The following is a 57,671-nucleotide window of genomic DNA, read 5'->3' as shown; positions in this document are numbered from 1 at the left end:
AGACCAGACCTACTAAAGCGAGCGTTGCTATTGCTTGTGAACGCATTTTGGCGCGTTCTGCAATACCACCTGAAATAATTGCAGGAATTGCCGCAGCAAAAGTCAGTAAAAAGAAGCAGCGCATTAAGTTGTAACCATGATCACTTGCTAGCGCTGTACCATCATGGAAGAAATGCTGGCCATAAGAAATGTAATAACCAACAAAGAAATATGCGATTGCGGAGAGGGCAAAGTCAGTCAGAATTTTACTAAGCGCGTTCACCTGATTTTTGTGGCGAACTGTACCAAGTTCCAAGAATGCAAAACCTGCGTGCATGGCAAGAACCAAAACTGCACCAAGTAACAAGAAAAATAGATCTACATTTTGCATAGCATGCTCGAAAAAAGTGCTAAATTCCATTTTGGAACAAATCTGGGTCTGTAAATTGCACCAAAATAGATTTAAGGAACCTAAAAACCTAAGTTTGCCGAAACAAACTCAATTGCATAAAGTGAATATGCAATAAGCGCACCAATTTGGATTGTGAAATTAGTTTTTGGCGATAAATGGTGCGTTAATTTGCTTTAAATAGGCTGTAATGGCACATTTTTATGATAAAAGTCATCTAATTTGTTTATAAAATGACCCAAATGAGTACGTTATTAAAATATAAAACGAATTAAATTCTACTAAATTATTTATTAGACCAAACCTCTTGAGCAACCTCTATAAATGCTTTTACGGCTGGACTGATATGTTTCTTGTTTTTTACTGCAAGGCCAATAGAGCGTTTAAGGTTTGGCTTAAAAGGGCGTTTAACTACATTTGGATAAAGTGAGAGTAACTCTTTGGTGATGACCATATCAGAGACTATTGAGATTCCTAACTGGTTGTGTACCATACTGACGATACTTAGAATTTGGGAAACATAAAATTTAATGTCTGGTTTCACATTAAAGTTTTTTAAAATTAATTCGACCTGATGTCGACTACCAGCCATTGTCATTATAAAAGGGCAGTTTTCTAGTTGGGCTGGATCAATATAGAGTTGCTGGGCAAGCGGGTAACCACTCGGAATTAAGGCAACAAAACGATCTTCGATTAAAGGGAATGTATCGAATCGCTCATCTGGCATAATTAAAAAACCAACCTCTATGCGCCGTTCCAATAACCACTGAGCAACTTCTTTATCTTCACCTTCATCAATATAAATTTCGATTTTAGGATAGCGCTGCCGAAAGGTTTCTAAAATTTCAGGCAGTAGATAAATAGAGGATGATGCCCCAAAAGAACCAATACGTAATGTTCCTTCATTTAAACCGTGGATGGCAGCCACTTCTTTTTCTAATGTATCGGAAATACTCAATAACTCTTTTACATGGGTCAATAACTGCTGACCTGTCGTGGTGAGTTCAATATCGCTTTGAGTTCTTGAAATGAGGTTAATGCCCCATTGTTGTTCTAATGATTTAAGGGCATGAGAAACTGCTGACTGTGAAATTCCCAGCTTTTCTGCTGTGGCAGTAAAACTTTTTAGTTCAGCAATGAGTGCGAAAATTTCAAGCTGGGTAAAGGTCATATTGGATTTGTTATGAGTAAAAACTCATTTTATCATGAGTTTTCATTATCTTTAATATATGAGTAAGCCAAGCTAATTGCCAAAACAGCAAGCCCTAACAAAACTCGAGTAAAGAAATGAATAGCATTGTTTTATCTCTTTTTCCTTTAGTTGCATTAATTGCATCGGGATACTTATTTAAAAAATATCGTTTTTTTAGTGATGAGTTTTGGGCTGGGGCAGAGAAGCTTAATTACTATATTTTGTTTCCCGCTTTGCTTTTCGGTACGCTATCGACCGCAAAAATTGACTTACAAAGTTTGAGTACAGCCATTATTGCGATGTTGATTGTGGTCTTAGCTGTGACCGCCTTTTTATACATACTCCGAATGTTTTGGCATATACCGCCTGCACGTTTTGGTGTGCATGTACAAAGTATGGTTCGCTTTAATACTTATATTGGTTTGGCTTTAGTGACTTCGCTTTTTAAAAGTGAAGGAATGGCAATTCTGGCGATTTTATTGGCACTTTGCATTCCACTGGTAAACGTTATTTCGGTGCTTGCTTTAACTTCTAAGGAACACATGGCAATTAAACCTGTTTTGATTGCACTCCTTAAAAACCCTTTAATTGCATCATGTGTGGTCGGTGCAGCAGTTAATGCACTTCACATCCCGATTTGGGGCGGCTTTACCCAGTTTATTAAGCTTTTTTCAGTGTCGAGTTTGCCACTAGGTTTGTTATGTGTTGGCGCAGCTTTGCAGTTTATGCAAATTAAAAAAGATATTGTGGTATTAGCAGCAGACACGTTTGCTCGACTTTTAGCAGTACCTGCTTTGGCTTACGCGGTCTGCATGTGGTTTGGTTTACCAAGCTTGCAAACACAGATTTTAGTCATTTTCTTTGCGCTACCAACTGCTTCTGCTTCATACATTTTAACCAAAGTTTTGGGTGGCGATAGTCAGCTTATGGCAGCCGTGATTAGCTTTCAAACGTTATGCGCCGCCGTGACTTTGCCATTAGTGATTTGGTGGATTTCTTAAGATATAAATCTTTAGGCTGACTCATATTTAAAGAATGCTTGGCTACCTTCCTCATCTGATTATTGCTACACTTTTTTCTTTTTCAGGTGGATGAGTAGTATGTCCTTTGATCTCAAAGTGAGCTTGCAGCAAAGGTCTGAACCGTCTGCACAGCAGAAAAAATTGAATCGCCTGATTGATAAAATAGAACAGCAAAAAGTGAGCCTTGCCACATGGCAAAATGCACAAGCCGAGATTCAACAGCACATTCGGCAAAAACTGATGCCTGTGTATAACGATTTACATATAGTGCTATTTCAGCAGTTAGAGCAACTTTGGAATATATTGCATAGCCATGAGTTTTCTAAAGCGGATATACAACAACTCGATGAAAAAATTGCCCAGCTTGCACAAATGTTGAAGTGCTCTAAAATGCTGTCTGCTGAACAGTTGGAGCTAGTAAAGCAGATTGATACCTTTTATCAGCAGCATGCAGGGGAATCGGTAAAAAAGAATAGAAAAGCTCAGTCAATAAAATCTGAATATGAAGAAAGCGTTGATCAACGTGCAGATTTAGAAGAAGACTTTGAACGGTATGCGGCTGAGCAACAACAAGCGCGTGAACAAGCCAAACAGCAAAGGCAGCAACAGAAACGTGAACAAGCTGAACAAATGGCAGCGCAGTCACTCAAAACAGTTTATTTAAAAATTGCCGCGATGATTCACCCAGACCGTGAGCAAGATGAAACAAAGAAACAGGAAAAAACTGAGTTGTTTCAACAAGCAAGTCAGGCTTATGAAAAACAGGATTTGTTTTATTTACTCAAACTCCAATTACAGCTTGAACAGAATAAAGGGCTAGGCGCTAAAGAATTATCTGCCGAACAGTTACGGTTTTATAAACTGGCTTTAGATGCACAAAGTCAGCAGCTTGAAAGCCAAATTGCTGAGATTTTAGATTCTTTTCAGTTAGCCAAGAATGTAAAAGCAGAGCATGTACATATTAGTGATGTGTATAAAGCTATAGATGCTGATTGTGCTGAGTTAAAGCAGCAGGTGAAATGGGAAAAGGAGCGTTTAAAGCACCTGAAAAGGGTGAGTGGGGTAGAGATGTTGTTGGGGCATGAGGCGCTTTAATTAGCTTCTAGGCTTTATATGCAGCCATGAGGCTACCGATGATTTGATAAGGAATAAATTCTGAAATAAGAAATCGTTGAGGTTATATTCTTTATAAAATATAGTGTGGAAATTATAAAAATTAAAAGATCGGATTTATGAATGAAAAATTTATTCAATTATCAAAAGAACTTAAACATAGACCTATTTTAGAGAAGGCTTTAGGTTATTTTCCTAACTTACCTTTAGTTGCTATCGATTGTGGCTGTGGCGCTGGCAATGAATCTGCTTATCTACTCTCAAAGGGATTTAATGTTCATGCTTTTGATATTTCAATTGATGCGCAAAAAGTTTGTACTGAGCGATTCAAAGATGACTCTAAATTTATTTTCTATCATGAATCTTTTGAAGACTTTAATTTCCCGTCTGCAAGCTTAATTATTGCTTCATCAAGTCTATTCTTTTGCGATCCAAGTTATTTTTATAGCGTAATTAAACGAATGATAAATGCTCTTTCTGAAGGCGGAATTCTGGTAGTTGATTTATTGGGGACTCAAGATGAATGGGTTACTAGAGAACCTGCAAAATTTATAGGTTTTACTTATCAAGATATAGCCGACTTATTTTTATGTGACTTTAATTTATTGTTTCATAAAGAAATGAATGAAAATTTACCTTTATTAAATGGTTGCATAAAATCATGGCATCTCCATATGCTGATTCTACAAAAAAAGTGATTTGAAATATAGAAAAACCCAGAACCTGTTTGCACAGATTCTGGGTTTATTCGACTAAAAAAGCTTAAAGCGCAGCAATTTGCTCCATATTCGCTTTAACTTTATCTAACTGCGCAGCAAACTCAGCAAGCTTCGCTTTTTCACCTTCAACAACCGCTGCCGGTGCTTTAGATACAAAGCCTTCATTTGCAAGTTTATTTGCAATTTGGTCGTGTTGCTTTTGGATTTTATCCAAGTCTTTTTGCAAACGGCCAAGCTCAGCTTTAGGGTCAATTAAGCCTTTCATTGGTACAAATACCGATGCATGACCTACAACACTTGAAGAAGAAAGCGGTGGTTCTTGGTCTTTACCTAAGAACTCAATACTTTCAACTTTAGCCAATGCTTTGAACAATGCTTCAATACGAGTAATTTGTTCACGTTCAGCATCAGAAATGTTTTGAAGTAATACTGGTAATAAACGCGCATTACCTAAGCCCATTTCACCGCGAATGTTACGTACCGCACCAATCAAACCTTGAAGCCATTGCATATCTGCTTCAGCTTGTTCATTGATTTTTGCTTGCTCAGGAATAGGGTATTGAGCAGTCATAATCGTTGGGCCGCCTTGACCAAGCATTGGAGCAAGTGTTTGCCAGATTTCTTCTGTCAAATACGGCATTAACGGATGAGCCAAACGTAATGAAGCTTCCATCACCGCAAGCAATACACGGCGTACTTCAGCTTTACGCTCTTCTGAAACTTCTGCATCGTTCAGAACCGGTTTAGTTAACTCAACATACCAGTCACAGTATTCATTCCAGATAAAGTCATAAATCGCTTGAGCAGCAAGGTCTAAACGATACGTTGCAAACGCTTGATGCACAGCAGCTTCAGCTTTTTGCAGACGGCTCATAATCCATTGTTCTGGAAGTTCCCATAGATCAGGGCGAGCTTGTTGACCAACGGTTTGACCTTCAACATTCATCAGAACGAAACGCGTTGCGTTCCAGATTTTGTTACAGAAGTTACGGTAACCTTCAACACGTTTTAAGTCGAACTTGATGTCACGACCAGTGTTTGCAAGGGCACAGAACGTGAAACGAACTGCGTCAGTACCATAAGCATTAATGCCTTCTGGGAATTCTTTACGCGTTGATTTTTCAATCTTCGCAGCATCTTTCGGGTTCATGAGGCCAGTCGTACGTTTTGCGACTAAGCTTTCTAAATCAATACCGTCAATCAAGTCTAATGGGTCAAGTACGTTACCTTTAGACTTCGACATTTTTTGACCTTCACCATCACGTACCAAGCCGTGAACGTAAACAGTCTTAAATGGAATTTGAGATGAACCATCTTCATTTTTCATGAAGTGCATGGTCATCATGATCATACGGGCAACCCAGAAGAAGATAATGTCAAAACCAGTCACTAACACATCAGTTGGGTGGAAAGTTTTGAGTTCAGGTGTTTGTTCTGGCCAGCCTAAAGTTGAGAATGTCCAAAGTGCAGATGAGAACCATGTATCAAGTACGTCTTCGTCTTGTTTAAGCTCAACATCAGCCGCGATGTTATTTTTCGCGCGAACTTCGTCTTCGCTACGGCCAACATAGATATTGCCATCTGCATCGTACCAAGCTGGAATACGGTGACCCCACCAAAGCTGACGTGAAATACACCAGTCTTGAATGTCACGCATCCATGCCATGTACATGTTGCTGTACTGCTCTGGAACAAACTTAATACGACCATCTTGAACCGCTTCAATTGCAGGCTCAGCAAGAGGTGCAATTTTTACGTACCATTGGTCAGTCAATAATGGCTCAATAATCACGCCAGAACGGTCACCGCGTGGCGCTTTTAAGTCATACGGTTGGATTTGGTCTAACCAGCCTTCAACTTCCGCTTGAGCAACTAGTTTTTTACGTGCTTCAAAACGCTCTAAACCAGCATAATCTGCAGGTGCAGTAATGGTTTTAGAAATTTGTTCACCAGCTTTGGCAATGTATTCAAACTCACCTAAAACTTCAGCGTTTTTGTTGAAGATATTGATGATTGGCAAGCTATTGCGTTTACCTAACTCATAGTCGTTAAAGTCGTGAGCAGGCGTGATTTTTACACAGCCAGTACCGAAGTCTTTTTCAACGTAGTCGTCAGCAACGATTGGAATTAAACGACCAGTAATTGGCAATACAATATTTTTACCAACAAGGTGTGCATAACGCTCATCTTCAGGGTGAACAGCAACAGCAGTATCACCAAGTAATGTTTCAGGTCGAGTCGTTGCAACTACGAGATAGTCTTTGCCATCTTGAGTTTTAACTGATTTATCTTCAAAGAAATATTTAAAGTGCCAAAGTGAGCCTTTTTCTTCTTTGCTTTCTACTTCAAGGTCAGAAAGGGCAGTTTGAAGTTTAGGGTCCCAGTTTACAAGACGCTTACCACGGTAAATTAAACCGTCTTCGTGCAAACGAACGAATACTTCTTTAACTGCGTTTGATAAACCTTCATCCATCGTGAAGCGTTCACGTGACCAGTCTACGGACGAACCTAAACGACGAATTTGTTTGGTAATTGTGCCGCCAGATTGTTCTTTCCATTCCCAAACTTTTTCGATGAACTTTTCACGGCCTAAGTCGTGACGAGTTACACCTTGTAAGCCAAGTTGACGCTCAACCACCATTTGAGTTGCAATACCAGCATGGTCAGTACCCGGTTGCCACAAAGTGTTTTTACCCATCATACGGTTATAACGGGTGAGGGCATCCATAATGGCATTGTTAAAGCCATGGCCCATGTGCAAACTACCAGTGACGTTTGGTGGTGGAATCATGATACAGAATGATTCACCGTGACCAGAAGGTTTGAAGTAACCTTGTTCTTCCCACGTTTTGTACCACTTCTTTTCGATCTCGGTTGGATCGTAGGTGGTGGCAATATTTTGAGCGGTTTGAGCGTCAGTCATAGTAGCTTAGATCGAATATGCATAAAAAATTGCATCTATTGTAGCAAAAAAATGCCTCGAAATTAATGTGCTGAAAACAGATAAACGGTTTTGTATTTTTTTCAAAAAACGGTAGATTTATGAAGCATGGATCACAAGTTAATCGTGTAGCGGCACGGCAGAAAAATTACAAAAGAATTGATAAGGGATGCGATATATGAGCTACAAAGTTTTTTTAAAGATTTCCGATTCAACCTATATCCAATTTGCTTCAATTCGAGAGAAATTACACGCAGGGGTAAAAGAAAGCCAATCTAAAGCATTGGGTAGTGTTCTTTCCGATTTATCTTGTGAAATTATTGAGCAAGTTTTCTCAGTATTGTTAAAGGATGAGCAAGACAACTCTACCATGACTGAAAAACAGCGCCATGAGTCCGAGAAAGTTCTTCAACAAATTTTAGATACTTTCCGAAAATATATGCCTTGGTCAGTCTCTTTTTTCGGCAATGAACGGCTATTACCTTTGGTTGATTATATGACATCACTTATGAAAGAGCGTGAGCACGATGTTTATATTACTTACCCAATCACACCACAACTTGTGCAACAGGCCCAAACACTGACTGAACAAATACGTGCGGGCAATATGCAAAGCGTAGAAGAAGCTTTTCAGACCTTGATTCAAATTGTGGATTTAGGTGTAACAAGCCTAGTACGTGAACCTAAAAAACGTTTAAAATTTAATTTGGTTGTCGACAAAACCCTAAATGGGGTCATTAATATGACAACGCATTTGGGCTATAAACGTTTGGAAAAATTGGGGACGCAGGTTGATCAGACCACAGCAACTCATTATATCAATCACTTTTTGGCCTTCATGCATCAAGCAGCATAATTTAAAAAGATAATAGGAAGTCAAAATGGCCAAACTTGATACTTTGCAAAATAAAGTGGTGTGGATTACTGGAGCATCTTCCGGTTTAGGTAAAGCTTTAGCTGGTGAGTTTGCTTTGCAAGGGGCTCAAGTGATTTTAACTTCGCGTCGCTTTGAAGAGTTAGAAGAAGTTCGCGTTGGTTTACTCCATCCGGATCAGCACTTATCGGTAGTTGCAGACATTACCAATCAAGAGCAAGTTCAAGAGGCTTATGAGCAGATTTTAAAAGCAAAAGGACGAATTGACTGGCTTATTAATAATGCAGGTTTAAGTCAGCGTGCTCTAATTCAAGACACCACAATGGAAACTGAAAGAGCCATTATGGAAGTCGATTATTTCTCACAAGTGGCATTAACCAAAACTGTGCTACCGACCATGCTTAAACAAAAGTCTGGCCGAGTCGTATTTGTGTCGAGTGTGGCAGGCCTTCTAGGTACGCAGTACCGTGCAAGTTATTCGGCTGCTAAAGCTGCTATTCACATGTGGGCCAACAGTTTACGTGCCGAAGTTGCCGATCAGGGTGTTGAAGTTTCTGTTATTTTCCCGGGCTTTGTAAAAACTAATGTTTCGTTTAATGCGTTAAATGGCGCAGGGCAACCTCAAGGCCATCAAGATGAAGCAATCGAAAATGGACTAGAAGCCGATGTTTTTGCAGAACAGTCAGTTAAGGCATTAATGCAAGGACAAGAATATATCGTGGTAGGCGGTACTAAAGAAAAATTAGGTGTGATGGTTTCCCGTATGTCACCGAAATTACTCTATAAAATGATTCGAAAAACAAAAGTGAAATAAAAAAGAGATTTTGCCGTGCTAAATTGATGGAAAAACCCACATAGAAGGTTCACCATGGATCAAGACTACCATCGTATCTTAGACGTTGTTACGCGTTTTCAATTGGTCTTTGACCAGAAAAATTGGGATGCGTTCGATGAGTTATTGGCCGATCAACTTGAGGTGGACTATTTCCAGTTTAGAGGGGAGCCTTTATGTGTGGTGTCTTGTCATGAATATAAAGGTTCGCGGCAACAAGCTTTGTCACATTTGCGACTACAACATAATTTGAGTAATCCTCTTATTCGGATTGAACAAGACCGAGCATGGCTAGAGTGTAATTATCAAATTTACCGTTTTTCTGAAAATGATTATTTTCATTCTTTTGGTCGCTATTATTTTACCTTGGCAAAACAACAGGACAAATGGAAAATCACTGGAATTTGCCAACACTTAACTAAAAATATTGGCAATCCACGTATTCACTTTTCTGCTATGGGGCAGTGCTAGTCTTTGACTGCTGTACCATAAGCAAAAACTTCAACCATTCCGCCTTGCATACCGAGTTCGGTTGTACTCAACCGAACTCCCATAATATGGTTAGCATCCGCATTATGGGCTTGCTGTTTTAAACGAATAATCGCTTCACGGCGAGCTCGTTCAACAATGCTTTCATAACTGGTCAGCCGACCCCCTAAAACATTTTTTATAGAAGCCAGTACATATTTAAAGTAGTCGTGAGAAATGACTACATTACTGCTAATAAAATGGCCTAATTGATCACTCGTTGCAAAACGATTGGTATCAATTCTGATATGTGCAAATTGTTGCTCTTTTTCTAGAAGTTCATTTAAATGTTTTCGTTCAATATGGCGGCCAAAAGCCCAACCAATACTGAAAAGAATAAGAAAAATAACAAGCTGAAAAATAAGATTGTCCATTTTCTACCTATGCATTAAATGGATCGGGTAGATGAGGTGCTTGGGGCTGCACAACGACTGCTGTGCCATATACAAATAACTCGGAAGCACCTTGGGCAATGTTTGAAGTTGAAAAACGAATGCCAACAATTGCGTTAGCACCAAGTTGCTGTGCCTTAGCAATCATGCGATCCATTGCTTCTTGGCGGGATTCTTCTAAAAGTTCGGTGTAGCCTGTGAGTTCTCCACCTACAATATTTTTTAAACTTGCCATGAGGTCACGGCCTACATGTTTACTACGAACAGGGCTGCCATATACAACATCAAGTTGTTTTAAAATTTGATGGCCTGGAACGCTTTCTAAATTACTTAATAACATTGTTTTTTATCAATCAAAATTTATTAAGGTTTCAAGATAAAAAATATTCACATTGGTTGCAATAAAAAAGCCCACCGAAGTGAGCTTTTATAAGAATGTGATTTAAAGCTTATTGCTTTTTCAGTTCAGCACTTGATGGTTGATGTACCACTGTATCTGAAGTGTTTGCTTTTAAACCGCCACCTAGAGTTTTATATAACTCGATTTGGTTGTTTAAGTTTGCTTGTTGAAGCAATAACAAACCTTGTTCAGCTGAATAAGATGAACGTTGTGCATCGAGAACTGTCAAGTAACTATCAATACCTGCACGGAAGCGGGCATTTGAAAGTGTGTAGTTGCGGTTAGTTGCTTCTACTAAACGTTGTTGAGCTGTTAAACGTTCACCAATGTTGGCACGTGTCGCAAGTGCATCATTAACTTCACGGAATGCAGACTGAACTGATTTTTCATAATCAGACAATGCAATTTTCTGATCGGTTTCAGAAATTTTTACATTGGCACGACGAGTACCCCAGTCAAAGATTGGTAAATCTAAGCTTGGACCAATTGACCATGCAAAACCACCAGACTTAAATAGATCACTTAAGTCAGTTGATGCATAACCTGCTGAACCCGTTAAGCTAATGGTTGGGAATAAACGTGCTTTTGCTGCACCAATATTCGCACCCGCAGCGCTTAAGTTATATTCGGCCGCTTTTACATCTGGACGGTTATTTAACAAATCACTTGGTAAACCAGCAGTGAATACATTTTGCTGAGCAATACGTTTCACAGGCTGTGTCGGTAACAAGTTTTGTGCAACTGGTTGGCCTACAAGTAAGTTCAACAAGTTTTGTGCTTGAGCAATTTGAGTTTTGTAGTTCGCTACATCGTTACGCGCAGTTTCTACAGAAATCTGTGCCTGACGTAATGGAACTTCACTGTCGATACCTACATCAAAACGTTTTTTGTTGAGATTGTAAGAATCTTGCTGCGCTTTAAGTGTTTGCTCTGCAAGTCTTAAATTCGCCGTTGCAAACGAATAGTTTAACCATGCTTGAGCAACTTGACTGATCAAACTGATTTGAGTCGAATCACGTGCACTTTGTGTTGAAAGGTAATTATCTAAAGCAGCGTCTTTTAGACTACGAACACGGCCCCAGAAATCAAGCTCATAAGCAGTTACACCCAAACCTACTTGGTAAGTAGAGTAGGGGTTATTCGGATCACGACTTGGCGTAACCTGACGAATTGCACTACCACTTGCTCCGATTGTTGGAAGCTGGTTGTTCTTCGTAATCTGATACTGCTCTTGAGCACGTTCAATATTGAGCGTTGCTTTACGTAAATCACGGTTATTCGCAAGAGCCAAGTCGATTACTTCAAGCAAACGTGGGTCAGCAAAGAACTGTTTGTAGCCCTGTTCAGCAATAGATGTACCAGAAGCGCTGTTATATGCATAGCTCTGTGGAATATCGGTTTTCACGACTGGTTCTGGGCCGCGCATGCTTTGACAAGCTGCCAAAGCAAGCGCAAGTGCAGATACCGCAATGCTACGACCTGAAATAGACCATACTTTTTGCATCACGATTTATGCTCCTGAGTGTTTATGGTTTTTGGTTTGTACTTAAAGATACTACGAATCCACACATAGAATACAGGGATAAAGAAGATACCTAAGAATGTCGCGCTGAGTACGCCACCAAGTACACCGAAGCCTACCGAGTGCTGACTTCCTGCACCAGCACCTGTTGAAAGTGCAAGCGGAAGTACACCAAAACCGAAGGCAAGGGTTGTCATGATAATTGGACGTAAACGCATTTTTGCAGCATGTAAGGTTGCGTCAAGTAGATCTTCACCTTTCTCTTGCAGCTCTTTTGCGAACTCAACAATCAAGATCGCATTTTTTGCAGAAAGACCAATTACCGCAATAATCGCTACCTGGAAGTAAATGTTATTCGAGAGATTTGGATCTCCTTTAATAATCATACCCAAGTAAGTCAATACAATCGCACCAATGACACCAAGCGGTACCACAAGTAAAACCGAGAACGGAATTGACCAGCTTTCATACAATGCAGCCAAGCAAAGGAATACGATTAACAATGAAAGCGCATATAAGAATGGCGCTTGAGCACCAGACTCACGTTCTTCAAGTGATAAGCCTGTCCATTCATAGTCGAAACCTTGTAAGCCCATAGATGGTAACTTACCAATAATTTCTTCCATTGCTTTCATGGCATCACCAGAACTCACGCCAGGTGCAGGTGTACCTTGAATGTTAACCGATGATACGCCGTTATAACGTTCAAGACGTGGAGAACCATATGTCCATTTGCCAGTAGCAAATGCCGAGAATGGAACCATCTCACCTTTGTTATTACGTACATACCACTTGTTTAAATCTTCAGGCATCATACGGCTACCCGCATCACCTTGAACATAAACTTTTTTCACACGACCGCGGTCAACGAAATCGTTAATGTATGAACCACCCCAAGCAATACGCATTGTATTGTTGATGTCAGCAATGCTAACACCCATAGCACCAGCTTGAGCCTGATCTACATTAATTTGATATTGAGGCGTATCTTCTTGGCCATTTGGACGTACACCCATGAGGCGTTTATCTTGCGATGCCAAGCCTAAAATAGTGTTACGTGCTGCAATTAGTTTCTCATGGCCTTGACCACTTGAATCTTTAAGCTGCAAGTTAAATCCGGCAGTTACACCCAATTCAGGCATTGCAGGAAGCTGTAACGGCATAACATATGATGCATCTTTAATGATCATGTTTAATGCCATACCACGCTTAATTAATGCGCCGATTTGGGTTTCCGGTGAAGTACGTTTGCTCCAGTCTTTCAACTTAACGAAGCCAATACCAGCGTTTTGACCCACACCTGTGAATGAGAAACCAGAAACAGTGAAAATTGATTCTACTGTGTCTTTTTCATTCATAAAGAAGTTTGTCATGGTGTCAATCACTTTACCTGTACGGTCAAGCGTTGCATTTGGTGGTAATTGAACAAGTGTCATTACAACACCCTGATCTTCTTCTGGTAAGAATGAAGATGGGAGTTTTTGGAACAAGAAGACTAAAAGGGCAACTACAACAGCGTACAGCACGCCAGAGAAGATTTTGCCTTTAAGCATGCGGCTAACACCATTTTGGTAGCTGTGCGACATGCGGTCAAAACCGTTGTTAAAGCTTCTAAAGAAACGCGCGAAGATATTATTGCTTGGTTCTTTATTTGGATCATGCTGTTTTAGAATAGTCGCACAAAGTGCAGGTGTGAACGTCAACGCTACAATTAACGACAGTACCATTGCAGTTACAAGGGTAATCGAGAACTGGCGGTAAATTACACCTGTTGTACCACCAAAGAAGGCCATTGGTACGAATACCGCTGTCAATACACTGGTAATACCCACTAACGCACCAGAAATCTGCTGCATTGAGCGTGAAGTAGCCGTAACCGGATCAGTATGATCTTCACTCATTACACGTTCAACGTTTTCCACTACAACAATAGCGTCATCGACCAGAAGACCGATTGCCAATACCATAGCGAACATGGTTAAAGTGTTAATTGAGAAGCCAAAAATATTAATAACAGCAAATGTACCTAATACAACCACTGGAACTGCAAGCGTTGGAATAATCGTTGCGCGCCAGTTTTGTAAAAATAGGAACATGACAATGAATACCAAAATCACGGCTTCAATTAATGTGTGTACTACACTTTCAATTGAAAGACGGATAAATGGAGTTGTGTCATAAGCTAGTTTATCTTGTAAACCTGCTGGATAGTTCTTACGTAATTCAGATAAACGTTGTTCAACAGCAGCTGCCGTATCCAGTGCGTTAGCACCTGTAGCAATTTTAATTGCAAGACCACCTGCTGGTTTACCATTAAATTTCGAGTCGAACTGATAGTTATCCGAACCTAACTCTACGCGAGCCACATCTTTTAAACGAACTTCAGCACCAGATGCTGTGTTCTTTAAAAAGATATTTCTAAACTGCTCAGGAGTCTGTAACAAGCTTTGAGCATTCACTGTTGCGTTAAGTACTTGACCTTGTACAGCAGGCGCACCACCTAACTGACCTACAGCAACTTGCGAGTTTTGTGCTTGAAGCGCAGTCGCAATATCACTAGGAGTGAGTTGGTAACTTGTTAACTTGGCTGGATCGAGCCAAATACGCATTGCGTATGAACCACCAAAGACCTGAACTTCACCCACACCAGCAACACGGCTAAGCGGCTCTTTAATTGAAGAGTTTACGTAGTCTTTAATGTCTGAGTCTGAAAGGCTGTTATCTGGTGAATAAAATGCAATAACTTGTAGGAAGCTTGCACCAGATTTAGTAACTGTTACACCTTGACGTTGTACATCTTCAGGTAGAAGCGCAGTTGCAGATTGCAATTTGTTCTGAACCTGAACTTGTGCGATATCAGGGTCAACACCTTGTTCAAAGTTTAATTGAATAGATGCTTGTCCGTTACCAGCACTGTTAGAAGAAATATAACGTAAACCATCGAGACCATTCATTTGTTGTTCAATGATCTGGGTTACGGTGTTTTCAACTGTTTCAGCCGATGCACCAGGATAAGTCGCAGCAATGGTGACTGTCGGTGGTGCAATCGTTGGATACTGTGCAATAGGCATTTTTGTTAGCGTGAGAATACCCGCCAACATAATGACTAATGCAATCACCCACGCAAATATGGGGCGATGAATAAAAAATTGTGCCATTCAATCTACCCCTTATGCATTTGAAGCTGCTTTCTGTTCTGCTTGAGGTTTACCTGATTGAGCCGGTTTCGCAGCACTTGGAGCTGCACCTTGAGGATTTGCTGGTTGAGCTTGATAAGGTTTTGCTGTTACTTGTTGCCCTTCTTTGACTTTGGCAACGCCATCAACAATGACTTTATCGCCAGCTTTTAAGCCGTTAGTCACAATCCAGTTTTGTCCTTGAACACCTGAGGTTTCAATTGGACGACTCTCAACAGCCCCTTTGGCATTAACAAGCATTGCTACAGCTTGACCTGTAGGTAAACGTGTAACCGCAGCTTGAGGAATCAGATAAGCATTTGGAACAACACCCTGAACAATTTGTGCAGTGGTATACATACCCGGAAGCAATAAATGATTCGGGTTAGAGAATACGGCACGTAAAGTAATTGTTCCTGTATCTTGGTTTACAGAAGCGTCAGAGAAAGCAAGTTGGCCTTCGATCGGGTAGGTAGAACCATCTTCAAGCTTTAATTTTACTTTCGTATTGTTACTGTTGTTCAAACTGCCTTTACTTAATTGTTGACGTAAACGTAACAACTCAGCGCTAGACTGATTAATATCAACATAAATTGGATCTAACTGTTGAATCGTCACTAACGCATTAGTCTGATTTGCAGTAACTAAAGCACCAGCCGTTACTGATGAACGTCCAGATTGTCCAGAAATAGGAGAGCGAATTGTAGAATAACCAAGATCTACATTTGCATTTGTTACTTGAGCCTTAGCTGCTGCAACTTGTGCTTCTGCAACATTAACTTGACCAAGTAAGTCATCATATTCCTGTTTAGACACAGCATTACTAGAAACAAGTTGTTTATAACGATTTAACTTGGTACGTAGTGAAGCTAGATTTGCCTGTTGTTGTAGGAGTGATGCTTTTGCATTTTCTAACGTTGCACGGTTCGTTCTAGAGTCGAGCTCATAGAGTGCCTGACCTTCACGAACATAACTTCCTTCAGCAAATAAGCGCTTTAAAATCACGCCACTTGTTTGAGGACGAACTTCAGAAATTTGATATGCTGAAGTACGGCCTGAAAGCTCAACGCTTTGTTCAACACTTTGTGGTTGAGCAACAATAACACCTACTTCTGCAGGCGGCATTTTCTGAGCAGCAGCAGCTTGCTGTTTCTCATCGGAGCCTTTGCTACAACCAACAAGTGCGATACTTGTTGCTAATGCGCAAGCAGTAAGGGCTGGTGCCCAAAGCTTAGCCGACATCATTGTTCCACCTCGTTTAGATAAAATCTAAAAATATATTTGTTTTCTACTTAACCTACTTTGTGTTTGTAATAACCAGAGCCAAAGCAGTGCAATCCAAATAAAACCAATGCCCCAACCAGCGAGTACATCTGTTGGGAAATGAACTCCTGCATATATTCTTGAAAGCCCCTACACACAAACCAAAGACAGGAGATCAAAACAATATAAGGAGAGTTAATGTTGTGCTTACGGCATAACATAATCATTGCCAGACAAGCTAGTGTTGATGCATAAACACTATGTGCACTTGGGAACGATGCACCATAACTTTCAACAATATGATATGCCTCAGGAGGTCTAGGCCGGTTAACACACCATTTGAGCAGCCAACCAATGGTGATACTGCCAAAAACTCCCAAGCTAATGAAAATAACAGTAATATATTTTTTATACCATGCTAAATATACACATATTAGAAAGGATAAAAAACATACAAAAGGCATGCCGCCTATGCGTGCAAGAAAGGTGGTTATAGTATTAAGATAATCTAAACGATGGTGACTCAATGTTTGAACGGTGAGCAAGTCCAAAGATTGAAGACTTGGCACAAATAGACCAAGAATACCTAATCCTAAAAAAACGCAACCAATACAAAGCAATAGATAGGGCATATACACACCTTTGCTTATTCATGTAGTTTTCTACTACTGAACGCCGTTGAAAGTGTACTTGCCAGTACACTTTTTTTCAAGCCTGATAGATCATCGTAAATTCATTTTGAAATTTTTTTAACATTTGGAAAAACAATCACAACAAAATTGACGGATATCACATTTTGTGTACAAAGCAAAACAGTTAGTGTTCTGCTTTTTTTCCACTATTGGCTTGGGCATTTTCTTCTAATTCTAAAGGCTGTTTTGGAGGCCAGAAGAAGTCGCTCGGACGTGTAAGAAAATGGGTCATGACCAGTTTAGCCAAAGGTTTCCATTGTTCAAAGCGTACTCGGCGTGCGCGTAGAGCCACAATAATCGTTAAAGTGAAACTCACAAATAAGTTCGTGAGACCGATACAGAGTACGCCTAAAAACGAAACAATAATCAAGCCAATATCTGGACTACCGTTTATAGTCATTAAACCTTGAATAAAGTTTGCTGATGCAAAGGCAATATGTCGGATATCTAGAGGTAAACCTAAAATAAAACCTATTGTTCCCATACTTCCTAGCATGACACCAAATAGAAAGTTACCCGCAAGTGCACCTAAATTACGTTCAATATATTCTGCAAAACGATTAAGACGTTCTTGTCCAAATAAATTGCGTAGTCGGCGATGAGCTTTTAAACGCGGTCCTACTTTTCGGTAAACTGCCATGTTATCGAAGTAACCAGCAATCAGGCCTGATAAAAACAAGCAGACTCCTGCAATTGCTGCATGAGGAACAGCTAACGACGTAAAAGGATTTAAGCTATGTAATAAATAGGTTGCTTTGGTATGGGTTAATAAGGGCTCATCAAGATAGAACTGCCAAGCAAAGGTAATGAGTGCAGCGGTAGGAATCGCAATCGAGATATTACCCAAAATAGCAATAAACTGAGTTCGAATAATATTGATAATAAGCGCTGCTAATTCTGCAATTTGTGCAGTTTTAGAACCTTTACGTTGCTGTACAGTTGCAGCGAGTGCAGCAGCGGTCATTGCTGGCTGTTTTGTTGCAACTGTAAAGTGCAATACGTGAATTAGAATAAAGCCAAGAGAATAGTTCATACTGAACGTAAAGGCTTGCATGAGTGGCGCCATCGTCATTCGTGCAGCAAGAATCTTTAATGTTGCCATACAGGCGATAATGACACCTGCACCGGCAGCGGCTTTATACATTCCCCAAAAGCCTTTAGTATCTGTACTTACATAGTGCTCACCGGTACGGCTCGCATTTTCTGTGACTTGAAAGGCAATAAGCTCACTAGTCGTGCTAAGTAAAGAACGGACGCTTTTTTCACTATAATGAGCTTTAGTTAAGTCCGAAATTAAGTTTCCTAAAGAAACGTAACGTCCTTCGCTGTTATCAACAACCAAATAGAGCAATAATTCAATTCGGTCTAAACATTGTTCAAGTAAGGACAATAGATATGTCAAACTTAAACTAACACCAATTCTTTTTGTTGCTCGACGTATCTTTAAAACGACATCCCGACATTGTTCCAACATTACAAATGCTTGAGATGCATCTGGAGGTACAGTTACCACAGTGTCATCTTGAGAAATATCTTGTTTTTTATATTTTTCGATAAACTCAATAATTTCACGATTCTGTACTAAAAACGGCGATTCATATTCAGTTAGCTCAGGCTGAGCATTAATAAATTCAGGATAAAGCCCAATACCACTAATACGATAAGATAGAACCGTAATAGCCTTGATCATTTCTCGCTGAATGGCATGTTTTTCTTCAACATTACTATTACTTTGCCCAATTAGACCGAATAAGGTTGCCCAATCCTTGTCATCAACATTGTTTAACCAGACTGAATCACTTTCTAAATAGAAAATTTTTCCAATTAAAATTTTGAGTTGGCTTGCATCTTCAATAAGCGGTAGAAAATGGCCGCCAAGTCTTTGCCCAAGCTGGTTCCAGAAACCATCTAAAGACAAAATACCGCTATCTGCATATAAGCTCACTTGCTTATATTGATTAATTAAACGTAATAAAAAGGTTTGTAAAAGGGCAGGAGCGGTAGGAGTAAGTAATAAGCTGTCAATAAATGCTTGTATTTTTTGCTCTATCTCATCCGTATCATGAGGATCGGATGGCCGTAAGGCATTGACTAAGTCAATGAGGATATTTTCGTCGATAACAGCTTGAGGGTTTTCAAGCTGTTTCTGGATTTTTAAAAAATGATCTGAAAAATTTATATGCATAGGCAAAATAATATCTACTGTATTCGATGTAATGCAAGCCGAGTGAGGTTAATCAATGCTTGGCGATAAGGTGTATCAGACAAGATTGATAAGGCTTGCAGTGCTGCTTCTGTTTCTTCTTGGGCACGGCGCTGGCAATAATCTAAAGCACCAGACTTTTGCACAATTTCAATTACTCTGGTTAATTGGTCAACCCCACCTGTCGCAATACTACGACGAATAATGGCGTGTTCTTCACCAGTTGAATGTGCTAATGCTGAAATTAACGGTAAAGTCGGTTTACCTTCCATTAAATCATCACCAATATTTTTACCTAATGTTTCAGCATCTGAAGTGTAGTCTAAAATATCGTCAATAATTTGGAATGCATTTCCGAAATGACCTGCAAATAATCTTAAAGGTTCACGATAAGCTTCTTGTCCCGCCAAAATGGCAGCACCTTCAGTTGCAAGTTCAAATAAACGAGAAGTTTTCCCGTGAATAATTTTTAAATATGTTTCTTCGGTTGTATCTGGTTGATGCTGAGATTGAAGCTGTAATACCTCACCTTCAGCGATTTCACATGTACCTGTTGAGAAGTCTTTTAATAAGGTCATGTTGTTTAAATCAACCAATAAGTCAAAAGCACGGGCAATAAGGAAGTCACCCACTAACACGGCAGTTTGGTTGTTCCAAGTTGCGTTGGCAGTAGGACGACCACGGCGAAGCCCCGATTCATCGACCACATCATCATGCACTAAAGTTGCGGTATGAAGCATTTCAATAATGGCAGCCAAACGCTGTGCATGTTGCATATTGTCGAGGCCACAAGCGCGTGCTGCAAGTAAGCACATGATTGGACGCATACGTTTGCCGCCAGCTTCAACGACATGTTTACTCACTGACATGACCAAGCCGACTTTTGAGCTAATTCCTTCATTAATCAAGTGATCCATCGCAGCAAAGTCTGTAGCAACAGGAGCGAGAATGTCTTGCTTAAAATCGATGACCATATGAAGAAAAACCCCGTATTGGTGATAAGTGGCGTTAGTGTATCAATTAAAAGTGCATTAAACAGGGAAACAAGCAATTGATATGAATCATTTGTATGTTCATGAAGAGTTCTTTGTTCTTTATTTCGGCAAAACGGTGTGTTTCCGACAAAACAATAAATTTTAATAACGTCAACATGAATACAGCTTGTTCTTGTTGCAAGTTGTGTTTGGAACTGTATTTTAAATTTCATTCAGAATCAATGAAAAGTACTAAATTCGAATTTAAGCTGTTTTTATTATGTAAGAATAGCGGTCTCTATTGCCCAGATAAAGATAAAGCACTTGTCGTTTGATCAAATTTCACTTAAAATCTGTCGCCTTGTATAACCCCAGTGGCGTTCGTTTTAAGATCGATATATCCCTTTATCGGCACGACGACACGGGCTGATTGGAGTACGTTATGTACGCAGTAATCCAAAGCGGTGGTAAACAGCACCGTGTAGTTGAGGGTGAAACCCTTAAAGTTGAATTATTGAAGGCTGAATCTGGCGCAACTATTACATTTGATGATGTATTAATGGTTGTAAACGGTGACAACATTCAAATCGGTGCTCCAGTTGTAGCTGGCGCTAAAGTAACTGCAGAAGTGATTGGTCATGGTCGTCACGACAAAATCCGCATCATCAAAATGCGTCGTCGTAAACACTACCGTAAGCAACAAGGTCACCGTCAATGGTTCACTGAGTTGAAAATTACTGGTATTTCAGGCTAATCACGAGGAGTAAGAGACATGGCAACTAAAAAAGCCGGTGGATCGACGAAGAACGGTCGTGATTCAAACCCAAAAATGTTAGGTGTTAAAGTTTACGGTGGTCAAACTGTAACTGCTGGTAACATCATCGTTCGTCAACGTGGTACAGAATTCCACGCTGGTGCAAATGTTGGTATGGGCCGTGACCATACTTTATTTGCTACTGCTGACGGCGTAGTAAAATTCGAAGTGAAAGGTCAATTTGGCCGTCGCTACGTAAAAGTTGAAACTGTTTAAGTTTTAGCTTAAGAAAAAGCCCACATTTTGTGGGCTTTTTTTATGGAATTTCATTAATTTTATCTTCATCATGATGAATGAAATTCTACAAACTATATGAACAACATAACAAAATATCTTATTTTCTCAATGATTAGCACAGAGTTTGTCGGTTAATATGAGTCTTGAATGAAGAGCTTGTTTGGCTGAGTTAAATTAAAAGCGAACAAGTTATCTTACAGCAACTAAAAAGGTGATGACATGAATATGCTTCGTAAAACCATGTGTGCTATTACACTCAGCGCCTCAGTGCTTGCTCCTGTAATGAGTACTACAGCGTTTGCTGCACCAGTAGCAGCACCGGAGCAACAGGCAATTGGGAACCTGGTAAATCAGTTATCAGGATTACAGCGTTTAACTGCTGATTTTGAACAAACAACCAAAGCAAATACAAAAGCTGTAGCACAGAAAAAAGGTCTAGGTGCTCAGCATATGAACCAGACATTTAAAGGTTCAATGAAAGTTGAACGTCCGGGGAAATTTTATTGGGAAACTGTGAGTCCGTCTAAACAAACTATTGTGACAAGTGGTAAAACAGTATGGATTTATGACCCTGATTTACAGCAAGCTGTACGTCAAAGCTTAGATTCGCAAGTAGCCGATACTCCAGCTTTATTGCTCTCTGGTAATACTAGTCAAATCATGAAGTCTTACCGAGTGACTCAGCCAGATAAATCTAAATTATATTTCACTTTATTCCCGAAAAAAGAAGATGGAGCTTTCCAAAGCTTAACTATTAGTTTTGGTGCCAACAAAGCACCTACGTTAATGGTATTACAAGATTCTTTAGGTCAAACCACTTACGTGAAATTTAATAATGTAAAAGTGAATGCCTCAATTCCAGCTTCAACTTTTAATTTTACACCACCAAAAGGCACAGATATTATTGATCAATAATTATTGTGCTTCGTTAAGAAAGCCACCTAAAAGGGTGGCTTTCTTTTTATATATCAATCCTAGATACATTTTTTAACCCCGTCTTATTCCTACGCTTTGTATAGTGATAAAACAGATTACACGGGGATTAACATGCGACTTTACGATAAGAAAATTATTTTCATTCTTCCTATGGTGGCTGCCATGGCGGCAGTAAGTGGTTGTCAGCCAAAATCTGCAGCTAAAGATGAGCAACCTGCATCTAGTGCTTCAGTAAAAGAACAAAAACAAGCAGAAGTTCCAGTGATTCAGGCAAAAGTAATTCCAGTCAAATTACCAAAATCTAAAGTTTGTCTTGAAGATGGCTGTACTGAATATGATTTTCAGACAGTACAAACCAATCAAAAATGGATTAATGATTATTTTACGAACCGTATAAAAAAAGCAGACCCGAATGCTTTTGCAAACTTGGCTGATAAACCTGTCGAGGTACCAGAAGGGGAGCCGAGCTCAAGTCAAAGTGCAATTTATGTCCGTTATTTGGGACAAAATTATAATCTTGCAACCTTTGCCTTACAGACATACTCATACTCTGCGGGTGCAGCACATGGCATGTCTCATCAAGAATTTGTAAATTTTGATTTATTAAATAAAAAACACATTACTGTTGCGGAACTCCTTAAGCCAGATGTTGAAAAGCAACTCGTTGATGCACTTTTTGATGCGAATACGAACTGGCTTCAAGACCACAATATTAGCCGTGAAAAACTGCAACTAAGTGATAATTACTATTATGGTGCCAATGGGATTGTTTTTGTCTATCCTGTCTATGAGTTAGCTTCTTATGCAGAAGGAATGACTGAATTAATACTGCCATATTCTGAGGCAGCTAAGTTCATTAAACCTGAGTATTTACCGAGTGTGCCAAACTACAACATGTAAAATATGAGGTCTCTTCTTAGAATTGTGTGAAAGCTATTCGATATGAAGATGATCACTATATTTTTTAGTGTTAAGGGCTTACACTATAGCCAGTTTTTTACCCATATTATGATTAATTATGATCGACCCTAAGTTACTCAGAAATAATATTGAAGTCGTTAATGCAGCTTTGGCAAAACGTGGTGTTCAGTTAGACGTTCAAGAATGGGCGTCTTTAGAGACTCGCCGTAAAGACTTGCAATCAAAAACTGAAAAGTTACAGGCAGAGCGAAATGCCGGTGCTAAACAAGTGGGTCAGATTAAAAAATCCGGTGGCGATGCTTCTAAAATCATGGCACGCATGCAGGCGATTGGTGATGAGATTAAAGCAGCTGAAGTTGCTTTATCAGAACTACAAAACGAGATTGAGCAAAAAGCACTTAGCATTCCAAACTTACCGGATGAATCTGTGCCAGCTGGTAAGGATGAGAGTGATAACGTTGAAATCTCAAAATGGGGTACACCTCGTCAGTTCGATTTTGAAATCAAAGATCATACTGATTTAGGCGAGTGGATGGGTGGACTAGAGTTTGAGACTGCGACCAAACTCACTGGTTCACGTTTCAGCGTATTGAAGGGGCCTTTAGCGCGTCTACAACGTGCTTTAACTCAGTTTATGCTTGATACCCATACTCTAAAGAATGGCTATACTGAAGCATACGTGCCTTATTTGGTTAATGCTGACTCACTTCGTGGGACAGGACAATTACCAAAATTTGAAGAAGATTTATTTAAACTTCAAGGTGAAAAAGAATACTACCTTATTCCTACAGCTGAAGTTCCAGTCACTAACTTTGTTCGTGATGAAATTATTGACGCAGACCGTTTACCATTAAAATATGCAGCGCATACACCATGTTTCCGTAGTGAAGCTGGTTCTTATGGCCGTGATACACGTGGTTTAATCCGTCAGCACCAATTTGATAAAGTTGAAATGGTGCAAATCGTTAAACCAGAAACGTCTATGCAGGCCCTTGAAGAACTTACTGCACATGCTGAGGGCATTTTGCAGGCACTTGGTTTGCCATACCGCAAAATTTTGCTCTGTGGTGGTGATATGGGCTTTGGTGCGATGAAAACTTACGATTTAGAAGTATGGGTTCCAAGCCAAAATACATATCGTGAGATTTCAAGCTGCTCTAATATGGGTGATTTCCAAGCGCGTCGTATGAAAGCACGCTTCCGTATGGATCAGAAGAAGACTGAATTAGTGCATACGCTAAATGGTTCAGGTCTTGCAGTAGGACGTACTTTGCTTGCAGTAATGGAAAATTACCAACGTGAAGACGGCTCAATCGAGATTCCAGAAGTATTACGCCCATATATGGGTGGTGCAACTTTTATTGACTAAACTTTGCATCTAAATTGTGCACGTTTTTTGCTTAAACATAATCAGATGATTGATGTAGAGGTTTAAGGTGGATATTTTTCCAATCTCTTTGAAGTTGCAGCAGCAACGTTGTCTGATTGTGGGCGGAGGGCATATTGCTTTACGCAAGGCAACCTTATTAGCTAAGGCGGGGGCAATAATAGATATTGTTGCTCCTGAAATTGAAGAGCAGCTTCTGCAATTAGTAACAGCAACAAGCGGTCAGCATTTTGCTGAAGTTTTCTCTGAGAAGTTTTTAAGTACACCCTATCGTTTAGTCATTGCTGCGACTAACGATCCGCAAGTCAATAAAACAGTCTTTGAGCAATGTGAAGTACGTAATTTACTTGTAAACAGTGTTGACGATATTCCACATTGCCGCTTTATGGTTCCTGCGATTATTGACCGTTCACCTTTAGTGATTTCGGTTGCTTCAAATGGGACGTCTCCTGTTTTATCTCGTCAAATCCGTACACAGTTAGAGACATCCATTCCGCATGGAATGGGGAAGTTAGCGGAATTTTCTGGAAAATGGCGAAATCAGGTTAAAGAAAAAATTTCTAATCCTGATGAACGCCGTATTTTTTGGGAAAACTTGTATGCAAGTCCCTTAAAAGAGCAGGTTTTTAACGATAATCGTGATGTTGCAGATAGCATGCTTGAACAAGCATTGCTGGAGTGGAAAGCACCTAAAGGTGAAGTTTATTTGGTGGGTGCAGGTCCAGGTGATCCTGAACTGCTTACCTTAAAAGCTTTGCGTTTAATGCAACAAGCTGATGTAGTTATTTATGATCGTTTGGTATCTCAACCCATTTTAGAATTATGCCGTCGAGACTCGACAAAAATATATGTTGGTAAAGCTCGCTCAAATCATTCTGTTCCTCAAGACGGGATCAATGCTTTACTCGTTGAATATGCTCAACAAGGAAAGCGTGTTTGTCGTTTAAAAGGCGGTGATCCGTTTATTTTTGGGCGTGGTGGCGAAGAGATCCAAGAATTGTTCCAAGCTGGTGTACCATTTCAGGTGGTTCCGGGCATTACGGCAGCGTCAGGCTGTTCAGCTTATGCTGGTATTCCGCTCACTCATCGTGACTATGCTCAGAGTGTACGTTTTCTAACTGGTCATTTAAAAGAAGGTTCTCCTGAGCTTCCTTGGAATGAGCTGGTATATGAGAACCAGACTTTAGTTCTTTATATGGGCTTAGTGGGCTTGGAACGTATTTGTGAGCAACTGATTGCACACGGACAGCGTCCAGATATGCCAGTCGCATTAATTTCAAAGGGTACAACCCCTGAACAAAAGGTTGTGGTGGGGTCACTTGCTGATATTGCATCTAAAGTGACAGAACATCAAATTCATGCGCCGACTCTCACAATTATTGGTGAGGTCGTACGTTTGCGCGAACAGTTACAGTGGAATTAGTAGGCCAATTACTATCTACAAAAGAGATGTAACTATTGCCTAAGCTAACCAACAAGTAATTTAAGTGAGTAATTAAGTGATTCATGTTGTTCTATACGAGCCTGAAATCCCTGCAAACACAGGGAATATTATTCGACTATGCGCGAATACAGGGGCTCAATTGCATTTGGTTAAGCCTTTAGGTTTTGAGCTTGATGATAAAAAGCTTAAACGTGCGGGGCTTGATTATCATGAATGGGCAAGAATGCAGATTTGGGACAATATTGAAGCATGCCTCGCAGACTTAAAGTCAAAAGGTGTTGAGCATGTCTTTCCTCTAACGACGAAGGGTTCTGCAACTCCGCATACAGTTGATTTGAATCGACCTGTGGCTTTACTGATGGGGCCAGAAACACGCGGCTTGCCTGAGCATGTTCGCTTGATGTTCCCTCAAGAGCAGTGGATTCGGTTACCCATGGCTGAAAACTCTAGAAGTTTGAATTTGTCTAATGCAACTGCAGTGATTGTTTACGAAGCATGGCGTCAGCAAGGTTTTAAAAATTTAGGTTAGTTTCCTAAATACAAAAAATGAGGCCCTAGGTGGCCTTATTTTTTTGATCTAATTTTAATTTAAGCTTGTTCTAGTATTTTTTCGTCATACATGATTTGTGCTGCTAAAACTTGTTCGATGTTTGTTTCAGCCCATTCTTTTAACTGGAATGCCATTGAAGCGACATTTTGGCCTAAGGGTGTAAGTGAATAGTCAACACGAATAGGTGAAGTGTCTTGAATCTTTCGTTCGATAAAGCCATCTCTTTCTAGCATTTTTAACTTTTGTGACAAGACTTTAGGTGAAATACCTTGAATGTTCTTTTTGAGTAAATTGAAATGCTGAGTTTCTTCCTCAAGAATATTTAAGATGAGTAAAACCCACTTATCTGCAATTTTTTCAAAAAATAAACGAGCAGGGCAATGTTGTTGAAAAATATTATATTTTAGACATTCACTCATACCATTTACCTACTTATTTCTAAAAAAATATACTAGTTACCATATGGTAACTAATTGACACCTAGTTTCTAAAATATATCATAAAACAGAATTTAATAAAACACAGGTTCCTCCCATGTCTAATTCTAATATTGCGGTTGTATATTTCTCTGGTTATGGCCACACGAAAGTAGTTGCTGAAACTTTTGCTAATGAAATTAATGCTCAACTTATCCAGATTGATCAGGAAGGTAATATTACTGAGCAAGATTGGGAAACATTAAACAATGCAAAAGGTATTGTTTTCGGTGCTCCGACTTACATGGGTACAGCACCATGGCAGTTTAAAAAATTTGCTGATGCAACTTCAAAAGTTTGGTTTACACGTGGTTGGGAAGATAAAGTATTTGCAGGCTTTACCAACAGTGCAAGTCTAAATGGTGATAAGCAAGTTACGCTTATCCAATTACAAACTTTAGCATCACAACACGGTGGTATTTGGGTGAGCTTGGGTCTGTTACCAGCAAATACTAAAAATGCAAAACGTGAAGATGTTAATAACCTAGGTGGTTCGGTAGGTTTGCTTGTTCAGTCGCCATCAGACGCAAGTGTAGATGAGATTCCAACAGGGGATTTGGAAACAGCAAAACTTTATGCAAAACGCGTACAAGGTATTGTAAATAAAATATTTGGATAATAAGTCCATAAAAAAGGCGCTTTAAGCGCCTTTTTTATTATTCATGCTCGTTGTGTTGAGGAGCATTGTATTTAAAGCCTTTGGTTTTGTAAGCAAGATAACCTACACCAACCACTGCCCAAGCCAAGCCGATTTGTAAAGCAAGCTTGTCGATCTCCAACCACATTAGGAACACGCTGGCAAAGCCAAGCGTTGGTACGATAATGTAATTAATAATATCTTTAATAGATTTGTTTTTACCATCTCTAAGCGCATAACGCGAAATTACAGAGAAGTTCACAAAACTAAAAGCAGTTAAGGCCCCGAAACTAATTAAGTTAACAATATGTTCAAGGTCTAAAAAGCCAGCAGACAATGCAACTACACCAACGATAAGAATGTTGTAAGTTGGTGTATGTAGTCTTGGGCTAATATGACCAAATAACTTTTTATTGATAACCCCATCACGACCCATTACATACATTAAGCGAGATACACCAGCATGTGCTGAAATACCCGATGCCATAACTGCAACTACAGCAAAATATAAAACTAACGTTTTAAAGGCAATACTGCCAATTGCTGCAACCATCACAGGTTGTGATTCATCTAATGGCTTAAAATAAGTATTTGGGTTACTTGGAAAATATAACTGGATAAAGTAAGTACTTATAATAAAGATGACACCAGCAAGTAATGCTGTTGAGAAAATCGCTTTTGGCAGCGTTCTTTCAGCATCCTTTGTTTCTTCGGCAAGTGAAGATAAAGCATCAAAACCTGTAAAAGAAAAACACAGTACTGTTGCACCACCAATCAAAGCACTAATAGAAGTCATATCATTCCAAAAAGGAGTGAGTGACCATAGCTCTGATTTATCTGGATTCAGCGTGCCATCAGCATATACCCCTTGAGTAAGCAAGGTATATACTTGATAAACAAAGTAAAAGATAACACCAAGTTGAATAACTACAATTGTACTGTTAAAACGAGCAACGAAACGTGCGCCGAATAAGTTAATCACAGTCATTAATGCAGTTAAGCCAATAACCCATAACCAATTATTTACTTCCGGAAACAATGCTCTTAAATAAATATCGGCCAAAATGATATTGACGAGTGGTGAAAGTAAATAGTCTAGCCAAGATGACCAACCCACCATAAAACCAACATTAGGGTGAATTGACTTTTGGGCGTAGGTATATGCCGATCCTGAAGAAGGATAGCGTTTGATCATGTGTCCATAACTGATCGACGTCAATAAAATTGCAACTAAGGCAAAAATATAAGAAGTAGGTACATGACCACCACTTCGTTCTGATACTAAACCAAAAGTATCAAATAAAGTTAATGGCTGAATATAAGCTAAACCAATAATAATAATGTGCCATAGCACAAGATTCTTTTGAAGTTTAGCTGTTGGTTTAGTCCCAGATAAGTTTGTCAACGGCGTTATCCTCATAATCGTTGATCAAGGATCAGCTTGGTGTTAAGGATCGTTTGAGACGAACGATCCCCCCTACATAAAAGATAAAGTGCGCCAATCTATCCTAAATTGATGCAAATTGTCAGTACTTTCGTGGAATTTTTAGCAAATTTTTTGCCATATTTCCAAATAAAATGATGAATAAAAATTCATAGATATAAAAAAGGTCTGATTTATTATAAAAATCAGACCTTTAAGTTTTTACTTGAGCTAGCTAAAACTTAAATTACCAAGCTTTTTGTAAGATCTCACGTATATCTTTTAAGCTTGCTTCTTTAGGGTTAAAAATAATAGAGCCATCATTTAGTGCTTTTTCTGCAACTTCATCAAGCTGTGCTTCAGTAACCTTGCCAGTTTCGCGCAAAGTACGTGGTAATTTAGTTAAACTAAATAAGCGATCACGCATTGCTAAAATTGTTGCAATTGCTCTATCTGCTCGTTGATTGGCAGGAGTCTGGGCATAGATGTCAGCACCTGCAAGTGGTAATAGTAACTCACTAATTTTCTGCCCATTAACTTGTTTGTTATATTCAAGCACATAAGGTAGGAATAAATTCATACATAGGCCATGAGGGAGGTGAGCAACTGCACCTAAAGCATGACCTAACGAATGTACAAGTCCTACCATTGAGTTAGAAAAAGCAATACCAGCCATAGTCGATGCTTGTGCTAGCTCTAAACGCCCTTGTGAGTCATTTGGGTTTTCCAAGACATTGAATAGATTTTCACTAATCTTTTTGATACCTGCACTTGCATAGGCATCACTGAGTGGATTTGCTGCCAAGCATGTATAGGCCTCAACACAATGGGTTAACGCATCCATACCTGTCATTGCTGTTAGGTGGGGAGGTAAAGTTAATGTCATGCGCGGATCTAAAATAGCTGCGTGTGGCATGAGATACGCAGAAGTAAATGCTAATTTGACATTTCTTTGTGTATCCGAAACTACGGCCACCATAGTTACTTCCGAACCTGTACCTGATGTAGTTGGAATAACAAAAAATGGTTTTAGGGGTTTTGGTAAGTTATGTGCGCCTGAATATTGAAGAAGGTCATCTCCACCTTCTGAAACTAAAATATTAGTTGCTTTAGAGGTATCAATAACAGAGCCTCCACCCACAGCAATAATCGCGTCACATTTATTGGTGCGATAAGCTTCTGCTGCAAGGCGAACGACTTCAAGACTTGAATCAGGTGGAACATCGTCAAAGATATAAGCGATAACAGCATCAGTTGTGCTAAATGCAGCTTCAATAGGATTTAATAAGCCATTTGCACGTACACCTTTATCGGTAATGATAAGAGGACGTTTTGCACCCAAGGTCGCGAGTTCAAACGGAATATGTTCTAATGCAGCATTACCGGCAATAACTTTTACAGGACAAAAGAATTCGTAATATGGTTTAGCCATGTTATGCGCTCCGCTTGAAGTAAGACTTAGCTACTTTTAAATAAATATTTGCAGCTTCGTTGAATTTTTCTTTTAGGGTAAGTTCGGTTGGATATTGCTTGACTGCTAATGAGGCAACCAATTTAGGTAAGATAAGAATTTCCAACTTATTTAAGCAGCGAACAAAACGGATTCCTGCGGATACATCTCCATCGGCAATCATTCGATCATTTGCATATGCTTGCGCTGTATTTTCCTGAAAAGTAAAAACCAAAAAAGCATGGCTTACATGCTTAAATGTAATGGTTAAATCAGGTTTTTTTTCCGCTCTTTTTAGCAGCTCTAATTGTTTATCTTCTGTCACTCGGGCAAAAAATGCTGGTCCATTTGGGAAGACATTCATTGAAAGTACAAAGTGAACAGGAAATTTGGACACTTCCTCTTGTATTTCACTATCTACTTGACTCGCCATGACTAAGCCACGACCAACAACATCCATCATGAGCTTAACATAGGCAAGTTGCAGAGTGGGCTTTACAGCTTTTGTCGAAATCACTTGCTATCCCTTCTTAAAATTATGCAAAAGCAAATTTAGAGTAATTACTCTAATCTATTTTTATTCCATCTCAAAATCATTTATTCAATTTTGACTTCAGGGTCATTAAAGAACCCAGAGGCCTTAATATACTCAATAAAGTCCTGACAAAGTTGCTCAAATGATGGATATGGAGTCACTAAATCTTGTATGCGAACCATTTCTAAACCTGCATAACCACAAGGGTTAATAGTTTGAAAACCAGTTAGAGCACAGTCCAAGTTTAGGGCTAAACCGTGATAACTACGACCACGACGAATTTTGAAACCTAAGGAACCAATTTTTCTATCATTTACATATACGCCTGGAGCATCAGGTTTTGCATATGCTTCAATATTATATTTCTTTAAAACATCAATCATAAATTGTTCAGCAAAACTAACCAATGTACGTACATTCCACTTTAGCCGATTAAGATCAAACATAAAGTAAGCAACCAGTTGGCCTGGTCCATGCCATGTCACTTGCCCACCACGGTCAGTTTGAACGACAGGAATATTCGATGGAATTAGAATATGCTCTGGTTTTCCAGCCTGTCCTTGAGTAAGGACTTCGTGATGCTGGAGCAACCACAGCTCGTCTGCTGTGTTTTCATCACGTTGATTGGTCAGGTTCTTCATCAATTCGAATTTGCTTTGATAATCTTGTAAATCGTTCCACTGACGAATAATCAAAGTGGGTTTATCAAGGCTCATTAAACATTTTCCTGTGCGATGTACTAAACAGAAGGGCAGTCTCACAATATTAAGTTATGAGAATATGCTCTTGATGAGTTTAAAGTATTTTGCTTAAACGATTCTAAATATTTGTGATTATTTATAATAAGGTTGTTATAAATAAAAATGCCATGACATTAAAGTTGTCATGGCATCTTAAAATTAAAGTGCAGTTCTTATTTGCGGACAAGCAGCCAAGTCTGCATACAAAGCATGAACTTGTTCCAATTCATCAAAGCGTAATTGTGCGGTTAATGAATGGTATTTGCCTGTACGAGATTCTTGTACTTTTAACGTTGATTGGTCAAAGTCAGGAAAATGTTTTACTAGAATATCAACTACAGCTATACGTAATTCTTCACCCGCATCGCCAATGAGTTTAATTGGATAGTCCATTGGAAATACCCAAAGGTCTTCACGGAGTTCGCGAGATGGAGTGCGGTCTAACATAAGTAACCTCATCATGTGAAACGCCTGCATCATCGCAGGCGTTTGTAGCTCTTTCTATTAAATTGGGACTAGTGTCGAAATTTCAAGATTTCAAAACTTAGTCATTCTCTAAGAAAGAACGCAAGTGTTCAGAACGAGAAGGGTGACGTAATTTACGTAATGCTTTCGCCTCGATTTGACGAATACGTTCACGTGTTACATCAAACTGTTTACCCACTTCTTCTAAAGTATGATCGGTTGGCATATCGATACCAAAACGCATTTTTAATACTTTAGCTTCACGTTCAGTTAAATTTTCTAGAACTTCACGAGTCGCTTCTTTTAAGCCTTCTGAAGTCGCAGCATCAATTGGAGAAGTGATGTTCTGGTCTTCAATAAAGTCCCCAAGATGCGAATCTTCATCATCACCGATTGGAGTTTCCATTGAAATTGGTTCTTTAGCAATTTTAAGAACCTTACGAACTTTGACCTCATCCATTTCTAAACGTTCACCTAACTCTTCTGGAGTAGGTTCACGGCCCATTTCTTGTAACAATTGACGAGAGACACGGTTAATCTTGTTAATCGTTTCAATCATATGTACAGGAATACGAATTGTACGTGCTTGGTCTGCAATAGAACGGGTAATTGCCTGACGAATCCACCAAGTTGCATAAGTCGAGAATTTATAACCACGACGGTATTCAAACTTATCTACGGCTTTCATCAAACCAATGTTCCCTTCTTGAATCAAGTCAAGGAACTGTAAACCACGGTTGGTGTATTTTTTCGCAATCGAAATTACCAAACGAAGGTTAGCTTCTACCATTTCTTTTTTCGCACGACGTGCTTTGGCTTCACCAATCGCCATACGTTTAGAAATATCTTTAATTTCAGCAACGCTTAAATTAAGTTCTTTCTCAATATCTGCAATTTTTTGCTGGAATGCTAAGACATCTGGACGAACTTTTTCTAAATGAACCTTGATTTCTGCAGGAGCTTTAGCAATTTGTTCATCTAACCAAGCTGGATTAGATTCGTGTTTAGGGAAAGATGTACGGAATTGAGTACGATCCATACGGCCACGACGCACTGCATAACGCATAATTTCACGTTCGTTGGCACGGATTTGCTCGTGAGTTCCGCGAATCATTTCTGAAATGATGTCAAATAAACGTGGAGTAAATTTAAACATCATGAATACGGTTGCTAAAGACTCAAGAGCTTCATTTGCTTCAGGGCTATTACGGCCATGTTTTTCAATCACAGCTTTAGTTTGAGCCCATGCAGCTTCTAATTCAGCAAAACGAACTTTTGCAACTTCAGGGTCTGGGCCTGAATCACCTTCAGAGTCGTCATCACCTTCAGACTCTTCTTCTTCATCGTCATCATCAAGCTTAACTTCTTTCGTTGACTTTGTAGATGATTCGTCTTCTTCCTCAAGCTCTTCAACTTCTTCTAAAACTTCAGGAATATCTTCATCAGTTTCAGGGTCTAAATAACCAGATAAAATATCGGCAAGACGGCGTTCGCCAGTTAAAAAATCATTATATTCTTTTAATACAACCTCAACAGCATTTGGCCAGTAAGCGATTGAGTTTAGGACATCACGAATCCCTTCTTCAATGCGTTTAGCAATGCTGATTTCACCTTCACGGGTTAATAGTTCTACTGTACCCATTTCACGCATGTACATACGTACAGGGTCTGTCGTACGTCCAGGCTCATTTTCAACAGATGCAAGTACGGCAGCAGCTTCTTCTTCAGCAACTTCATCAGTTGCGTCAGCTGACTCGCCGAACATGGTATCGTCAGATTCAGGTGCACGCTCGTGTACAGGAATACCAACGTCTTGAAGCATCTGGATGATGTCTTCAATCTGTTCGCTTTCAGTAATCGAGTCCGGCAGATGATCGTTAACCTCAGCGTAAGTTAAGTAACCTTGTTCTTTGCCTCGGCTAATCAGAGCCGCTACTTGAGAAGTAGGGGAATGCATATCGCTCATCTTTGCTTACTCTTTGTTGAATCTGTGGCAGTGAAAAACCGTGCATGATAGCACAATTTGCTTGAAATGTTTCGGCTTTGATCGGTGACCGTTAAATAAAAAATATCTTTGAATTCACGACTATTTTTTGAATATTGGGCTAAAATCATTTTTTTCAAGTTTAAATCATAGAAAAATTTGTAGAAATCTTCGATTATCAAAAGACTGTGCTGTTTTATAAATACACAATTTTTTGGGCGAAAAAAAGTACAAATGAGCAATTAAATGAAAAAAATATAAATAAAACTTGACAAGGAAAAGTAAGACAGATAAATAGCGGCTAGACCCATTCACATTTTTTCATTATGAGGTAGTTTTAGTGTCTTCTACAGATTTTGAACTAGATGATAACTACGGCGATGATGATGATGTCGGTTTTGATGAGTCATCAGGCAAAATCAGTGCAAAAGAATCGTTGGAAAAACGTAGATTAATTGATGATCTATTGGCACAGCGCCGTTTAGAGCGTGAGTTAAAAGATTTCGATTATGATTTAGACGATGATGATCTTGATGATGAAGACTAATCAAAACTAAATAGGGCATCGTCGGCTTAAGTGCTATGCTATCGTCAATTTCTTTTTAAAGTCAGGTAACACAATGAGTGCATTAGATTTAGACCAGTTAAGTGAATATCTAGATGGAGACCACAATGAGTATGGTCTAGACTTTGCTGCAACTCATGGTTTTTTGTGTGCAATTGCAGTAGGCCCTCAGTTTGACCGCTGGTTAGATGAATTATTCGAAGGTAACCAGAAAAAGGTTCCGGCAGAAATTATTCAGCAAATCAAGGTTTGGCTAGAGTCGATTCGTCAAGATTTAGCAAATGAAAATGGGATTGAATTTCCATTTGAAGTTGAAGAAGCTGATGTTGAATCAAGCCTAGGCGATTGGAGTGTAGGGTTTGTTGATGCAATGTTCTTAAATGAAGAGGCATGGTTTGCTCCTGAGTATGAAGAACAATTGGTTGATTTGACTTTACCGATCATGGTTTTTAGTGGAATTGATGAAGAAGATCCACAAATGGAGTCTTTCCGTCGCAATGGACAGTTAATGGATGAACTGGCAGAAGAAATTCCAGATAATTTGAATGAATTATATTTGATGTACCATACTCCAAATTAATTTATTAGAAGAAATAATAAATAACGTCCTTTCTAGGGCGTTTTTTATTATTAGCACTTATTTAGAAGAAACAAAAAAGCATTTAGAAAACTAAATGCCTTTTGTAGTTACTTTTTAATTTTATAGGCGTTTACGCTTAGCAGCAGCAATTTGTGACTGGCGCATACGGAAACCAGCTTTTTGTTTCTCTGTTGTTTTATCGATGCAATATACGCAAGAAACACCATGTTCATAGCTTGGTAGCGCTGATTCTTCAGGAGTTAAAGGCCAGCCACAAGCATGACATTTAATGTTTGCGCCTTCTTCGACACCATGAGTTACCGCAGTACGTCCGTCAAATACGAAACATTCACCTTCCCAAAGACTTTCATCAGCTGGTGTTTCTTCTAAATATTTGAGAATACCGCCTTTTAGGTGATAAACCTCTTTAAATCCTTTTTGAAGAAGTAAAGAAGTTGATTTTTCACAACGAATACCACCAGTACAGAACATCGCAATTTTTTTGTCTTTATGCTGTTCTAATTCTTTTTTAACGTACTCAGGAAATTCGCGGAATGTTTCTGTTTTAGGGTCAATTGCACCTTTGAAAGTACCGGCTTTGTATTCATAGTCATTACGTGTGTCGATTAAGATGACATCATCGCGTGCAATAAGCTCATTCCATTCTTTAGGATCAAGATAGTGACCAACTAAATCACGAGGTTTTACTTCTACGCCTAAAGTCACAATTTCTTTTTTAAGCTTAATTTTCATTTTACGGAAAGGTTTGTCAGAACTATGGGATTCTTTATATTCCATAGCATTGAAGCCTTCATTTAATAAAAATTGATGAATTGTATCAATTGCCTCACGGTCTCCTGCAACCGTACCATTAATTCCTTCACCTGCTACAATCAGAGTTCCGCAAAGGTTAATTGTTTTCACTAAGTCTAAAAGACGTTGTTGAAGATCGGCCGGATCTTGAACTTCTTTAAATTGATATAGTGCTGCAACAACCCAACCCGCGGTCGCTTGCTGTTCTACAGGTGCAAGCTGTTCTACAGTAGCGTTCATGGAATACTCCAAATGTATTAAGATAGAAATTTAAGGCGCGTATTTTAGCGCGAAAATTTGTAATAAGCGAGAAAACCATAAAAAGTATATGGTTTATTTAAGGAGTTTGTTTTGAGTAATGATCATCGAACGCTCTCTCTCACCCCATGTGCAGGGCGTTGTTCAACAGTTTTTGGTGATCAAGTATGTCGTGGTTGTCGCCGTTTTAACCATGAAGTAATTCAATGGAATACTTATACAGTAGAGCAGCGTTTAGCTGTCTGGAAGCGCTTAGATGATCAATTAGACCAAATTTTGGTGCCTATGTTGCCACAGGCAAATATCCAGCATGTGGAAGGGTTTATATTAAGTAAGCGTGTTCGGTTAATGGAAGGGGCGAGTAAAGGGCGTAAACTCTACCATGCCTTAAAAATATGTGAAAAGAATAAGCATTTAGCTCCTGAGAGTGGTTTAGGGATTTCAGAAGCACAAGTTAAAGACATATGGACTGAGTTTGAAAGGCGTATTTTAGCTTTAGCTAAAGCAAGTTATGAGTTGGCTTGGTTAAGAGCGGATGGTATTAGTCATCACTTGTTAAATATGTTTGAAGAAGAGTAACTTTTAAAAAAACTTATTTATAAAAAAAGCTGCCATAAGGCAGCTTTTTTACATTAATGTTCTTTCGAATATTAACGCTTGATGTCACGTTGCACTTCACCAGTGTAAAGTTGACGTGGACGACCAATTTTGTAAGGACCGCTGTGCATTTCTAACCAGTGGCTGATCCAACCAACTGTACGTGCAAGAGCGAAGATAACAGTAAACATTTCTGTTGGGATACCAATCGCTTTAAGGATGATACCAGAGTAGAAGTCTACGTTAGGGTAAAGTTTACGTTCAACAAAGTACGGGTCGTTCAATGCAATACGTTCAAGTTCCATAGCAAGCGCTAATTGAGGATCGTTGATACCTAATGCTTCAAGAACTTCGTCACAAGTTTGCTTCATTACTTTAGCACGTGGGTCGAAGTTTTTGTAAACGCGGTGACCGAAGCCCATAAGTTTAACTTCTTTGCGTTTAACTTTTTCCATGAACTCAGCAACATTTTCAACGCTACCGATTTCATCAAGCATTTTAAGAACTGCTTCGTTCGCGCCACCGTGTGCAGGTCCCCAAAGAGCAGAGATACCAGCAGAGATACACGCATATGGATTCGCACCAGTAGAACCGGCAAGACGAACTGTAGACGTAGAAGCGTTTTGTTCGTGGTCAGCATGAAGCGTGAAAATACGATCCATTGCGCGCGCAAGAACAGGGTTTACTTTGTAGTCACGGTCTGCAGGAGTTGCAAACATCATGTGTAAGAAGTTTTCCGCGTAATTTAAGTCGTTACGTGGATAGATGAATGGCTGACCTACAGTATATTTGTAGCTCCAAGCAGCAAGCGTTGGAATTTTAGCAATCAAACGAATCGCAGTAATTTCGCGGTGGTTGATGTCTTCAATGTCAAGGTTGTTGTGATAGAACGCAGATAATGCGCCAACTACACCAACCATGATTGCCATAGGGTGTGCGTCACGACGGAAACCATTGAAGAAACGGCTAACTTGATCGTGAACCATAGTGTGAGCACGAACTTTCGCATCGAACTCAACTTTTTGTTCAGCAGTTGGTAACTCACCATTTAATAATAAATAACAAGTTTCAAGGTAGTCTGCTTGAGTCGCTAACTGGTCAATCGGGTAACCGCGGTGTAATAAAATACCTTTGTCACCATCGATAAATGTGATTTTAGACTCGCATGAAGCTGTCGCCATAAAACCAGGATCAAAAGTAAAGTGACCTGAGGCCAATACATCTTTAACGTCGATTACATCGGGACCTAATGTGCCACTGTAAATTGGTAATTCAATTTCTTTGCCATCAAGATGTAATACGGCTTTTTTGCCAGTTGCTTCAGACATTCAATAGATCTCCTGTCCTGGTGAATGATTATCTGACTCGAAATCCTAATTTTCTCATGTGCGAATCAGACGGTGTCAAAATTTGCTATAAGATTAGTGAGTACTGAAATTTTGTCAATTATACTTATGGATAAAAAATGACGTTCCCACAGAGAGTTAGTCATCAAGACCCGAGCAAAAAAGTCAGTAAAATCACTGCATCGGGATGGTATCATAAGTCAATTCAAGAAGAACGTGCAGAAAAAAAATGAAGCGTGAGTACAATTGTAAGCAAATTTTTAAATTAGAATTAAGAATTAGACATGGTTATAAAATGCCAATCCGCTTAAAAAAATCATAAAACTCAGTCTGTAATTTTAAATTGCGATTCAAAAATTGCCTAATTATCACTATTTGATAATTCTAAAAGTTGTACTTTTTTTAAGTTTAATTGTTTAAAAAATAGCTTGTTGAACATCCTTAAAAATTTAAAACTCTTTTTTTGTAAAAATACTACTCACTGTTAAGAGTCAAGTAGCTCTTTATTACATTTAAGGTAAATGATGATATTGGATATTTTTAAAATAAAAATGATTAAAATTAGTATGTAACGGTAAATTTGGTTTATGATTTTGATTAGGCTTGATGAATTATTAACTTTATCTTTAGTCTAAAACTCACTTATTTTAGATAAAGCAGTAGAAAAGATATTTTTTATAAAAGATGTTGTTAAACAAGCATATGTTTTGTTTAGTCTTAAATTTTGGATAGGGAAGACTACTGTTTGGCTATGTGAATGATTCTTATTTAATGAGTTTTTGCGGAAAAGGCAAAGTGGATTGTTTGTATTTTGATATTTCGCGTTTTATAATTCAGTGTCGTTTATAGGTTAGGCATGAGCTGTGCTTGCCTAACAATGCCAGCTTTCCTTGGAATTAATTCAACAAACTCCGGTCGGAGTTTCTACCTACAGGATGCCCGCTGTGAAAAGCAACAGACCTGTCAATTTGTCCATGGGTCAGGTGTTAGCGGTAAATTTACGCTCACCCGTGGCTATTGCATCAATTTTACACCGTTTATCAGGTGTCATCGTTTTCTTATTAGTACCAGTTCTCTTATGGATTCTAGATAAATCATTATCTTCACCAGAAGGATTTGACTACGTTAAAAATGTCGTTTTCGGAAATATCCTTGTACGTTTTATCGTTTGGGTATTTGTAGCCGGCTTAATTTTCCACTTTATTGCTGGGGTTAAGCATTTGCTTGCAGATCTAGGTTTTGCTGAAGAACTGCAAAGCGGTCGTATTGCAGCGACAATTTCATTGATCTTATCTGTGGTAGCCATTATCGCAGCCTTTGTATGGATTATGTTCTAATGAAAAGTGCTACAGGTTTAACAGGTTCAGGTTCTCGTGATTGGTTTATCCAGCGTGTAAGTGCTGTGGTATTGGCAGCTTATACTGTTGTTCTTTTTGGTTGGATTCTCTGCAAAGGCGGATTTGACTATCAACAATGGGCTGGCTTCATGATGACATTACCAATGAAGATTTTCTCTTTATTGGCAATTTTGTCGCTTATCGCACACGCATGGATTGGTATGTGGCAAGTTTTCACTGACTATGTCACTACTCGTCAAATGGGTCCTTCAGCGAAAGGTTTACGCCTTGTACTGACTACGGCTGTCATTATTGCAGTGTTTGTGTACGCAATCTGGGGTATCCAGATTTTCTGGGCGAATTGATAGGAAGATATCATGGGCGCGATAAACCCTAAAGAAGATTATTCAAATATTCAAAACCTCACTTTCGATGCAGTTATCGTTGGTGGTGGTGGTTCTGGTATGCGTGCATCTTACCAACTTGCTCAAGCAGGTTTGAAAGTTGCTGTACTTACTAAAGTTTTCCCAACACGTTCACATACAGTTGCTGCTCAGGGCGGTATCGGTGCGTCGTTAGGTAACATGCAAGAAGATAACTGGCATTTCCACTTTTACGATACGGTAAAAGGTTCTGACTGGTTAGGTGACCAAGACGCAATTGAATTTATGTGTCGTGAAGCACCAAAAGTTGTGTATGAACTTGAACATATGGGTATGCCGTTTGACCGTAACGCTGATGGTACAATTTACCAACGTCCGTTCGGTGGTCACTCTGCGAACTATGGTGATAAACCAGTTCCACGTGCTTGTGCTGCTGCTGACCGTACTGGTCACGCATTATTGCACACGCTTTATCAAAGCAACGTGAAAATGGGTACTCAATTCTTCGTTGAATGGATCGCTCTTGATTTGATCCGTAACGAAGCAGGTGATGTGCTTGGTGTGACTGCAATTGACCAAGAAACTGGTAATATTGCCGTATTCCAAGCAAAAGCAACATTGTTTGCAACTGGTGGTGCTGGTCGTGTTTACCGTGCATCAACAAATGCTTATATCAACACTGGTGACGGTCTTGGTATGGCTGCTCGTGCTGGCATTCCATTACAAGATATGGAATTCTGGCAATTCCACCCTACGGGTGTTGCGGGCGCAGGTGTATTGTTAACTGAAGGTTGTCGTGGTGAAGGTGCGATCCTTCGTAACAAAGACGGCGAACCGTTCATGGAACGTTATGCACCGACTTTAAAAGACTTGGCTCCACGTGACTTCGTATCACGCTCTATGGACCAGGAAATTAAAGAAGGTCGTGGTTGTGGTCCAAAAGGTGATTATATCTTACTTGATATGACTCACTTAGGTGCTGACACAATCATGAAGCGTTTACCATCTGTATTTGAGATCGGTAAAAAATTCGCAAACGTAGACATTACTAAAGAACCAATTCCAGTAGTGCCAACAATCCATTATCAAATGGGTGGTATTCCTACGAATATGCATGGTCAGGTGTGCTTACCAGAACCTGGTACAGACAACTACACTAAACCTGTAAAAGGTTTCTATGCAATTGGTGAATGTTCTTGCGTATCAGTACATGGTGCAAACCGTTTAGGTACTAACTCACTTCTTGACTTGGTTGTATTTGGTAAAGCTGCTGGTGAGCACATTATCGACTACGTAACTAAGCATCATGGTGATGAATATGCACCGCTTCCAACAAACGTATTAGAGCAAACTTTAAATCGCGTACGTAAGTTGGATGAATCAACTTCTGGTGAAAATGCACAAGAAGTTGCTGATGCAATTCGTGATATCGTTCAAGACCACGCTGGTGTGTTCCGTACTCAAGCATTGCTTGATAAAGGTGTTAAAGAGATTCTTGCTCTTGAACCGCGTGTGCGTAACATTCACTTGAAAGATAAATCTAAAGTATTTAACACTGCACGTGTTGAAGCGCTTGAAGTTGAAAACTTATATGAAGTTGCAAAAGCTACATTAATTTCAGCTGCTGCGCGTAAAGAATGTCGTGGTGCGCATACGGTAGTTGACTATGAATTACCAGCTGATCACCCAACTTATTCATACGGTCGCCGTGATGATGAGTGGATGAAACATACTTTATGGTATTCATCAGATAACCGTTTGGAATATAAGCCAGTGCGCTTCAAGCCGTTAACTGTTGATCCAATTCCACCAGCACCACGTACATTCTAATCGGGAGTATAAAGATGAGTAGAGGTACTCGTACATTCGAAATCTACCGCTATGATCCTGATAAGGATAAAGCGCCGTACATGCAAACTTTCAAACTTGAATTGACTGATAAGCACCGTATGTTGCTTGATGCATTGCTTGCTTTGAAAGTTCAAGATGAAACGTTAACATTCCGTCGCTCTTGCCGTGAAGGTATTTGTGGTTCTGATGGTGTGAACATCAATGGTAAGAATGGTTTAGCTTGCTTGCAAAACCTTAATGACTTACCAGAGAAAATTGTAATTCGTCCATTGCCAGGTTTGCCGGTTGTTAAAGATTTGGTTGTTGATATGAACCAATTCTATGATCAATATGACAAAATTCAGCCATTCTTGATCAATAATCAGCCAGCTCCACCTAAAGAGCGTTTACAGTCTCCGGAAGAGCGTGAACACTTAAATGGTTTGTATGAGTGTATTCTTTGCGCATGTTGTTCAACTTCATGCCCATCATTCTGGTGGAACCCTGATAAATTCTTGGGTCCTTCAGCATTGTTGAATGCATACCGTTTTATTATTGATTCTCGTGATACTGCGACTGCAGATCGTTTGGCTCGTCTTGACGATCCATTCAGTTTGTTCCGCTGTAAAGGTATCATGAACTGTGTGTCAGTATGTCCTAAAGGTTTGAATCCAACAAAAGCTATCGGTCACATCCGTAATATGTTGTTAGATCAAGCGGGTTAATTCTGCACAAATAGAGAACGCACATCCTTGATGTGCGTTTTTTTTTAATTTTATAATAGACGTCTTATACTTTAGTCGTTAAAAGAGGGGTTTTTATATAAAGCACCATATATTAATAGATAAAATTGGATATGTATTTCGCCAATTTATAGATGGTATGTGTCAAAAAAATCAATCGTTCGTTAAGAACATGATACGATTTGCCACAAAGTTGTAGGTAAAAAAAGCGTATACTAGTGAAATTAAATTAAGTGGCACGATCTTAGATCAGTGCTTAATTTTTATGGTCAAAGTCATTTTAGAAAAGTTAATTGTATAGTTAATTTTTCTAAAAAGATTTGCAAAAAATTGCTCGGTTTTAATCGAGTATAAGGTGAGTGATGATGCCATTGAGGGCGTTGTGATTCATTAATTACCTATGGAGTTTTCTCTCTAGGTAGTATGACGCCCCATGGTCTTGAAGACCTGTTGGGTAAGTAGTGTCATTTTTACCAATTTGACATTATGCATCATGGGTGTGCTTAAAAGGCAGCCTGTAATATTTTTTGCAATAGGAAATGGGTCCACAAATGCAAGAAGTTGCTGACGCATTGCGTCTTGACACTGAACTTTCCGCTGATAGTGCAGCGTATATTGAAGAACTTTACGAGCAGTACCTGACTTCCCCAACCTCCGTCGCTGAGGACTGGCGCCAATATTTCGATAAATATCCAAAGGGTGACCAACCACACAGCGCTGTGCGTGAGCAATTCCTATTACTAGGACGTAATGCTAATCGTGTTCAACCTGTTGTACAAAGTACTGTAAGTACTGAGCATGAGCGTCGTCAAATTGGCGTTTTACAACTTATTGCTGCTTATCGCAATCGCGGACATCAAAAAGCTAAATTAGATCCATTAGGTCTTGCTAAGCGTGAAGATATTCCTGATTTAAATCTTTCAGCACACGGTTTAACCAAATCAGATTTAGATACAGTATTCAATACAGGCAATCTTGAGATTGGCAAGAGCGAAGCAACGCTTGCCGAAATGATTGAAGCAATGGAAGCAATCTATTGTGGTTCAATCGGTGTTGAATACATGCACATCGTGGACACAAAAGAAAAACGTTGGATTCAACAGCGTCTTGAAAGTGCCCGTGGTAAATTCAATTTCTCAAATGATCAAAAGAAAGGCTTCTTAGAGCGTTTAACTGCTGCTGAGGGGCTAGAAAAATATCTCGGTAATAAATACGTCGGTGCTAAACGCTTTGGTGTTGAAGGCGGCGAATCTTTTATTCCTATGGTAAATGAGATTATCCAGCGTGCTGGTGCTGTAGGTTGTAAAGAAGTTGTTATCGGTATGCCACACCGTGGCCGTTTGAACCTTCTTGTTAATATTATGGGTAAAAATCCGGCGGACTTGTTTGGTGAGTTCGAAGGTAAATCACTTCATAAGAAAGGTTCTGGTGACGTTAAATACCACCAAGGTTTCTCAAGTAATGTAATGACTCCAGGTGGTGAAGTTCACTTGGCATTGGCATTTAACCCATCTCACTTGGAAATTGTTGGTCCTGTAGTTGAAGGTTCTGTGCGTGCGCGTCAAGTACGTCGTAGAGACATCGGCGGTGATGACGTATTGCCAGTTATTGTTCATGGTGATGCTGCATTTGCAGGTCAAGGCGTGAACATGGAAACCTTCCAAATGTCACAAACTCGTGGCTATACAGTTGGTGGTACGGTTCATATTATTGTGAATAACCAAGTTGGTTTCACAACTTCTGATCCACGTGATGCTCGTTCTACAGAGTACTGTACAGACGTTGCTAAAATGATTCAGGCACCGATTTTCCATGTAAATGGTGATGATCCTGAAGCTGTTATCTTTGCTACTCAATTAGCACATGATTTCCGTCACGAATTCCGTAAAGATGTTGTTATCGATTTGTTCTGTTATCGCCGTCGTGGTCATAACGAAGCGGATGAGCCATCTGGTACACAACCATTGATGTATCAAGTAATTGCGAAGAAAGCAACTACTCGTACACTTTATGCTGATCAACTTGTACAAGAGAAAGTACTTGATCGTGCTGAAGCTGATCAAATGGTTGAAGATTACCGTTCTGATTTAGAAGCGGGTAATCATGTAGCAAATGCATTGATTCTTGAACCAAATACCAAAATGTTTGTTGATTGGACTCCATATTTGGGCCATGACTATACAGACGATTGGGATACTTCATTTGACTTGAACCGCCTTAAAGAATTAGGCGAGGGCATGAGCAAACTTCCTGAAGGGTTTGTAATGCAGCGTCAGGTTCAAAAAGTAATTGAAGATCGCGTGAAAATGCAAACTGGCGAAACTCCTTTAAACTGGGGTGCAGCAGAAACTTTAGCTTATGCGACTTTATTGGATGAAGACTATCTAGTTCGTATTACTGGTGAAGACGTAGGTCGTGGTACCTTCTCACACCGTCATGCGAAATTGCATAACCAAGTTGATGGTTCAACTTACATTCCTCTTTGTCATGTTAAAGAGAACCAACCACGTTTCGCGATTTACGATTCTTTGTTATCTGAAGAAGCAGTTCTTGCATTTGAATATGGTTACGCAACTACAATTCCTAAGAGCTTAATTATTTGGGAAGCACAATTTGGTGACTTCGTAAACTGTGCTCAGGTTGTGATTGATCAGTTTATTGCTTCTGGTGAGACTAAGTGGGAGCGTGTTTGTGGTTTAACGATGTTGTTACCACATGGTTTCGAAGGTCAAGGTCCAGAGCACTCTTCAGCTCGTTTAGAACGTTTCTTACAGTTATGTGCTGAAGACAACATGCAAGTGATCACTCCAACGACACCTGCACAGATTTTTCATGCATTACGTCGTCAAGCTGTACGCCCAATTCGTAAGCCATTAATCGTAATGTCACCGAAATCTTTACTTCGTCATAAACTTGCGACTTCTACTTTAGAAGAGCTAGCACATGGTTCATTCCAAACTGTAATTGACGAAATCGATCAAATTAACAAGTCAGATGTAACTCGTCTTGTACTTTGTGGCGGTAAAGTTTATTACGACTTACTCGAAAAACGTCGTGAACAAAACTTAACTAATGTTGCAATCGTACGTATTGAACAGTTGTATCCATATCCAGAGCAACGTCTTGCGGAAATCTTGGCTGCTTATCCAAATGTGAAAGAACTCGTTTGGGCACAAGAAGAGCCGAAGAACCAAGGCGCTTGGTTGTTTATCGCACCGCGTTTATATGACGATATCTTAAAATCTGGCAAACAAATCCGTATCAGTTTTGCAGGTCGTGAAGCTTCTGCTGCACCAGCTTGTGGCTCACCGTACTTGCATGCAAAACAACAAGCTCAGCTAATTAATGATGCATTGGCAATCGAAGCTGAACAATCAGGAGATTCTCAATAATGGCAACCGAAATTAAAGCACCGGTATTCCCAGAGTCTGTTGCAGATGGCACCATCGCAACTTGGCATAAAAAGGTGGGTGAACCTGTATCACGTGATGAAGTAATCTGTGATATTGAAACCGACAAAGTTGTTTTAGAAGTTGTTGCTCCTGCAGATGGTAGCTTGGTTGCAATCATTAAAGGTGAAGGCGATACAGTTCTTTCTGACGAAGTTATTGCTCAATTCGAAGCTGGTGCTGGCGCAGCTGCTGCTCCTGCAGCAGTAGAACAAGCAGTTGCTCAAACTCAAGCTGGTGCAGCTCCTGTTGTTGAGCGTACAGAAACTGTGTCTGATCAAGCTCCTGCGGTCCGTAAAGCGTTAACTGAATCTGGTATTGCTGCTTCTGACGTACAAGGTACTGGTCGTGGTGGTCGTATCACTAAAGAAGATGTTGCAAACCATCAAGCTAAACCAGCTGCTAACGTTACTCCGTTAAGCGTTGCTGTTGGCGAGCGTATCGAAAAACGCGTTCCAATGACTCGTTTACGTAAACGTGTTGCTGAGCGTCTTCTTGCAGCTACTCAAGAAACTGCAATGTTAACTACATTTAACGAAGTTAACATGAAGCCAATCATGGAATTGCGTAAGCAATATAAAGATGCTTTCGAAAAACGTCATGGTGCTCGTTTAGGCTTCATGTCATTCTTCGTTAAAGCAGCAACTGAAGCGCTTAAACGTTACCCAGCTGTAAATGCTTCAATTGATGGCGACGATATCGTTTATCACGGTTACTATGACATCGGTGTTGCAGTATCTTCTGATCGTGGTCTTGTTGTACCAGTATTACGTGATACAGACCGTATGAGCTACGCAGAAGTTGAAGCAGGTATTGCTGCTTATGCTGCTAAAGCACGTGATGGTAAATTATCTATCGAAGAAATGACTGGTGGTACTTTCACTATCACTAACGGTGGTACTTTCGGTTCATTGCTTTCAACTCCTATTTTGAACCAGCCGCAAACTGGTATCTTGGGTATGCACAAAATCCAAGAGCGTCCTATGGCGGTAAATGGTCAAGTTGAAATCTTGCCAATGATGTACTTAGCGCTTTCTTACGACCACCGTATGATCGATGGTAAAGAAGCTGTAGGTTTCTTGGTAGCAATCAAAGAATTGTTAGAAGAGCCAGCTAAACTCATCCTTGATCTTTAATTTCTTCGAATAAATACCTACCAGGATAGAGCGTTCCTCTATCTTGGTTTATGGAGATAAAAATGTCTCAACAATTTGATCTTGTTGTCATCGGCGGTGGTCCTGGTGGTTATGAAGCTGCGATTCGTGCTGCTCAACTAGGCTTCAAAGTCGCTTGTATTGAAAAACGTATTCACAACGGTAAGCCTTCTTTAGGTGGTACTTGCTTAAACGTAGGTTGTATCCCTTCTAAAGCTTTGCTTGATTCTTCTCATCGTTATGAAGATACAGTGCATCACTTAGCTGATCACGGTATTACAACTGGTGAAGTGAATTTCGATCTTGCAAAACTTCTTGCTCGTAAAGACAAAATTGTTGACCAATTAACTGGCGGTATCGACCAATTGCTTAAAGGCAACGGTATTGAGTGGTTAAAAGGTACAGGTAAATTACTTGCTGGTAAAAAAGTTGAGTTCGTTTCTCATGAAGGTGAAACTCAAGTTTTAGAACCTAAATACGTGATTCTTGCGTCTGGTTCTGTGCCTGTAAATATTCCTGTAGCTCCTGTAGATCAAGATATTATTGTTGATTCAACTGGCGCATTAAACTTCCCAGAAGTACCTAAGCGTTTAGGTGTAATTGGTGCAGGTGTAATCGGTTTAGAACTTGGTTCAGTATGGCGTCGTCTTGGTGCTGAAGTTGTTGTATTTGAAGCAATGGATGCATTCTTGCCAATGGCTGATAAAGCTTTGGCAAAAGAATACCAAAAGCTTTTAACTAAGCAAGGTCTTGATATTCGCGTTGGTGCTAAAGTTTCTGGCACTGAAGTTAATGGTCGTGAAGTGACTGTTAAATACACTCAAGGTGGCGAAGAAAAAACTCAAACTTTTGACAAATTAATCGTTTGTGTTGGCCGTAAAGCTTATGCAGAAGGTTTATTGGCTGAAGATTCAGGCATTAAATTAACTGAACGTGGTTTAGTTGAAGTAAACGATCACTGTGCAACTTCTGTAGAAGGTGTATATGCGATTGGTGACTTGGTTCGCGGTCCAATGCTTGCTCATAAAGCAATGGAAGAGGGTGTAATGGCTGTTGAACGTATTCACGGTCATGCTGCTCAAGTAAACTATGACACAATCATTTCTGTTATCTATACACACCCTGAAGCGGCGTGGGTTGGTTTAACTGAAGAACAAGCTAAAGAAAAAGGTCATGAAGTAAAAACTGGTCAATTCGGTTTTGCTGTAAATGGTCGTGCTTTAGCTGCTGGTGAAGGTGCAGGTTTTGTTAAGTTCGTTGCTGATGCAAAAACTGACCGTTTATTAGGTATGCATGTGATTGGACCTGCAGCATCTGATATCGTTCACCAAGGTATGATCGCTCTTGAATTTGTATCTTCTGTTGAAGATCTTCAGTTGATGACTTTTGGTCACCCAACATTCTCTGAAGTTGTTCATGAAGCTGCACTTGCTGTAGATGGTCGTGCAATTCACGCGATTCAACGTAAGCGTAAATAAAATTAAAGAGCGGTTTCTCCGCTCTTTTTCACATTCGATGGTGTGATTAAAAAATCATCAAGTTGATAGACGTAGACAGCAATTTGCACATACAACATGAGAATGTTGCGCAAATTGAAGACAACAAACAAAGTTAAGTAGGTAACTAAATGAACTTACATGAGTATCAAGCTAAAGCGTTATTGAAAGAATATGGTATGCCGGTACAAGAAGGTATCTTGGCAACCAATGCAGATGAAGCAGTTGCTGCATTTGAACAGCTTGGTGGTAAATTCGCTGTAATGAAGGCGCAAGTTCATGCTGGTGGTCGTGGTAAGGCTGGTGGCGTTAAAGTTGCAAAATCTAAAGAAGATGTTATCGAATTTGCAAACAATATCATTGGTACTCGTCTTGTAACGTATCAAACAGATGCAAATGGTCAACCAGTAAACAGCATCATTGTTGCTGAAGACGTATATCCAGTTGAGCGTGAGCTTTACTTGGGCGCGGTTGTAGACCGTTCTAGCCGTCGTATTACTTTCATGGCTTCTACAGAAGGTGGTGTAGAAATCGAGAAAGTTGCTGAAGAAACTCCAGAAAAAATTATCAAAGTTGAAGTTGATCCATTAGTTGGCTTACAACCATTCCAAGCACGTGAAGTTGCGTTTGCTTTAGGTTTGAAAGACAAACAAATCGGTCAATTCGTAAAAATCATGACAGCTGCTTACCAAGCATTTGTTGAAAACGATTTTGCTTTATTTGAAATTAACCCGCTTTCTGTTCGTGAAAACGGCGAAATTTTATGTGTAGATGCGAAAGTAGGTATCGACTCTAACGCGCTTTACCGTTTACCTAAAGTTGCTGCTTTACGTGACAAATCTCAAGAGAATGAGCGTGAATTAAAAGCATCTGAATTTGATCTTAACTATGTTGCTTTAGAAGGTAACATCGGTTGTATGGTTAACGGTGCTGGTCTTGCAATGGCAACTATGGACATCATTAAACTTTATGGTGGTCAGCCTGCAAACTTCCTTGACGTTGGTGGCGGTGCAACTAAAGAGCGCGTAATTGAAGCGTTCAAAATCATCCTTGCTGATACATCTGTACAAGGTGTTTTAATTAACATCTTCGGTGGTATCGTACGTTGTGACATGATTGCTGAAGCAATTATTGCAGCGGTTCAAGAAGTAAACGTAACTGTTCCAGTTGTTGTTCGTTTAGAAGGTAACAACGCTGAGTTAGGTGCTAAATTACTTGATGAATCTGGTTTGAAATTAATTTCTGCGAACGGTTTGTCTGATGCCGCAGAAAAAGTTGTAGCTGCAGTTAAAGCGTAAGGGGAGTATCAATCATGAGCGTATTAATTAATAAAGACACTAAAGTATTGGTACAAGGTTTTACTGGTAAAAACGGTACTTTCCACTCTGCACAAGCTTTAGACTACGGTACAAAAGTTGTTGGTGGTGTTACTCCAGGTAAAGGTGGTACAACTCACCTTGACTTACCAGTATTCAACACAATGAAAGAAGCTGTACGTGAAACAAATGCAGATGCATCTGTAATCTATGTACCAGCTCCATTCGTTTTAGACTCAATCGTTGAAGCGGTTGATTCAGGTGTTGGCCTAATCGTTGTGATCACTGAAGGTGTTCCAACAATCGACATGCTTAAAGCAAAACGTTATTTAGAAACTAACGGTAACGGTACTCGTTTAGTTGGTCCTAACTGCCCAGGCGTGATCACTCCGGGTGAATGTAAGATCGGTATTATGCCTGGTCACATCCACCAACCAGGTCGTATTGGTATTATCTCACGTTCAGGTACATTGACTTATGAAGCTGTTGCTCAAACAACTAAGCTTGGTTTAGGTCAGTCTACTTGTATCGGTATTGGTGGTGACCCAATCCCAGGTATGAACCAAATCGAAGCGCTTCAATTGTTCCAAGACGATCCAGATACTGATGCAATCATCATGATCGGTGAGATCGGTGGTACAGCGGAAGAAGAAGCTGCTGAATTCATCAAATCTAACGTGACTAAGCCTGTAGTAGGTTACATCGCTGGTGTAACTGCTCCTAAAGGTAAGCGTATGGGTCACGCTGGTGCGATCATTTCTGGTGGTCAAGGTACTGCTGAAGAGAAATTTGCTGCATTTGAAAAAGCAGGTATGGCTTACACTCGTAGCCCAGCTGAGCTTGGTTCAACTATGTTGCAAGTATTAAAAGAGAAAGGTTTAGTTTAATAGCTACCTTAAATCTTTAAAAAATACCGCATCTGAAAAATGATGCGGTATTTTTTTGCATCATTGAAAAGTAGCATAAAATGAAATGAGAAATAATAACGCTAAAAAGAGACAAAAAAATACGCAATGATTGGGGTGATCATTGCGTAGAACAACGAATCTGTTAAAAACAGTTTCGGCTTAAGGAGAAATGTCGTGAGGTTCATATCAACCTACTTGAGCTATATTAGTGAGGTGTTCATATTTGTTCATTAAGGTTCACGTTAATTAGTGTTACTTCACGTTAAAAGGGTAAGAGCGTGTGAATCATAATAAATATATAGAAATTGTAATAACTTAAATTATTGAATCTAAATGTAATTATGAAAAAAGCCCCGTAGGGCTTTTTGAATTATATTTTGAATCTAAGAATTAGAATTTAAATAAGCCTAAGCCATCTTTAACTTCATCTAAAGTTTGCTGAGTAATGATTCGACATTTATCAGTACCTTGACGTAAAACATCCATAATGTAATCAGGGTCTTTAGCAAGTTCTTCACGGCGCTCACGAATAGGAGTAATTAATTCTTTTAACACACCTTCGAGACGTTTTTTAACAGTACCGTCACCAAGACCACCACGACGGTAATGAGCTTTTAATTCCTCAACTTCTTCTTTGTTTGGATCAAATGCATCTAAGTAAGTAAATACGATGTTTCCTTCAACCTGACCTGGATCTTCGATACGAAGATGATTTGGGTCAGTGTACATTGCGTTTACAGCTTTTTTAATGTCTTTGTCAGAAGCATTTAAAACAATGGTATTACCTAATGACTTAGACATTTTTGCTTTACCATCAAAACCAGGTAAACGAGCCATATTAGAAAGCAACGCTTTACATTCAGGTAAAAGGTCTTGACCAATTTGACGGTTTACACGACGCACGATTTCATTCGTTTGCTCAATCATTGGAATCTGATCTTCACCTACTGGTACTACAGTTGCTTTAAAAGCCGTAATATCAGCCGCCTGTGCAACAGGATAGCAAAGGAAGCCCGCAGGAATGTCACGTTCAAAACCGCGCATTTGAATTTCAGATTTAATAGTCGGGTTACGTTCTAAACGAGCCACAGTTACAAAGTTAAGATATAGCATTGTAAGTTCATTCAGTGCTGGTAAACATGACTGAACACAAATAGTTGTTTTAGTCGGATCAATACCAACAGCTAAATAATCTAGAGCAACTTCTAAAATGTTACGACGTACTTTATCTGGGTTATCTGCATTATCTGTTAATGCTTGTGCATCTGCTAATAAGAGGTGTTGATGGTGGCTATCCTGTAAACCTACACGTGAACGCAAAGAACCGACAAAATGCCCAAGGTGAAGTTGTCCGGTTGGGCGGTCGCCTGTCAAAATAATTGGACGCTGATCAACATTACTCATTATTTATTCCACTATCGTATTGGCTTAATCAGGGATAGTAAGCCCTGTAATATAAAAGATTGACATTATTGTACGGGAAATAAATTTTTTTCGTCAGCGATTGGTTAAACTTTCTTAAAATAATATTGTGAATTTATTCAGTAAAATTACAGAAAACGGAATATTTCATCTTACAATAGCTAGATAAATACAAACCTGGATAAGAAATGGCAAGTGGCTTACTTTTATTACTAGATGATATTGCAACAATTTTAGATGATGTCGCTTTAATGAGCAAAATGGCAGCAAAGAAAACTGCCGGTGTTTTAGGTGATGATTTGGCTTTAAATGCACAACAGGTAACAGGTGTACGTGCAGATCGTGAATTGCCTATCGTATGGAAGGTTGCCAAAGGTTCTTTAGTTAATAAGCTTATTTTAGTACCTTTAGCTTTATTAATTAGTGTTATCGCACCGTGGCTGATTAACCCTTTATTGATGCTAGGTGGTTTATTTCTATGTTATGAAGGTGTTGAAAAAGTTCTTCATACAATTATGCATAGAAAAGCTTCAACCTCTGAGGAAGCAGAAAAAGAATTTAACAATGAAGAGCTGGATCTGGCTACTTTTGAAAAAGAGAAAGTAAAAGGAGCTATTCGAACTGACTTTATTTTATCTGCTGAAATTGTTGTTATTTCTTTAGGAACGGTTGCTACGGCGGCTTTAATAACAAAAATAAGTGTACTTAGCATTATTGCTGTTGTGATGACACTAGGTGTTTATGGCTTGGTTGGTGTGATTGTTAAGATTGATGATTTAGGATTATATTTAACAAAACAGGCTGCTTCTTTTAAACAAACTCTAGGACGTGGTTTACTTGCTTTTGCTCCTCTTTTAATGAAGCTACTTTCTATTGTTGGAACTATTGCAATGTTTTTAGTAGGTGGAGGGATTATTAACCATACAATTCCTTTACTTCATCATATTACTGATAGTACCGTCGATCATGTAGAGAATATACCCGCAGTAGGCAATATTATTGGAGCTTTAACACCGACATTAATGAACTTTGCGATTGGTATGATTGCTGGGGCGGTTGTGTTGCTAGTGGTGAGTTTAATACAGAAAATGTGGCCAAAAGCTTCTGACTAATCAGGCCATTTAATAAGAAGAGGGACGTTATGCGCTGGAGAGATCGTAGAGTCAGTACCAATGTTGAGGACCGTCGAGGTGGGGGCGGTGTTAAAGCAGGTGGTATTAGTATTATTGGTTTGGTCGTGGCATTTGTCGCATGGAAATTTTTTGGCGTTGATCCGCAAATGGCTTATCAGGCAACACAGCAGGTTACTGCTTCACAACAATCAAATGCAACCTCACCAGAAAGTTTAACACCTGAGCAAAAAGAAGCATCGGATTTTGTGGGAACTGTATTAGCTGATACAGAAGATACGTGGACACCTATATTTAAGCAATTAGGGAAAACTTACACGCCACCAAAGTTAGTTTTATTTAGTGGAATGACTCGCTCAGGTTGTGGTACCGCTCAATCTGCTATGGGACCTTTTTATTGCCCAGCTGACCAAAAAGTTTATATTGATACCGAATTCTTTAAAGATATGCGCGAGCAAATGGGGATTTCGGGTGAGCAAAATAAATCAGAGCTTTCTCGCCAAGATCAGGCAGGGGATTTTGCCCAAGCCTATGTTGTTGCGCATGAAGTAGGCCATCATGTTCAAACCTTGCTTGGTATTTCATCTCAAGTGCAACAAGCTCGTTCGCAAGTCAGCCAAAGAGAGGGTAACCAATTATCTGTTCGACAAGAGTTACAAGCTGACTGTTTAGCAGGTATATGGGCAAATCATAATCAACAACGTACTCAGTTTTTAGAGTCTGGTGATGTTGAAGAAGCAATGGATGCAGCTCAAAAAATTGGTGATGACTATTTGCAAAAACGTGCGACAGGACAAGTTGTACCTGATAGTTTTACGCATGGTACGAGTGAACAGCGGATGCATTGGTTTCAAGTGGGCTTAAAGTCCGGTGATATCAACCAATGTGATACTTTTAATAATCCTATCTAATGTTAAAGATGAGTTTATTAAAACACTTTAAATAAGCTCATCTTTTAATACCCCAACTTCATAATTAATGTTAAGAAATTTAACTGATCGATAGAATGATTAAAGTAATTCGTTAAACTTATATTCCAACTTTTAACTGTTTAGGCCCTTATAAGGTGCCTACTTCCTCATTCTGTTCAGTTTAGCTGTCTAGGTTTTTTATTTGGTCATTGACCCAGAAGAAGGGTATTCATGGGTAATTTTTTCTTATTACAAGCACTTACAGTTGTATTTGCTTTATCAATTGCAACGACTATATTCAATAAGCGTATTTTAGGCTTTCCTCAAGCTATTGGCGTGCCTCTTGTTTCTGCAATCTTTGTCTTCATTTTGCAATGGGGAGCTAGTCTCTTAAATGGTAATCAGTTCATTACCATTAATATTCACAATATTGAAGAAGCAGTACGTCATATCGATTTTTATGACTTTTTAATTAATGGCGTCATTTGTTTTATTCTGACATCTTCTGCACTGAAATTTAAAATTTCAGACTTAAGAAGTTATTGGCGACAAATTAGTATTCTAGCGACTATTGCACTAGTTATCTGCGCCGTATTGTTTGGTGGCTTACTTTACGGCTTCCAATTACTGGTTGGCCATCATGTACCAATTTTAGTTCTTCTATTATTAGGCGCGGCATTGGGAGCAACTGACCCGATCGGTATTAAAGGTGTTTTAAGTTCGATTCGTGCGCCCCATCATTTAATTGTCAAATTAGAAGGCGAATCTTTATTTAACGATGCAATGTGTATTGCACTATTTATGACATTGCTGAACGTTTTACAAGGTGAACATTTTTCGTTAGTTGCGACTTTAGAAGCTTTACTTTATGAAATTGTGGTTGCTGTCGGTATTGGATGGGCATTCGGTATAGGAACATTACGTCTATTACGTGGCAAACACGAAATGGAGTCCCTGATTCTAACAACTGCCTTACTTGCTAGCGGAGCATATTTAGTTGCTTTGTTTGCTCACGCTTCTGCTCCGATTGCTTGTGTGATTGGCGGTTTAATCGTTGGTAATAAATGGAAAGAAATCCGTGAAGAGCGTGAGATTAGAGAAGTTAATCATTTTTGGCATACAGTAGAAGGAATTATCAATTCATTCTTATTCACTTTAATTGGTCTTGAGCTATTTATTCTTGATTTGAATTTTAGCCTGATCTTAGGGGGAATAGTTGCTTTCTTTATTTTGCATATTTCTCGCTTTGCAGCAAATTTTATGTCTTTTGCTTTCTTCCCAACAATGCGTAAAACCAAAAGCTACAATGGTAGTTTAACTATCTTATCTTGGGGTGGCGTACGAGGCGGGATTTCACTTGCTTTAATTCTGGCTGTTGCAAATATTCCAGCACTTAGTCCTTATAGTAGTATTCTTATTGGATATACCTTTATTAGTGTACTGTTATCTGGTGTGGTGTGTGGTCTTGGTCTACCGGCAGTAATGAACGCATTTTATTACAACCCTAATGAAGAAACCGAAGGACTTAAAGGCTTTTACCAAAAGTTATGTCACAAAATGAATCGCCGTGGCTTTCAATATATTGTAGGAGAAGATGCGTTAGGAAGAGAAACTATTACTATCTTTAACCCTGATGTTATTGTTGATCAAAAAACAGAAGATGGTATTGCAACTATGCATGACCCTAATAAGTTACAAGAAGTAAAACGTTTTGAGAGTCCAGATAATTTTTAACTTAACTTAAAAATCTTTTTAATTAGTATTAAAAAATTAGGCTTTAGTGTAATAGTAAAATATTATCTGAAGCCATTTTTTTCTATATATATCATTATTAATATATTTTATTTTATTGAGATATTAAAAATTGTTATATAAAAAATTAAATTAAAATAGTTTTCAATAAATTTTCAATAATAAAAAATTAAATTTGTTTTATATATAAAACAGTTGCTAGTTATTTTTCGTAATTTATAAGAATAAGAACGAGAATTTTATTTATATAAAATTTGTATTAATTAAATTTTTTTCTTTAAGGACTTTAGTATTTATTTTTTTTATTTTAAAGTGGTTAATGTAAAAATGATCACATTACTTAATGTTTTTAAGTTGTAGGTCAAAAACTCGAAAACATTAAGTAAAAAGAATTATACAAAAAATCATTTAAATCAATAATATAAAAGGAATATAGATATGCCTGAGATACAAATTATTGCCAAGGACAGTCACAAAACCTTGGTAACAACAGAGGGAACTTCTGCAAAACTTTCAGAAGCGTCAGTTGTATTGGTAAAAGTAGCTGCCAGTGATGTACTGGTAGTCAATAGAGAGGGTACTAATGCAGTAATTCGCCTAAAAAATGGCGAAACTATTGTTATTGAAGGCTTCTTTAGTGGTACTGCTGAACCAGCTGATAACAGTCTTGTATTTCAAGATCAGAATGGTCAACTCATTTGGGCAAAATTTAAAGATGCTGAAAATGATGCAGATGCTGACAGCGATGCAGATGCAGATGCCGACAGTGATGTGGAGCCACAAGCACTTTTAGGTGAAGACTTACCAGCAGCACTACCAGCAGAAGCACCACAGGCATTAGTGTCTGATGTTATTTATCAACCAATTTCTTCAATTCAGCCATTACTTTATCATGATGCAGGTGTGAACCCATGGTTATGGGCAGCAGTACCTCTAGTTGCAGGCGGTATCATTGCCGCTGCATCAAATAGTGGTAGTAGTAATGACTCTTCTCCTGCAGATACTACACCCCCAAATACAAATGGGGTTACTTTCTCTGTTGATCCTATAACTTCAGATAATGTTATTAATTCAACTGAAGCTGCTGGTAACGTTACTGTTACAGGCAGCTTAAAAAATATTCCAGCAGATGCTGCAAATACTGTCGTTACTGTAGTTGTGAATGGTGTAACTTATACTGCAACTGTAGATAAAGTAGCAGGAACATGGAGCGTAGTTGTACCAGGCAGTGGATTAATTGCAGATAGCGATAAAACCATTGATGCAAAAGTTACGTTTACTGATGCAGCGGGTAATAGTAGCAATATAACTGAATCAAAAACTTATACAGTAGATACCACTGCGCCAAGTGCACCGGTAATTGATCCAATCAATGCAACTAATCCTGTAACAGGTACAGCAGAAGCTGGTTCAACAGTTAAGGTCACTTTCCCGGATGGTACGACAGCGAC

Annotated in this window: 50 protein-coding genes and 3 pseudogenes (1 of these 53 running past the window's edge); 31 read left to right on the top strand and 22 right to left on the bottom strand. The window is 39.2% G+C overall.

What is annotated here, in order from left to right:
- A protein-coding gene (locus HMPREF0014_RS17510; protein ID WP_004885455.1) for an ammonium transporter crosses the window boundary here: on the bottom strand, window positions 1–370 show its start. 818 nt of this gene lie to the left of the window's left edge; 370 of the gene's 1,188 nt are visible here — the first part of the coding sequence; it begins with the start codon at window positions 368–370; the stop codon falls past the left edge of the window.
- Between the two features lie 304 nt (window positions 371–674).
- The gene (locus HMPREF0014_RS17505) at window positions 675–1,559 is read right to left on the bottom strand and encodes a LysR family transcriptional regulator (protein ID WP_004885457.1); all 885 of its coding nucleotides are present in this window, start codon (window positions 1,557–1,559) and stop codon (window positions 675–677) included.
- 116 nt (window positions 1,560–1,675) lie between these two features.
- Between HMPREF0014_RS17505 and HMPREF0014_RS17500 the strand changes: the two genes are divergently transcribed.
- From HMPREF0014_RS17500 to HMPREF0014_RS17490, 3 genes are all read left to right on the top strand, one after another.
- Window positions 1,676–2,581 carry an AEC family transporter gene (locus HMPREF0014_RS17500; protein WP_004885459.1) on the top strand — a complete coding sequence of 302 codons (906 nt, stop codon included), beginning with the start codon at window positions 1,676–1,678 and terminating at the stop codon, window positions 2,579–2,581.
- Between the two features lie 99 nt (window positions 2,582–2,680).
- The gene (locus HMPREF0014_RS17495; protein WP_004885461.1) at window positions 2,681–3,697 is read left to right on the top strand and encodes a hypothetical protein; all 1,017 of its coding nucleotides are present in this window, start codon (window positions 2,681–2,683) and stop codon (window positions 3,695–3,697) included.
- A gap of 137 nt (window positions 3,698–3,834) precedes the next feature.
- Window positions 3,835–4,413 (top strand): methyltransferase domain-containing protein, encoded by a 579-nt coding sequence (locus tag HMPREF0014_RS17490; RefSeq protein WP_004885462.1) that lies wholly within the window; start codon window positions 3,835–3,837, stop codon window positions 4,411–4,413.
- Between the two features lie 64 nt (window positions 4,414–4,477).
- Here the strand turns inward: HMPREF0014_RS17490 and HMPREF0014_RS17485 are convergent, their stop codons facing one another.
- On the bottom strand, window positions 4,478–7,357 hold the full coding sequence (locus tag HMPREF0014_RS17485) for a valine--tRNA ligase (protein ID WP_004885463.1): 2,880 nt from the start codon (window positions 7,355–7,357) through the stop codon (window positions 4,478–4,480).
- Between the two features lie 196 nt (window positions 7,358–7,553).
- On the opposite strand from HMPREF0014_RS17485, the gene HMPREF0014_RS17480 reads away from it, so the two are divergent.
- Genes HMPREF0014_RS17480 through HMPREF0014_RS17470 form a run of 3 tightly spaced genes read left to right on the top strand, consistent with a single transcriptional unit; the run spans window position 7,554 to window position 9,552 of the window.
- A complete protein-coding gene (locus HMPREF0014_RS17480) occupies window positions 7,554–8,231 on the top strand; it encodes a hypothetical protein (protein ID WP_004885464.1) in 678 nt (225 codons plus the stop codon).
- Between the two features lie 25 nt (window positions 8,232–8,256).
- Window positions 8,257–9,063, top strand: a complete 807-nt coding sequence (locus tag HMPREF0014_RS17475; RefSeq protein WP_004885465.1) for an SDR family NAD(P)-dependent oxidoreductase — start codon at window positions 8,257–8,259, stop codon at window positions 9,061–9,063.
- 54 nt (window positions 9,064–9,117) lie between these two features.
- A complete protein-coding gene (locus tag HMPREF0014_RS17470) occupies window positions 9,118–9,552 on the top strand; it encodes a nuclear transport factor 2 family protein (protein ID WP_004712224.1) in 435 nt (144 codons plus the stop codon).
- Here HMPREF0014_RS17470 and HMPREF0014_RS17465 read toward each other — a convergent pair.
- The 9 genes and pseudogenes from HMPREF0014_RS17465 to HMPREF0014_RS25570 form a co-directional block, all read right to left on the bottom strand.
- The gene (locus tag HMPREF0014_RS17465; protein WP_006580394.1) at window positions 9,549–9,983 is read right to left on the bottom strand and encodes a heavy metal-binding domain-containing protein; all 435 of its coding nucleotides are present in this window, start codon (window positions 9,981–9,983) and stop codon (window positions 9,549–9,551) included. The two genes, HMPREF0014_RS17470 and HMPREF0014_RS17465, sit on opposite strands and share 4 nt — an antisense overlap.
- Before the next feature lie 7 nt (window positions 9,984–9,990).
- Window positions 9,991–10,341, bottom strand: a complete 351-nt coding sequence (locus HMPREF0014_RS17460) for a YbjQ family protein (RefSeq protein WP_006580395.1) — start codon at window positions 10,339–10,341, stop codon at window positions 9,991–9,993.
- Window positions 10,342–10,450: 109 nt separating this feature from the next.
- On the bottom strand, window positions 10,451–11,905 hold the full coding sequence (adeK, locus tag HMPREF0014_RS17455; RefSeq protein WP_002051147.1) for a multidrug efflux RND transporter outer membrane channel subunit AdeK: 1,455 nt from the start codon (window positions 11,903–11,905) through the stop codon (window positions 10,451–10,453).
- Complete coding sequence (gene adeJ / locus HMPREF0014_RS17450) at window positions 11,905–15,081, bottom strand: multidrug efflux RND transporter permease subunit AdeJ (protein WP_004885467.1); 3,177 nt, start codon at window positions 15,079–15,081, stop codon at window positions 11,905–11,907. Before adeJ ends, adeK begins: the two co-directional genes overlap by 1 nt.
- 12 nt (window positions 15,082–15,093) lie before the next feature.
- Window positions 15,094–16,344: a multidrug efflux RND transporter periplasmic adaptor subunit AdeI gene (adeI, locus tag HMPREF0014_RS17445; RefSeq protein WP_004885468.1), complete on the bottom strand. Its 1,251-nt coding sequence runs from the start codon at window positions 16,342–16,344 to the stop codon at window positions 15,094–15,096.
- 24 nt (window positions 16,345–16,368) lie between these two features.
- Window positions 16,369–16,994, bottom strand: a pseudogene (locus HMPREF0014_RS17440) (phosphatase PAP2 family protein).
- 184 nt (window positions 16,995–17,178) lie between these two features.
- Window positions 17,179–19,239 carry a site-specific recombinase gene (locus tag HMPREF0014_RS17435; RefSeq protein ID WP_004885469.1) on the bottom strand — a complete coding sequence of 687 codons (2,061 nt, stop codon included), beginning with the start codon at window positions 19,237–19,239 and terminating at the stop codon, window positions 17,179–17,181.
- Window positions 19,240–19,253: 14 nt separating this feature from the next.
- Window positions 19,254–20,231 carry an All-trans-nonaprenyl-diphosphate synthase gene (gene sdsA, locus HMPREF0014_RS17430; protein WP_004885471.1) on the bottom strand — a complete coding sequence of 326 codons (978 nt, stop codon included), beginning with the start codon at window positions 20,229–20,231 and terminating at the stop codon, window positions 19,254–19,256.
- Between the two features lie 46 nt (window positions 20,232–20,277).
- A pseudogene (locus HMPREF0014_RS25570) lies at window positions 20,278–20,577 on the bottom strand (hypothetical protein).
- A gap of 96 nt (window positions 20,578–20,673) precedes the next feature.
- On the opposite strand from HMPREF0014_RS25570, the gene rplU reads away from it, so the two are divergent.
- The 7 genes from rplU (at window position 20,674) to HMPREF0014_RS17395 (ending at window position 26,499) form a co-directional block, all read left to right on the top strand.
- Window positions 20,674–20,985 carry a 50S ribosomal protein L21 gene (rplU, locus tag HMPREF0014_RS17425; RefSeq protein WP_000271409.1) on the top strand — a complete coding sequence of 104 codons (312 nt, stop codon included), beginning with the start codon at window positions 20,674–20,676 and terminating at the stop codon, window positions 20,983–20,985.
- A gap of 18 nt (window positions 20,986–21,003) precedes the next feature.
- Window positions 21,004–21,261 carry a 50S ribosomal protein L27 gene (rpmA, locus tag HMPREF0014_RS17420; RefSeq protein WP_000201632.1) on the top strand — a complete coding sequence of 86 codons (258 nt, stop codon included), beginning with the start codon at window positions 21,004–21,006 and terminating at the stop codon, window positions 21,259–21,261.
- A gap of 240 nt (window positions 21,262–21,501) precedes the next feature.
- Entirely contained in the window at window positions 21,502–22,197 is a 696-nt protein-coding gene (gene lolA / locus HMPREF0014_RS17415; RefSeq protein WP_002051355.1) for an outer membrane lipoprotein chaperone LolA, read from the top strand.
- Window positions 22,198–22,329: 132 nt separating this feature from the next.
- On the top strand, window positions 22,330–23,118 hold the full coding sequence (locus tag HMPREF0014_RS17410) for an RsiV family protein (RefSeq protein WP_004885474.1): 789 nt from the start codon (window positions 22,330–22,332) through the stop codon (window positions 23,116–23,118).
- 118 nt (window positions 23,119–23,236) lie between these two features.
- Window positions 23,237–24,508, top strand: a complete 1,272-nt coding sequence (gene serS, locus HMPREF0014_RS17405) for a serine--tRNA ligase (RefSeq protein ID WP_006580400.1) — start codon at window positions 23,237–23,239, stop codon at window positions 24,506–24,508.
- 67 nt (window positions 24,509–24,575) lie between these two features.
- Entirely contained in the window at window positions 24,576–25,949 is a 1,374-nt protein-coding gene (cysG, locus tag HMPREF0014_RS17400; RefSeq protein ID WP_004885476.1) for a siroheme synthase CysG, read from the top strand.
- Between the two features lie 76 nt (window positions 25,950–26,025).
- A complete protein-coding gene (locus HMPREF0014_RS17395) occupies window positions 26,026–26,499 on the top strand; it encodes a tRNA (cytidine(34)-2'-O)-methyltransferase (RefSeq protein WP_002051239.1) in 474 nt (157 codons plus the stop codon).
- Window positions 26,500–26,558: 59 nt separating this feature from the next.
- Here the strand turns inward: HMPREF0014_RS17395 and HMPREF0014_RS17390 are convergent, their stop codons facing one another.
- Window positions 26,559–26,939 (bottom strand): helix-turn-helix domain-containing protein, encoded by a 381-nt coding sequence (locus HMPREF0014_RS17390; RefSeq protein WP_002051473.1) that lies wholly within the window; start codon window positions 26,937–26,939, stop codon window positions 26,559–26,561.
- Window positions 26,940–27,054: 115 nt separating this feature from the next.
- On the opposite strand from HMPREF0014_RS17390, the gene HMPREF0014_RS17385 reads away from it, so the two are divergent.
- Window positions 27,055–27,615, top strand: coding sequence for a flavodoxin family protein (locus HMPREF0014_RS17385; RefSeq protein WP_002051305.1), 561 nt, complete (start codon window positions 27,055–27,057; stop codon window positions 27,613–27,615).
- 37 nt (window positions 27,616–27,652) lie between these two features.
- Here HMPREF0014_RS17385 and HMPREF0014_RS17380 read toward each other — a convergent pair whose 3' ends face one another.
- The 6 genes from HMPREF0014_RS17380 to rpoD form a co-directional block, all read right to left on the bottom strand.
- A complete protein-coding gene (locus tag HMPREF0014_RS17380) occupies window positions 27,653–29,038 on the bottom strand; it encodes an APC family permease (protein ID WP_009501482.1) in 1,386 nt (461 codons plus the stop codon).
- Window positions 29,039–29,303: 265 nt separating this feature from the next.
- Window positions 29,304–30,488 (bottom strand): iron-containing alcohol dehydrogenase, encoded by a 1,185-nt coding sequence (locus HMPREF0014_RS17375; RefSeq protein ID WP_004712246.1) that lies wholly within the window; start codon window positions 30,486–30,488, stop codon window positions 29,304–29,306.
- Between the two features lies 1 nt (window position 30,489).
- Window positions 30,490–31,023 carry a hypothetical protein gene (locus tag HMPREF0014_RS17370; protein ID WP_006580401.1) on the bottom strand — a complete coding sequence of 178 codons (534 nt, stop codon included), beginning with the start codon at window positions 31,021–31,023 and terminating at the stop codon, window positions 30,490–30,492.
- 80 nt (window positions 31,024–31,103) lie between these two features.
- Entirely contained in the window at window positions 31,104–31,757 is a 654-nt protein-coding gene (gene lipB / locus HMPREF0014_RS17365; RefSeq protein ID WP_006580402.1) for a lipoyl(octanoyl) transferase LipB, read from the bottom strand.
- Window positions 31,758–31,940: 183 nt separating this feature from the next.
- The gene (locus HMPREF0014_RS17360; RefSeq protein WP_002051390.1) at window positions 31,941–32,228 is read right to left on the bottom strand and encodes a DUF493 domain-containing protein; all 288 of its coding nucleotides are present in this window, start codon (window positions 32,226–32,228) and stop codon (window positions 31,941–31,943) included.
- A gap of 97 nt (window positions 32,229–32,325) precedes the next feature.
- Window positions 32,326–34,212 (bottom strand): RNA polymerase sigma factor RpoD, encoded by a 1,887-nt coding sequence (rpoD, locus tag HMPREF0014_RS17355; protein WP_004885483.1) that lies wholly within the window; start codon window positions 34,210–34,212, stop codon window positions 32,326–32,328.
- Window positions 34,213–34,570: 358 nt separating this feature from the next.
- Here rpoD and HMPREF0014_RS17350 point away from each other — a divergent pair, with 358 nt between their 5' ends.
- The gene (locus HMPREF0014_RS17350) at window positions 34,571–34,777 is read left to right on the top strand and encodes a hypothetical protein (protein WP_000099358.1); all 207 of its coding nucleotides are present in this window, start codon (window positions 34,571–34,573) and stop codon (window positions 34,775–34,777) included.
- Between the two features lie 73 nt (window positions 34,778–34,850).
- Window positions 34,851–35,375: a YecA family protein gene (locus HMPREF0014_RS17345; protein WP_001274941.1), complete on the top strand. Its 525-nt coding sequence runs from the start codon at window positions 34,851–34,853 to the stop codon at window positions 35,373–35,375.
- 120 nt (window positions 35,376–35,495) lie between these two features.
- Here the strand turns inward: HMPREF0014_RS17345 and HMPREF0014_RS17340 are convergent, their stop codons facing one another.
- The gene (locus tag HMPREF0014_RS17340; protein WP_006581826.1) at window positions 35,496–36,428 is read right to left on the bottom strand and encodes a rhodanese-related sulfurtransferase; all 933 of its coding nucleotides are present in this window, start codon (window positions 36,426–36,428) and stop codon (window positions 35,496–35,498) included.
- Window positions 36,429–36,539: 111 nt separating this feature from the next.
- On the opposite strand from HMPREF0014_RS17340, the gene HMPREF0014_RS17335 reads away from it, so the two are divergent.
- Window positions 36,540–37,025 (top strand): DUF1289 domain-containing protein, encoded by a 486-nt coding sequence (locus tag HMPREF0014_RS17335; protein ID WP_004885487.1) that lies wholly within the window; start codon window positions 36,540–36,542, stop codon window positions 37,023–37,025.
- Window positions 37,026–37,096: 71 nt separating this feature from the next.
- On the opposite strand, the gene gltA is transcribed toward HMPREF0014_RS17335, so the two are convergent.
- The gene (gene gltA, locus HMPREF0014_RS17330) at window positions 37,097–38,371 is read right to left on the bottom strand and encodes a citrate synthase (protein WP_001287579.1); all 1,275 of its coding nucleotides are present in this window, start codon (window positions 38,369–38,371) and stop codon (window positions 37,097–37,099) included.
- A 953-nt stretch (window positions 38,372–39,324) separates the two neighbouring features.
- Between gltA and sdhC the strand changes: the two genes are divergently transcribed.
- The 10 genes and pseudogenes from sdhC to sucD all read left to right on the top strand — a co-directional run bounded on the left by sdhC (window position 39,325) and on the right by sucD (window position 50,984).
- The gene (sdhC, locus tag HMPREF0014_RS17325) at window positions 39,325–39,726 is read left to right on the top strand and encodes a succinate dehydrogenase, cytochrome b556 subunit (RefSeq protein ID WP_006580405.1); all 402 of its coding nucleotides are present in this window, start codon (window positions 39,325–39,327) and stop codon (window positions 39,724–39,726) included.
- Window positions 39,726–40,091, top strand: coding sequence for a succinate dehydrogenase, hydrophobic membrane anchor protein (gene sdhD / locus HMPREF0014_RS17320; protein ID WP_000833672.1), 366 nt, complete (start codon window positions 39,726–39,728; stop codon window positions 40,089–40,091). Before sdhC ends, sdhD begins: the two co-directional genes overlap by 1 nt.
- Before the next feature lie 12 nt (window positions 40,092–40,103).
- Window positions 40,104–41,939 carry a succinate dehydrogenase flavoprotein subunit gene (gene sdhA, locus HMPREF0014_RS17315; protein ID WP_002051114.1) on the top strand — a complete coding sequence of 612 codons (1,836 nt, stop codon included), beginning with the start codon at window positions 40,104–40,106 and terminating at the stop codon, window positions 41,937–41,939.
- A 14-nt stretch (window positions 41,940–41,953) separates the two neighbouring features.
- Window positions 41,954–42,664 (top strand): succinate dehydrogenase iron-sulfur subunit, encoded by a 711-nt coding sequence (locus HMPREF0014_RS17310; RefSeq protein ID WP_002051353.1) that lies wholly within the window; start codon window positions 41,954–41,956, stop codon window positions 42,662–42,664.
- 283 nt (window positions 42,665–42,947) lie between these two features.
- A pseudogene (locus HMPREF0014_RS25565) lies at window positions 42,948–43,076 on the top strand (hypothetical protein).
- Window positions 43,077–43,233: 157 nt separating this feature from the next.
- Window positions 43,234–46,074, top strand: coding sequence for a 2-oxoglutarate dehydrogenase E1 component (locus tag HMPREF0014_RS17305; protein ID WP_004885492.1), 2,841 nt, complete (start codon window positions 43,234–43,236; stop codon window positions 46,072–46,074).
- On the top strand, window positions 46,074–47,267 hold the full coding sequence (gene odhB / locus HMPREF0014_RS17300) for a 2-oxoglutarate dehydrogenase complex dihydrolipoyllysine-residue succinyltransferase (protein WP_002051292.1): 1,194 nt from the start codon (window positions 46,074–46,076) through the stop codon (window positions 47,265–47,267). Before HMPREF0014_RS17305 ends, odhB begins: the two co-directional genes overlap by 1 nt.
- Before the next feature lie 62 nt (window positions 47,268–47,329).
- Window positions 47,330–48,763, top strand: coding sequence for a dihydrolipoyl dehydrogenase (lpdA, locus tag HMPREF0014_RS17295; protein WP_002051272.1), 1,434 nt, complete (start codon window positions 47,330–47,332; stop codon window positions 48,761–48,763).
- 149 nt (window positions 48,764–48,912) lie between these two features.
- Window positions 48,913–50,079, top strand: coding sequence for an ADP-forming succinate--CoA ligase subunit beta (sucC, locus tag HMPREF0014_RS17290; RefSeq protein WP_001048573.1), 1,167 nt, complete (start codon window positions 48,913–48,915; stop codon window positions 50,077–50,079).
- 14 nt (window positions 50,080–50,093) lie between these two features.
- Window positions 50,094–50,984: a succinate--CoA ligase subunit alpha gene (gene sucD, locus HMPREF0014_RS17285; protein ID WP_002051332.1), complete on the top strand. Its 891-nt coding sequence runs from the start codon at window positions 50,094–50,096 to the stop codon at window positions 50,982–50,984.
- Between the two features lie 411 nt (window positions 50,985–51,395).
- Here sucD and trpS read toward each other — a convergent pair whose 3' ends face one another.
- Window positions 51,396–52,409 carry a tryptophan--tRNA ligase gene (gene trpS / locus HMPREF0014_RS17280; protein ID WP_000072941.1) on the bottom strand — a complete coding sequence of 338 codons (1,014 nt, stop codon included), beginning with the start codon at window positions 52,407–52,409 and terminating at the stop codon, window positions 51,396–51,398.
- A 206-nt stretch (window positions 52,410–52,615) separates the two neighbouring features.
- On the opposite strand from trpS, the gene HMPREF0014_RS17275 reads away from it, so the two are divergent.
- The 4 genes from HMPREF0014_RS17275 to HMPREF0014_RS17260 form a co-directional block, all read left to right on the top strand.
- A complete protein-coding gene (locus tag HMPREF0014_RS17275) occupies window positions 52,616–53,539 on the top strand; it encodes a DUF808 domain-containing protein (protein ID WP_004885495.1) in 924 nt (307 codons plus the stop codon).
- 29 nt (window positions 53,540–53,568) lie between these two features.
- Complete coding sequence (locus tag HMPREF0014_RS17270; protein ID WP_004885498.1) at window positions 53,569–54,468, top strand: neutral zinc metallopeptidase; 900 nt, start codon at window positions 53,569–53,571, stop codon at window positions 54,466–54,468.
- A 231-nt stretch (window positions 54,469–54,699) separates the two neighbouring features.
- Complete coding sequence (locus tag HMPREF0014_RS17265; RefSeq protein WP_002051161.1) at window positions 54,700–56,202, top strand: cation:proton antiporter; 1,503 nt, start codon at window positions 54,700–54,702, stop codon at window positions 56,200–56,202.
- Window positions 56,203–56,658: 456 nt separating this feature from the next.
- On the top strand, window positions 56,659–57,671 hold a 1,013-nt coding region (locus HMPREF0014_RS17260), incomplete at its 3' end, for a BapA prefix-like domain-containing protein (protein ID WP_004885500.1).

The organism is Acinetobacter sp. RUH 2624 (genome assembly GCF_000162375.2).
In the GTDB taxonomy this organism is placed as follows: domain Bacteria; phylum Pseudomonadota; class Gammaproteobacteria; order Pseudomonadales; family Moraxellaceae; genus Acinetobacter; species Acinetobacter nosocomialis.
The sequence above is the reverse complement of the archived record's forward strand: the minus strand, read 5'-3'. Positions and strand labels throughout refer to the sequence as shown.

Coding starts and splice junctions, on each gene's coding strand:
- trpS (WP_000072941.1), bottom strand. CDS start 52,409: ATGAGTAATGTTGATCAGCGTCCAATTATTTTGACAGGCGACCGCCCA.
- HMPREF0014_RS17305 (WP_004885492.1), top strand. CDS start 43,234: ATGCAAGAAGTTGCTGACGCATTGCGTCTTGACACTGAACTTTCCGCT.
- serS (WP_006580400.1), top strand. CDS start 23,237: ATGATCGACCCTAAGTTACTCAGAAATAATATTGAAGTCGTTAATGCA.
- HMPREF0014_RS17310 (WP_002051353.1), top strand. CDS start 41,954: ATGAGTAGAGGTACTCGTACATTCGAAATCTACCGCTATGATCCTGAT.
- HMPREF0014_RS17265 (WP_002051161.1), top strand. CDS start 54,700: ATGGGTAATTTTTTCTTATTACAAGCACTTACAGTTGTATTTGCTTTA.
- lolA (WP_002051355.1), top strand. CDS start 21,502: ATGAATATGCTTCGTAAAACCATGTGTGCTATTACACTCAGCGCCTCA.
- lpdA (WP_002051272.1), top strand. CDS start 47,330: ATGTCTCAACAATTTGATCTTGTTGTCATCGGCGGTGGTCCTGGTGGT.
- HMPREF0014_RS17495 (WP_004885461.1), top strand. CDS start 2,681: ATGTCCTTTGATCTCAAAGTGAGCTTGCAGCAAAGGTCTGAACCGTCT.
- HMPREF0014_RS17505 (WP_004885457.1), bottom strand. CDS start 1,559: ATGACCTTTACCCAGCTTGAAATTTTCGCACTCATTGCTGAACTAAAA.
- rplU (WP_000271409.1), top strand. CDS start 20,674: ATGTACGCAGTAATCCAAAGCGGTGGTAAACAGCACCGTGTAGTTGAG.
- HMPREF0014_RS17390 (WP_002051473.1), bottom strand. CDS start 26,939: ATGAGTGAATGTCTAAAATATAATATTTTTCAACAACATTGCCCTGCT.
- HMPREF0014_RS17385 (WP_002051305.1), top strand. CDS start 27,055: ATGTCTAATTCTAATATTGCGGTTGTATATTTCTCTGGTTATGGCCAC.
- rpoD (WP_004885483.1), bottom strand. CDS start 34,212: ATGAGCGATATGCATTCCCCTACTTCTCAAGTAGCGGCTCTGATTAGC.
- HMPREF0014_RS17500 (WP_004885459.1), top strand. CDS start 1,676: ATGAATAGCATTGTTTTATCTCTTTTTCCTTTAGTTGCATTAATTGCA.
- HMPREF0014_RS17460 (WP_006580395.1), bottom strand. CDS start 10,341: ATGTTATTAAGTAATTTAGAAAGCGTTCCAGGCCATCAAATTTTAAAA.
- HMPREF0014_RS17475 (WP_004885465.1), top strand. CDS start 8,257: ATGGCCAAACTTGATACTTTGCAAAATAAAGTGGTGTGGATTACTGGA.
- sdhC (WP_006580405.1), top strand. CDS start 39,325: ATGCCCGCTGTGAAAAGCAACAGACCTGTCAATTTGTCCATGGGTCAG.
- sucD (WP_002051332.1), top strand. CDS start 50,094: ATGAGCGTATTAATTAATAAAGACACTAAAGTATTGGTACAAGGTTTT.
- HMPREF0014_RS17345 (WP_001274941.1), top strand. CDS start 34,851: ATGAGTGCATTAGATTTAGACCAGTTAAGTGAATATCTAGATGGAGAC.
- sdsA (WP_004885471.1), bottom strand. CDS start 20,231: ATGGTCATCGATTTTAAGCAAGACATTCTCGCTCCTGTTGCTACAGAC.
- HMPREF0014_RS17375 (WP_004712246.1), bottom strand. CDS start 30,488: ATGGCTAAACCATATTACGAATTCTTTTGTCCTGTAAAAGTTATTGCC.
- HMPREF0014_RS17465 (WP_006580394.1), bottom strand. CDS start 9,983: ATGGACAATCTTATTTTTCAGCTTGTTATTTTTCTTATTCTTTTCAGT.
- sdhD (WP_000833672.1), top strand. CDS start 39,726: ATGAAAAGTGCTACAGGTTTAACAGGTTCAGGTTCTCGTGATTGGTTT.
- HMPREF0014_RS17435 (WP_004885469.1), bottom strand. CDS start 19,239: ATGCATATAAATTTTTCAGATCATTTTTTAAAAATCCAGAAACAGCTT.
- odhB (WP_002051292.1), top strand. CDS start 46,074: ATGGCAACCGAAATTAAAGCACCGGTATTCCCAGAGTCTGTTGCAGAT.
- sucC (WP_001048573.1), top strand. CDS start 48,913: ATGAACTTACATGAGTATCAAGCTAAAGCGTTATTGAAAGAATATGGT.
- HMPREF0014_RS17340 (WP_006581826.1), bottom strand. CDS start 36,428: ATGAACGCTACTGTAGAACAGCTTGCACCTGTAGAACAGCAAGCGACC.
- HMPREF0014_RS17490 (WP_004885462.1), top strand. CDS start 3,835: ATGAATGAAAAATTTATTCAATTATCAAAAGAACTTAAACATAGACCT.
- HMPREF0014_RS17270 (WP_004885498.1), top strand. CDS start 53,569: ATGCGCTGGAGAGATCGTAGAGTCAGTACCAATGTTGAGGACCGTCGA.
- HMPREF0014_RS17410 (WP_004885474.1), top strand. CDS start 22,330: ATGCGACTTTACGATAAGAAAATTATTTTCATTCTTCCTATGGTGGCT.
- adeK (WP_002051147.1), bottom strand. CDS start 11,905: ATGCAAAAAGTATGGTCTATTTCAGGTCGTAGCATTGCGGTATCTGCA.
- HMPREF0014_RS17470 (WP_004712224.1), top strand. CDS start 9,118: ATGGATCAAGACTACCATCGTATCTTAGACGTTGTTACGCGTTTTCAA.
- HMPREF0014_RS17480 (WP_004885464.1), top strand. CDS start 7,554: ATGAGCTACAAAGTTTTTTTAAAGATTTCCGATTCAACCTATATCCAA.
- HMPREF0014_RS17485 (WP_004885463.1), bottom strand. CDS start 7,357: ATGACTGACGCTCAAACCGCTCAAAATATTGCCACCACCTACGATCCA.
- HMPREF0014_RS17360 (WP_002051390.1), bottom strand. CDS start 32,228: ATGTTAGACCGCACTCCATCTCGCGAACTCCGTGAAGACCTTTGGGTA.
- adeI (WP_004885468.1), bottom strand. CDS start 16,344: ATGATGTCGGCTAAGCTTTGGGCACCAGCCCTTACTGCTTGCGCATTA.
- adeJ (WP_004885467.1), bottom strand. CDS start 15,081: ATGGCACAATTTTTTATTCATCGCCCCATATTTGCGTGGGTGATTGCA.
- gltA (WP_001287579.1), bottom strand. CDS start 38,371: ATGTCTGAAGCAACTGGCAAAAAAGCCGTATTACATCTTGATGGCAAA.
- sdhA (WP_002051114.1), top strand. CDS start 40,104: ATGGGCGCGATAAACCCTAAAGAAGATTATTCAAATATTCAAAACCTC.
- HMPREF0014_RS17275 (WP_004885495.1), top strand. CDS start 52,616: ATGGCAAGTGGCTTACTTTTATTACTAGATGATATTGCAACAATTTTA.
- lipB (WP_006580402.1), bottom strand. CDS start 31,757: ATGAGCCTTGATAAACCCACTTTGATTATTCGTCAGTGGAACGATTTA.
- rpmA (WP_000201632.1), top strand. CDS start 21,004: ATGGCAACTAAAAAAGCCGGTGGATCGACGAAGAACGGTCGTGATTCA.